Raw genomic sequence first — 57,671 nt, 5'->3', positions numbered from 1 at the left:
GAAATTCATTGGATTTTTTCGCCGCTTGTTATTATCCTAAAGGCTATTTTTGTACCTTTATTGCTTGGCGGTGTTTTGTATTATGTTACAGAACCGATTCAGAGATTTTTAGAGAAGCGTAAATGGCCGAGATGGGCGAGCATATTAACGATAGTCGTTGGATTAATAGCGCTTGTTGGTAGCTTTGGGTGGATCGTTGGTAATCCGATTGCAGTACAGGTAAATAATTTAGTGAAAAATGTACCGCAGATTAGTGCTAGTATTCAAGATGCAGCTGATTATGTATTGAAAAACAGGGATAACTTCCCGCCACAGTTAAAAGATTTTATCGACAATATGGCGAATTCTGTGCAGGATATTGCTTTTGCGGCAAGTAAGGGACTAGTCTCGTTTTTACAATCAGTTGTTTCAGTTTCTTTATTAGCTATTTTAATTCCGTTTTTCTTTATATTTATGTTGAAGGATCATGAAAAATTTGCTCCATCAATTTATAAATATTTTAGTGGTGAACGCCGTGAATGGGTGAAGAAAACGTTAAGTGAAATTGATGGTGTTTTACGTAGCTACATACAAGGACAGCTACAAATTAGTTTTTTACTTGCACTCATTATGTATGTCGGGTATTTAATTATAGGTTTAGAATATTCATTGCTTCTTGTTATATTTGCTTTCTTTATGAATATGATTCCGTTTATAGGACCATGGATTGCCTTTACACCAGCGCTAATCGTGGCTGTTGTTCAGGATCCAGTGTTAGTCATATGGGTGTCTGTTGTCACGCTCGTGGCGCAGCAAATTGATAGTAACTTTATAACACCTAATGTAATGGGGAAAACACTCGATATTCATCCGTTAACCGTTATTACAGTTATTTTAGCAGCAGGTAATATTGCAGGCTTTATCGGTATTATCATTGCTGTACCGTTTTATGCAGTATTAAAAGTAATCGCATCCAATATTTATGATGAACGGAACGTGATTAAGAAAAAGGCTACGAAGTCGGTATAGGAGTCGGAAAAAATGGAACAAGAAATTGTGAAAGTTTTTAATGAACAGCATGAACAGATAGGGACAGCAACGAGAGCAGAGGTACATGAAAAAGGACTATGGCATGAAACATTCCACTGTTGGCTTGTCAATGAGGACTATATCTATTTCCAAATCCGTAGTGCACAAAAAAAGGACTATCCTGGTTTGCTTGATATTACAGCAGCGGGGCATTTATTAGCCGTAGAGACAGTCGAGTCAGGAATTCGCGAAGTAAAGGAAGAGCTAGGACTCGATGTTGACGTACACGAAGTAGTTAAAATGGGCATGACATCATGTAGTATCGTTTCAGAGAACATGATTGACAATGAATTTTGTCATGTTTTTATATATCCATTCAAACATGATTGGGAATCATTTAACCTGCAGTATGAGGAAGTGTCAGGGGTCGTTCGAGCAAAGCTTGACGAGGCAGAGGCATTCTTTTTAGGAGAAACAGCTACTTTAAATATTGAAGGCTATGAATATTTCCCTGATGGTCAACGAGTGAAAATTGTGCGCCCCGTAAGTGCTGCACAATTTGTCCCTTACCGGGAACTATACGTTGCACATGTTATTCAGTTTGTAAAAGATAAAATGTTATGAATTTGTGGGGTGTCTGAAAAAACCTTCATAGGAATTCTAGCATAATTGTAAAAGGTAAATCCGCTTCGCTTTCCATGGGATAAGCTATGTGCCACATCGGTACATTCTTATTTTTTCCAAAGAGAGTTTAAGCGGATTTTTTCTTTAATAGTAAAAATGATTAGGATCTGACTTCTTGTCTAATCATTAATTTTGTTAAAGAGTATGCCGTGTATATAAGTTGATCTTGGGTGACTCCTTTGGGATTAGTAATAGAGGAACGGAGGCTAAAAGCATCACGTCCTGTTATAACGCCTTCTACGTTATAGTGATGTGATTTTCTAATTTGGGTCTCTCATCTTAATTTAGGGATGACGTTTTGTTAAAACGTATGCTGTGCGAATAAGTTGATTGGAGTGGAGATTGGGCGACTCCTCGGGGATTAGCGTCACAGATGAGACCCTGCAGCGAAGCGAAGCGGCTCATCGGACGCCCCCAGGAAAGCGCCCAATCGGTACGGAAATCAACCTACACGTTATGGACATGAAACTTTACTTTTAGTAATGCCTATTTTACTTCAATATAACAGGAATAATAAGTTATACTAAAAGAGATATTGAATAGAAAAGGAGCATTTTTATATGCTAACATTTGAACAAAAGCAAGCCATCATCGACTCATTTCCTGAACTGACAAAGAAGGAAATTTCATTGAAACGCGTAAATTATCACTTTAAGGATAGCCTTTATGAAAAGACCATTGTTGTGGAAAAACTACACCCAAATGGCAACGGCTTTGTATTTGTCGGTGATTTATTGCGCTACGAGGAAGAAGCAAGCGATAAAGGCCTAGTAAATATTCGTGACTACGATGAACAACAACTTCGTGAAATTATTGAAGATGCCATTCAATATTTATCGGAAGAAGCAGAGGAGCAAGAGCCGATCGAAGAGCTATGGCAAAATCGTGAAGGTGCTCAATTAATGCTAGCCTTTGAGCAGCGTTCGTGGAATGTTTATCATGGAGAAAACTTAGAAGAAGCCTTTGGTACACACGATGCTGCGAAAGAATATTTACTAGAAGAAGGTTTTCGTAAAAAGAAATAGTAATTCGGGGGATACGAACGAATGAATGGGAAAAAAATAGTAGGAATAGTTATTGTTGTTGTTCTAGCGGCTTGTTTATTTTCAGTATTTACAATCACAAAATTTTATGAAGATCATAAGGAACAGCCAAATAGTGAAAATCGTGAAATAAATAAGTCAAAGAGCTTGAATTTAATTTTGCCACAGGCTACAATTATCTCGAATTCAAGATAATTGAGAGGTGGACTGTAAATGCAGCACGTTTTTTATAAAGGAACAGATGAAACAAAACCGATTTTTTTACTGTTACACGGTACAGGTGGGAATGAACAAAGCTTAATTGGCCTTGCGAAGGAAATTGATGAAACAGCAAGTATTTTAAGTGTCCGTGGAAATGTCCTTGAAAATGGTATGCCACGCTTTTTCCGTAGATTAGCGGAAGGTGTTTTTGATATAGAGGATTTAATTTTCCGTACGAAGGAATTAAATGACTTTTTATTAGAAGCCGCGCAGCGGTATGGCTTTGACCGTAATCGAGTTGTTGCTATCGGCTATTCTAATGGCGCGAACATTGCTGCTAGCCTATTATTCCATTATGAGGATGCTCTAGCAGGTGCAATACTGCATCATCCAATGGTGCCTAGACGCGATATTAAATTGCCTACACTTTCTTCAACTCCTGTCTTTATCGGTGCTGGAACGAATGATCCAATGTGTACTGCTCAGGAATCTGAAGATTTAGAGGCGCTTTTAACGTCAGCTGGGGCTGATGTGACAACTGTATGGTTTAATTATGGTCATCAGCTAACAATGCCTGAGGTAGAAGCTGCAAAAGAATGGTACGACCGTATTTATTCAAAATAAATAAAAATCCGCTACCTTTGAGTGAGGGAGCGGATTTTTTTAATTTCTTTCAGCAGGTGTCCAAAAACAAAGCTGAGTCTGGATGCTGAGGCATAATTGATGACCGTTTATTTCTGTTTCTTCGCAAATGGTAGCCACCAATTCCAGTCCCCAAAGAGCTTCATAAGACTAGGAACAAGCATGAGGCGAATAATAGTTGCATCGATGGCGACCGCAATAGCTATACCAACCCCAATTTGCTTCACTGGCATCACATCTGTAAAAGCGAATGCCCCTGTTATAACAATCATAATAAGCGCTGCTGACGTAATGATACGACTTGTAGAAGTTAGACCATCAATCGTGGCACGTGTATTATCCGCCCCTTTTTGATATTCCTCTTGAATGCGAGATATTAAAAAGACTTCATAGTCCATACTTAAGCCGAATACAAGACAAAATACAATTACTGGGATAATAAGGACAATCGTACCGGCTTCAATGCCCAAATGTCCATATTGGAAAATATAGACGAGAATACCGAAGGCTGATGAAAGTCCAATGATATTCATAATAATCGCTTTCAGTGGGATTAAAATAGAGCGGAAAGCGACCATTAAAATAAAGAACGTTGAAATGATAATAATAGATACAGCCAAGGAAATTTTACTAGCAATTTCATCGAAAATCTCTTGATTGAATTTCGCGTGACCTCCGAGTGTAAAATCGACACCTAAATCTTTATCTTTCCATGTTCGAGCAAATTCTTGAGCGGTAGTGGATGAACCGGCTGCATCCAATGTAATTGGGATAAAGAGTTGATTATCTTTAGCAAACGTATTTAGAATTGGTTTTAATTGTTCGGCCACTTGTGGAGTTTTCAAAGAAGCAGTCAGTTCCTCAGGTGACTTAATGTTAGCCGTCGTATAAATGGTTGAAACATGATTTACTAATGGGTCATCAAGCAACTTTTCTTGAATAGTGTAAATAAGCTTTCTTGCTTCATTATCTTCCCAGCCTTCTTTACGTTCGGCCAATAAATATAATGTTGAGGTATCACCAAGTCCAAACGTCTCATCTAGCTGATCATAAGCAGCACGTGCCTCATATTTCACCGGTAATGAATCCACCTGAGGAATTGTAAGTTTAATATCCTTCAATGGAATCATGCCAATGCCTAGTAATAATAAAGCCGCAATAACGATGGCAACAGGATGTTTCATGACAAAACCGGCAAAACCACGCCAACGATTTGTACCACCAGATTTTACACGTAAAAGGCGCCATTTATTAAGGCGATCTCCTAATAACATCATCGTAGCAGGTAGCAAGGTTAAGCCGGAAAGGACTGCAAGAAATACAACAATTGCGCCTCCTAAAGCGATATTATGAAAAATCTCGACGTCAATGACAATCATGGCACCTAAGCCGATCATGACACAAGCAGCAGAAAAGATGATTGAACGGCCAGCTGTCTGTATCGACGTTTGAATAGCTTGTACAATGGATGTTTGAGCACGTTCTTCTCTATATCGGTTAATAAATAACAAGGCAAAATCAATGCTTAATGCAAGTCCAAGCATGGGCACTATATTTAATACAAAAATCGATAAATTGACATTACCGCTAAACAAAGTCAAAATTCCAAACGCAGTGACAACAGTAACTAAGCCAATAACGATAGGTAAGATGGAGGCTACGACAGTACCGAAAGCTAGTAATAGCACTATGATAGCGATTGGTAAGCCTATTGCCTCTGCAGACGCTAAATCCTTTTGACTGGCTGTATTGATGTCCGCTGAAATAACAGGTCCGCCAGTAATGCTCACACCACCATCCTCTATTAATGAACGAATGTCTTTCACAACATCCGGTAGCTGATCAACATTATTTTTAAGATGAATCATGGCATAAGCAATATCATTCTTTTGTAAAGAAACATCATCGAGTGGTGACTGGATTGACTGAATCTCCTTAATTTTTTTTAACTTTTTTAAAGTATCTTGAATCTTCTTATCATCAGCTGGATTGAAGACGACCAAAATTGTCTCGGAAGATAAATCAAATGTTTTAGCAAGCTCATTGGTTACGTAGGTATGATCATCTTTCACGAAGAAACCGTCGCCATGAAGTTTACTTGGAAGTTGTATAGCAAACATAGCCATGAAAATAAAAATGACGAACCATAAGGCTACGATAGCTTTAGCGTGGGCTGTTATAAAAGCTGAAAAAGTTTTCATAGTAGGTACTGTCCCCCTTTTTAAAATAGTGTAAAGGATGTGTCACATTTTGTCGTGTAATAATATAAAGACTCCTGTCCCTAATAAGGAACAGGAGTCTTAGTATGCAATCAAAATCACTATGCCCTGGCATAATTACGTGAAATCCGCATTTATCTCATCATCTATAGAGGTGAGAAGAAGTTAAAAGAATAACGATAATAAAAAGTAAATTATCGCTGCCATAACTGCAGAAATTGGCATTGTAATAATCCAAGTAGTGACGATTTTACGCGCCATCCCCCAGTTTACGCCACGCACACGTTGTGCAGAGCCGACGCCCATGATAGAAGAAGAAATAACGTGTGTTGTAGAAACTGGTAGATGAATTAATGTAGCACCGAAGATAACAGAGGCAGATGCTAAATCTGCTGCAACTCCGTTTACTGGACGGATTTTCATAATTTTACCGCCGACTGTTTTAATAATTTTATAGCCACCGATAGAAGTACCAAGCCCCATTGCAGTTGCTGCTGCAGCTCGTACCCAGAAAGGAATTTCATCTCCTGTATACAAACCACCAGCGATTAACGCCATCGTCATAATCCCCATTGCCTTTTGCGCATCGTTTGTACCATGTGTAAAAGATTGAATGGCGGCAGTGAAAATTTGCATCGTACGGAAACCTTTATTCGTACGATATAAATTTAAGTTTTTAAACAATAATTTAAACAGTGTCATCATAATAAAGCCGGCGCAAATCGCAAGGATTGGTGATAGCACTAAGGCCATAATGATTTTAGTGAAACCGCCATAGTTTAGAACGTCGAAGCCAGCAGAAGCAACTGCTGCACCAGCAATGGAGCCAATCAGAGTGTGTGAAGAACTCGATGGAATACCGAAATACCACGTTAGTAAGTTCCAAATAATAGCGGAGATTAATGCTGCTAAAATAACGACTGAACCAGTTGTATCTCCAGTAAAGGCATTTAAAGCGAATGGATCTACAATATCTTTTGTTAAAGCCTTTGCAACACCGACGAAAGTAATAGCTCCGATAAAGTTCATCACGGCAGCCATCATGATAGCTACGCGAGGTTTCAATGCTCTAGTGGAAACCGAAGTTGCAATAGCATTTGCTGTATCATGGAAGCCATTGATAAAGTCAAATGTTAGGGCGAAGATAACGACCAGTACGGTTAGAATAATGATTGTGTTCATTGTAAGTGCCCATCTCCTAATTACGCGTTACGCATGATAATTGTTTCCATAGTATTTGCAACGTTTTGGCAATGATCAGCGATATCTTCAAGTTGTTCATATATATCTTTATATTTAATAAGTCGAATCGGATCTTTTTCATTTAAAAATAGTTGTTTAATAGACGAACGTTGCACTTCATCACATTCACGTTCATAGTCCTTAATAAGAATTGCGTGTGGGCGCATGCCAATAAGATTCTTTTTCTTTAACTCTTCTGTTGCTTTTACAATTTCATCAGCACTTTTTGAAATATAGCCTAAGAAAGTACGCATTGATTCGTCAACTTCTGTTAGAGAGAACATTTCAAAATGAGCGATACAATGCTCCGTACCATCTAATACGTCGTCCATACGAATTGCAAATTCTAGAATGTCTTCGCGCTCGATAGGTGTCATAAATGATTTGTTTAGCATCACGATCAGTTCGTGAATGAGCTTATCACCAGCTGTTTCATAATTTTTCATAGTAATGCTAATCTCTTTTAAGTCAGCTACACTGTTAATACGAAAATCATTTGCGTAATGTACGGCCTCTCTCATATTCTCAGCAATTTTATGCAAAGCTATAAAGAAAGGGTCTTGTTTTTTTGAGTTAAGCATGTAAATCGAATCCTCCTGGATATAAATAAATTGGCCTCTAAACTTTACTATCATAACAAAATCTTTAATTTATCTACATAAATTTTTTCTATTCTCCATAAAACTTTACAATCCTGTAATATACAATTTGCTCACATAATAATAATGGAACCTCTGTATTTGTTTTTATTAATACAGGAAAACGCTTTAAATATAGATTTTATAAGGATTTACACTTTCTGTTTCATACAAAAGAATACTATGGAGACATATAATTTTGAATAACTTATATGTCAGAATTGTAAAGGGAATGTAAAGGGATTGTTTTGCTCATAGTTTTCCCATTTCTTAAGAATATCTTCATTTTTATCCTTCAACTTTATTAAGAATTCTTGTCTACAATGGAGAAGGAATTACTCATCACCATATATTTAGGATGATATTTGTTAAAAACATATCCATGTATATAAGTTGATCTTCGTTACGGCTGGGCGACTCCTCGGGAATCAGCAATAGAGGAACGAAGGCTAAAACCATCACATCTTGTGATAACGCCTTCGTGACCAACAACAAATGTTTTCTGTAGCGAAAGCAAAACGTCAGCAACAAATGGGTTATCTGTGCGAAAGCGAAGCGTCAGCAACAAATGTGTTATCTATGCGAAAGCGAAGCGTCAGCAACAAAACTCCCAGTCCGAACGGAAATCAACCACATGTTATGGTGATGTATTTAAAAAATGTGAAAGGGTGTTTATTTGAAAATGATTCAAGTCGAAAACTTACAACATACATTTTTAATTGGAAAGAAAGGCAAGGAAAAACAGGTTCCGGTATTAAAAGGTGTCAACTTTGAGGTGAAAAAAGGAGAGATTGTCGCAATTGTTGGTAAAAGTGGCTCCGGTAAATCTACCTTATTACAAATACTAGCTGGATTTATGAAATCAGAACAAGGATCTATTAAGGTAAACGGTAAAGAAGCAGCTAATTTTACTGAAGTAGAAAGTGCAGCCTTTCGCTTGCAACATTTCGGATTTATCTTTCAAAACTTCCAACTAATGCCGGGTTTAACGGCGTCTGAAAACATAGAGCTACCATTGAAGTTACAAGGTATCAAAAAAGCAATGCGTGCTGAAAAGGTGAAAATATTAATGGACAAGGTTGGTTTAACGGAGGTAGCAGACCATTACCCAAATGAATTATCGGGTGGTCAGCAACAGCGTGTTAGTATTGCGAGAGCCTTAATTACAAATCCACCTATTTTGCTGGCAGATGAGCCGACAGGAAGCCTTGACTCAGAAACAGAGCAAGATATATTGCTGCTCATTCAAAGTCTAAACCGTGAGTTTGGTTTAACATTCGTCATTATTACTCACGACGAGGAAGTAGCAACAATAGCACATCGACGTTTCCGCATGTGCGACGGGGAACTTGTAAAGGAGGAAGCATAACATGTTATTTAAAGATCAATTAGATTTTGTTACACAGCATATAAAGAAAAATAAATTACGTGTGTTTATGACGGTACTAGCGGCGACGATGGGTTGTGCATTTTTGATTGTCCTCGCATCAGTCGGGTTTGGGCTGCAGGATTCCATACGTAATGAAATATTATCGGATGAAAATATTACGAAAATTCAAGTGTTTGGTAATGATCAATTTACAGAGGAACAAATCCATGAAATAAAAAGTATAGAACATGTGAAAACAGTACTTGAAACGATTACTGTCAATGCATCCGGACATTCATTTTTTGAAGATCGCGATACACTATCTGATGTATACGTTGCGAATATGCAAGATTTTGAGCAAGTAAATGGCAAACTTGCGAAAGGGAAGTATCCAACAAAGCCAAATGAAATCGTTGTAGGTTATCATTTTGCTCAAACATTAATAAATGATGCTGAGCGCAAAATTATTGAAGAGAAAAGTAAAAAAGCTGAAGCGGAAGGCACGTTTTATAATGGTAGTGAGGAAGGGTATAAGGACTCATTAATTGGTAAAGAAATCGAATTGTCATTAATGCCGCATACTGATAATGCAGAAGAGGGAGAGAAAATAAAGTATACGGTAGTTGGTGTTATGAAGAAGCCTTCTTATGATTGGATGGTCAATAAATCTATTTATATGGATACTGAGCAAAAGCCTACGCTGACAACTAATTTAGCAACAACAGGTAATGTTAAAGAGGATGACATGTTTCATTCAGAATTCAATATTTTCGCTGATAGCGTGGAAAATGTAAAACCTATATTAGACAAACTAAAAGACGATGGCTATAACGTTTATTCTGTGACTGAGCAGTTGGATCAAATGAATGTATTTTTCCTAGTTTTAAAAATCGGCTTAATTTTTGTAGGAACAATTGCTGTTCTGATCGCCTCGATTGGCATTTTCAATACAATGACAATGGCAGTTACGGAGCGTACTCGTGAAATCGGTGTTTTAAAGGCGATTGGAGCAAGTCCAAAGATTATTCAACGATTGTTCTTAATGGAAAGTACGTTCATTGGTATTATTGGGACGTTAATAGCTGTAGTTATTTCATATATTATTAGCTTCGTAGCAAATGCTGCACTGCCTGTAATTCTAGAGGCAGCAACAGGGGAAGAGGCATTTAGTAAAAATAACATTACATTTTCACTTATTCCTTGGCAGCTCGTTATTATTGCAGCAGCGATTAGTATTAGTGTAGCGATGATTTCAGGCTATCGTCCGGCACGAAAGGCCACAAAAATTGACGTTATTCAAGCATTACGACAAGAACTATAATAGAAAGGGCGGTCCAAAATTTATTGGACCGCCCTTTTAATTTGATTAAGCAAATTGAGAAATACTCGCGGAGAGTGAATACCCGCGCTTCGCGATGAAATACCCGCGGAAGGAGAGTGAATACCCGCGCTTCGCGATGAAATACCCGCGGAAGGAGAGTGAATACCCGCGCTTCACGATGAAATACCCGCGGAAGGAGAGTGAATACCCGCGCTTCGCAATGAAATACCCGCGGAAGGAGAGTGAATACCCGCGCTTTACGATGAAATACCGCGGAAGGAGAGTGAATACCCGCGCTTCGCGATGAAATACTCGCGGAAGGAGAGTGAATACCCGCGCTTCACAATGAAATACCCGCGAAAGGAAGACGAATATCCGCGTTCCGCGATGAAATACCCGCAGAGGCAGCGTGAATTCTTGCGCTTCACTCACTAATACCCCGGTATATTATAGGTAAGCCTGTAACTCATTCGCTAAAAACGGCTTGGCATTTAGTAACTTTAAAAACGCATCGTAGCTAGCGCGCTGTTCAGAGCTTGGCTTTTTACCAGTACGATATGCTCTTATTAAAATGTTTTTTGGTGTGTTTTCCATATCGATAAACTCCAGCAGCTGTGCCTCGTAGCCCACAAGTGATAGAATTTCTGCTCGGATTGCGTCCGTTGCAAGTGCTGAAAAACGCTCGCGTACGAGGCCGTGCTGAAGCATGATATCAAGATCTGGTGTATTAAGCTGGCGGTTTAGCTCATGCTGGCAACAAGGGACGCTTAAAATAACGCTTGCTCCCCATTTCACAGCGCGTGCCAATGCCATATCAGTGGCAACATCACAAGCATGTAGAGTTACTACCATGTCCACGGCAGACTCATCATTATAATCATTAATATCTCCTACTAGAAATTCGAGTTGTTCATAGCCTAAATCTTGTGCAATTTGTGAGCATTCTTCGATGACTTCCTTCTTTAAATCCAAACCAGTGACACGAATGTCTAAGCCTTTTTCGATTTTTAAATAATGGTATAAGGCGAATGTTAAATAGGATTTGCCTGAACCGAAATCTAAAATACGAACCTGACGATCTTTTGGTAAATATGTTAATGCATCATCAATAAATTCGATGAAGCGGTTGATTTGTTTAAACTTATCGTATTTTTGTTTTTTTATTTTTCCTTCTTCCGTTTGTACGCCAAGACGAATTAAAAATGGATATGGCTTATCCTCTGCCAGCAAATAGTTTTTCTTGCGATTATGCGCTAAATTAACTTGCTTTGGCGTAGAGGACTTATCAGATTTCCATAGTACTTTGTTCTTTTTTGATAGCTGCACTTGTATTTTTTCATCAATAAAATCAATATGTGCTTGGCGGTAATCGTTAAAAAATGCTTCTAGTTTCTCAGGGAAATCTTCTAATAAAACATTTTCATGCTTTAAAATACGTTCAAATTGATATTCAACTTGTATATGGTAAGCATCCTTCAATAATAAAGGTTTTAGCTTTATACGTTTTACTTCGTTTGATTTCATACGTGATTGACTGATTGTTGCAGTAACAAGTTGCTGTTGTAAAATTCGCTCTATAAGCTGAGCTTTCATTTCTTCAAATGTCATACATTTCGCCTTCTTTATCGTGTTATAGATGGCACTAGTTTAACATACTTTATGATTTGCATTGCTATTATAAATTTTAGAATTCTCTCTTTGAATAATTATAGGTTATCTTGTATATGTGTGGTATTTTAAATATAGAGAATTTTTAATAAAAAGATTTATGGGGAAATAAGGGGGAAAAATATGTCTGCAAACATGTATCAATTACTTTCGATTATCATTTATATGATAGCTATGCTAGGAATCGGTTGGTATGCATTTGTTAAAACATCTAATTTAACCGATTACATGCTCGGTGGGCGTTCGCTAGGCCCTGCTGTCACAGCGCTAAGTGCAGGTGCAGCAGATATGTCTGGCTGGCTGTTAATGGGTTTACCGGGTGCGATCTATTTATCTGGAATTGTTGAGGCCTGGATTGCTATTGGTTTAACGATTGGTGCCTATTTGAATTGGTTACTAGTAGCACCGAGACTACGTGTATATACACAAGTTGCAAATGACTCAATTACTATTCCGAGTTATTTAGATAATCGTTTACGTGACAACACAAAGCTAATAAGAATTGCGTCAGGTATTATTATTTTAATTTTCTTTACATTTTATGTTTCTTCGGGAATGGTTGCAGGAGGCAAGTTTTTTGATAGTTCATTTGGCTATGAATACCATACTGGTTTATTGATTGTATCTGCTGTTGTTGTGGCATACACATTGTTTGGAGGATTTTTAGCTGTTAGTTATACAGACTTTTTACAGGGTCTAATTATGTTTGTTGCACTTATTTCTGTACCGTTATTTGGATTGTTTTTAACAGGTGGAATTGGAGACACGATAGCATCTATTAAAGCTGTAAATCCTGAACATCTAAGTTTATTACCAGCAACTGCAACTGCTGCGGCAATTATTTCATCACTTGCATGGGGACTAGGTTATTTCGGACAACCACATATTATCGTACGCTTTATGGCAATAAGTTCAGTAAAAGAAACAAAGCAGGCACGTCGTATCGGTATTGGCTGGATGATGCTAAGTTTGTTCGGGGCGATTGCAACAGCTTTGGTAGGTGTGGCATATTATGAACAAAATGCAGGTGAGTTAAAGGACGCTGAGACAGTATTTATTGTACTTGGCCAAATCCTATTCCACCCATTCATTGCAGGGATAATGCTAGCTGCTATTTTAGCCGCGGTTATGAGTACAATTTCATCACAATTAATTGTTACTTCGTCAGCACTTGTCGAAGATATTTATAAAGCTATATTTAATAAAACGGCAGATGATAAGCATTATGTCTTTATTGGCCGTGTCGCTGTTTTAGTTGTAGCTATTATCGCAGCGATTTTAGCGTGGAATCCCGATAATTCTATTTTAGGCCTAGTAGGCTTTGCTTGGGCTGGTTTCGGTGCAGCATTTGGTCCAGTAATATTGCTGTCTCTATATTGGAGAAAATTAACGAATTACGGAGCTCTTAGTGGGATGATAGCAGGTGCTACAACCGCCTTCGTTTGGGGGAAAATAAAGGTCTTATCTGAATCGTTATATGAGATTGTTCCAGGCTTCTTCGTCTGCTTAATTGTTGCGGTTATTGTCAGCATCCTGACATATAAACCGAATAAAGATATTGAAGACGAGTTTGATCGTACTGAAGTATTGTTAAAAGAAGAACGTAAGTAAATAAATGTAGTGCGCCTTTTGTATAGAGGGCGCATTTTTTTAGATATACATGTTCTTAAAGATAAGATAACTACTAAACAACACGAATTTGGACATTATATGGTAAGATGAAGAAAATTTGTCGTAGTAGCATAAAGGCATTGGTGGGAGGTTTGTGGATGGATAGAATTAAAGAAGTTGATGTATTGGTAGAAAAAGCTATTTTAGTTGGTGTGAATTTACGGAATGATGAGCATTTTGATTATTCAATGGAGGAGCTAAAAAATTTAGCTGAAGCTTTAAATGTTGAAGTAGCCGGCATTGTCACACAAAATTTAGAGCGAGTTACGCCATCTCATTATGTTGGAACAGGGAAAATTGAAGAAATAAAAAACTTTTATGATGAAGTACAAGCAAATTTAGTGATTTTTAATGATGAATTATCACCTTCGCAAATCCGTAATTTAGAGCGCGATTTAGAGACAAAGGTTATTGATCGAACGATGTTGATTTTAGATATTTTTGGACGACGTGCTAAAACAAGTGAAGCACAGCTGCAAGTTGAGTTAGCGCAATTGCAATATATGCTACCTCGTCTGGTTGGCTTGCATGCTTCTCTCAGTCGCCAAGGTGGCGGCACTGGTGGTGGCTTTAAAAATCGTGGTGCTGGTGAAACAAAGCTCGAGCTAGACCGTCGTAAAATTGAGGATCAAATTGCAAAAATAAAGAAGGACCTAGAGCATGTGAAGGAGCAACGAGAGACGCAGCGTAAACAAAGACGTAAAAATGCCGTCCCTGTCGTTTCCATTGTTGGCTATACGAACGCTGGTAAGTCAACCATTATGAATCAGCTTCTTACGAAAATAGGGCAGGAAGATCATAAGCAAGTGTTTGAGAAGGATATGCTTTTTGCCACACTTGAAACATCTGTCCGTCAAATAGAATTACCGGATAAGAAGACATTTTTATTAACAGATACAGTTGGTTTCGTTAGCAAATTACCGCATCATCTAGTGAAGGCATTCCGCTCAACTCTAGAAGAGGCTCGTGATGCCGACTTATTACTACATGTTGTGGATGTTTCCAATTCTGAGCACGGCTTTATGATGGAAGTAACAAATGAAACCCTTAAAGCAGTTGGTGTTGAAGGGATTCCAACAATTTATGTATATAATAAAGCTGATATAGCAAACGTTCCATACCCTGTGATCAGCGGTGATAATATTTGGATTTCAGCGAAGGAAGGAACTGGATTAGAGGAATTATTGCAAATGATACGTCAGCATATATTCTCTGATTATGTAACATGTAAAATGCTCATTCCTTATGAGCAGGGAAATATCGTCTCTTATTTAAATGAACATGCCTCTGTCTATGAAACAGCGTATGAAGAAAATGGCACGCTGTTAACAATAGAGGCAAAAGAAGCGGATTATGCAAAATTCCAACAATATGTAATTAATTGATCACAGGCATGTTCTAAAAACATGTTAGAAGCACTTCGTGTTTCTAACATGTTTTTTGTTGCAAAAGAAAAAGCGAATTTATATCATTGTAGATTAAATTTTAGATAATACTAGCTTATTTGTTAATAAAGTAAATAATCAGATTATAAAATATTTTAGAATAATTTTATGGAGGTTTATAAATTAGTAGATATTAAAGAGTAAGAAAACTCAGGAATATCAATAGGTTTGCTATAATTATAGCGAAATGAATCTGAATTTAAAGAAAAGGTGTAAAATTCCAACATTTTTTAAAACTCTTGAAAAAGTTTTTAAAACACTTTAGTATGATGAAATAAAGTTTTTATCCTTACAATTGGGTAATAATATTATTATTGAATAATGAAATCGGGAGAGGATATTTTTATGTCTACTAAAGATGAAATTGTAAAATCCGTCCCTCAAAACGGCTTTGTCGGACACCCTAAAGGGCTCTTTACATTATTTTTCACAGAATTTTGGGAACGCTTCTCATACTACGGTATGCGAGCAATTCTGATTTTCTTTATGTATTATGAATTACATGAAGGCGGCTTAGGCCTAGATCGTGGAACAGCGAACTCAATTATGGCTATCTACGGATCATTGGTTTACATGTCAGGGATTATCGGTGGTTGGATTGCTGACCGAATACTGGGTACACGTAGAACCATTTTTTATGGCGGCGTGTTCATTATGTTTGGTCATTTCCTGTTAGCGTTACCTGGTGGCGTAGGCATGTTGTTTGCTTCAATGTTCTTTATTGTTATTGGGACAGGCTTATTAAAACCGAACGTTTCAAGCATTGTCGGAGATATGTATGCGGATACAGATAGCCGTCGTGATGCAGGTTTTTCAATTTTCTATATGAGTATTAATATGGGATCATTCCTTGCGCCATTAATTGTCGGAACAATTGGACAAAAGTATAATTTCCACCTAGGCTTTGGTATAGCAGGGTTAGGGATGTTTATTGGTTTAATTATTTTTAAATTAACAGGGAAAAAATATTTAGGGTTAGCAGGGTTACAGGTAAACAATCCGTTACTACCTGAAGAACGAAAAAAAGTCTTTACACGATTTGGGATTATAGCGCTACTTATTATTATTGCTGGGGCAATTGGTATTAAAACTGGCGTACTAACAATGAATGTTTTTGGTATCATTATTACGACGCTAGGTATTGTAATTCCAACGGTGTTCTTTATTTATATGTATCGCAGTGAGAAAACAACAAAGGATGAGAAGTCTCGCGTGCTCGCTTATATCCCTTTGTTTTTATCGGCAGTAATGTTTTGGGCAATCCAAGAACAAGGGGCAACTATTTTAGCAACGTATGCAGATAGTCGTACACGATTGGATATTGGCAGTTTTCATATTCAATCTTCTTGGTTCCAATCGTTAAACCCTTTGTTCGTCGTTACGATGGCTCCGTTATTTGCTATGTTATGGATGAAATGGGGAGATAAGCAACCATCTACACCGCGTAAATTCGCTTATGCATTATTCTTTGCAGGATTGTCATTCATAGTGATGATGCTACCAGCGTATTTATCTGGTGGTACAGATTTAGTAAGTCCATGGTGGTTAGTATTATCATTCTTTTTAGTTGTAGTTGGGGAGTTATTATTATCGCCAGTAGGGTTGTCAGTTACTACAAAATTGGCTCCAAAGGCTTTTGCTGCACAAACGATGTCACTTTGGTTTTTAACAAGTGCAGCCGCGCAAGCAATCAATGCACAACTTGTAAAAGTCTATGAAGTGGTAAGTGAATTCACATACTTCGGTTTCTTAGGCTCATTATCAATTGTTTTCGGGATTATAATATTAGTACTTTCGCCAATTATTTCAAAAGCTATGCGAGGTATTAATTAATCAAAAGATGCAAGTACAGTTATTCACATAACCGTACTTGTATTTTTTTTTGCATAAAGAAATATTTTGTTGATAATCTGCTCATCACATAACGTGATGCTTTTAGCCTTCGTTCCTCTATCACGCTGATCCCCAAGGAGTCGCCCAGTCGGAACGAAAATCAACTAATATGCTTTAACAAAAGGATAAGTCTGATCTTTTACTTATTATATGCATCGTATTAGCTCGCTGTAGCATTTAGTGGAAATCAGCATCATTCTAATCAATGGACGTTTCTGTGTAGAAAAGTTTTTATTTTCATTTATAATAATCTTAATAGTATGAAAATTTAAGGGGTTGGATGCTATGAAGGAAGCTTTGAGTCGGTTGAGGCCAAGAATAATGGAGATTTTCACGTATTTACACGCGAATCCAGAAATAAGCTGGCATGAGGTAGAAACAACAAATTATATTTTCGATTTACTAACTCGTGAAGGTTTTTCACCAATACGCTTTAAAAATAGTACAGGGCTGTATGTTGATGTAGGGAATGGTCAACCCAAAGTCGGTTTGCGTACGGACATGGATGCGTTATGGCAAGAAGTAGATGGTGAATTTCGTGCGAATCACTCCTGTGGCCATGACGGACATATGACGATGGCAATCGGTGCTCTCTTACTTTTGAAAGAGCTTGCTCCATCATTCAACGGTACAATTCGTGTAATTTTTCAACCAGCGGAAGAGAAAGGAACAGGCGCTTTCTCTGTTTTAAAAGAAGGAGTCATTGATGATTTAGACTTTTTATTTGGTGTCCATGTAAGACCTGTCCAAGAGCTTGAAGACGGTACATATTGTGCCGCGTTGCACCATGGAGCTTCTCGATTATTAGAAGGAGAAATCATTGGAGAGGATGCCCATGCTGCTAGACCGCATCTTGGCGTGAATGCCATTGAAGTAGGAGCAACTATTATTGAAGATTTACGAACCATTCATACAGATCCGATGGTTCCTGTATCAATTAAGATGACTAAATTTCATGCAGGAGGAGAATCCGGCAATATTATTCCTGGGAGTGCAGCGTTCACCATTGATATACGAGCTCAACAAAATGATGTGATGGATGCACTTGCACAGGGAGTAAAAAGGGTTATTGATTCTTCCAAGCTGTTGCATAAAGTGCAGATTGAATTACGTACAGTGGCAAACATAGTAGCTGCTGAGGTAGACTCAACTGCTCAATCTCTTATGGAGAAAGCAATCGTGCAAGCAACGGGGGTGTCGAATTTAAGAAGGCCAATTCATACACCTGGAGGAGAAGATTTTCATCATTATGCTGTCCAACGCCCACATTTAAAATCTACGATGTTAGGTTTAGGCTGTGGACTAGCACCAGGACTACATCATCCGAAGATGAAATTTAAGCAGGCAAGGCTAGTAACTGGAGTTGAAATTCTTACAAGAGCGGTATTGTTAGCATTGGAGTCAGGGAATACAAAGGAGGGGTCAGCATAATGTTAGAGAGTGTGCGTATTCAAAAAGTAATGACACCTACAGAGGTTGCAGAAGTGCAAATTTTAAATGAAAGTATTTGGGGGAGTCAGGCTATTCCCTCTCATCAATTGTTAGCGGCTGTTCAAAATGGTGGATTAGTACTTGGGGCGTATTTAGATGAAAAGCTGATCGGCTTTAACTACTGCTTTGTTGGCTATGGACATGGAAAAATGTATTTACACTCACACATGATTGGTGTGGAGAAAACATATCGTGAACAAGGTGTAGGTGAATTATTAAAGCATGCTCAGCAGGAATATGCAAAAGAACATGGGTTTCAGCTTGTGATTTGGCTATTTGATCCACTAGAAGCATGTATGGCTAATTTATCGTTTTTGAAGCTCAATTCCTTTAGTCTTCAGTATGAAAATGATTATTATGGTCCGCTCAAGGATGATTTTAACGATGGGCTACCTTCAGATCGAATTGTCGTAGAATGGTGGATTGAACGTGATCGAGTGGATGATTCCTTAGATGAACTAGAAGAGGGAGCCGAAGAAATTGTACCGTGGTCTTTAACTGTAAATGGCTTACCAGTGCTCGATATTGAAGGGGAATTTCAGCGAGGGCAATTATTTTATAAGGACGCTTATTTATTGCCCATACCTCAATATTTACAAAAGATGAAAGTGGAAAGTCCTAAGCTTGCGGAAGACTGGCGTTATAAAGTTCGTACTATTTTATCGACATTATTTGAACAAGATTATGCAATCGTTCGAATGAAAAAGCACAAGGAATATGTCCATAGCTATCTATTAGTAAGACGTTCCTTATTAGCTTTATAATAAGGATAAGGAGTGAAATCTTGTGAAACTAGAACAGATTACAGTTAGACATATAAAAATGCCAATGAAATCACCGTTTACAACGAGTTTTGGCACAATTCATGAAAAGGAATTTTTACTTATTGAAGCGATAGATCAATCAGGAACTGTAGGATGGGGAGAAGCTGTTGCCTTTGTAGCACCTTGGTATACAGAGGAGACATTAAAAACAACATGGCATATGCTTGAAGACTTCTTGATACCTATCTTGTTACATAAAGAGGTTGGGCATCCAGATGAAGTTAGTGCTTTGTTTTCCTCTATTCGTCGTAACTGCATGGCGAAGTCCTCTATTGAAGGGGCTATATGGGACATTTATGCTCAACAAACGAAACAATCACTTGCAAAAGCATTAGGTGGACATAAGGAACAAATAGAGGTAGGCGTTAGCGTAGGTATTCAATCTTCCAACGAAGCATTAATAGATTTATTAAAAAGCCATGTAAATAAAGGCTATAAACGAGTAAAAGTGAAAATTAAGCCTGGTCACGATGTAGAAGTTATTCGTGCTATAAGAGCTGAAATGCCCGATCTGCCATTAATGGTAGATGCTAATTCAGCCTATACATTGAACGATATGGATGTATTGCAGCAACTTGATGCATTTAATCTATTAATGATTGAGCAACCTTTAGCTGTAGATGATATTGTCGATCATGCTAAGCTACAGCGAAAAATAAAAACGCCTATTTGTTTAGATGAAAGCATCACTTCCTATGAAGATACTCGAAAAGCGATAGAGCTAGGTAGTTGTGGTGTTATCAATATTAAAATAGGACGTGTAGGCGGTTTAACAGAAGCAAGAAGAATTCATGATTTATGTAAGGAAAATAAAATTCCTGTTTGGTGTGGTGGCATGCTAGAGGCAGGAATCGGACGAGCGCATAATATTGCATTAACATCGCTCACTAATTTTGTGCTACCAGGGGATACTGCAGGCTCTAGTCATTATTGGTTTGAGGATATCATTACACCTGAAGTAATTGTAGAAGATGGTTATATTCGTGTGCCACAAACAATTGGTATTGGATATACACCTAATATGAAGGTAATCGATAAGCTAACAATCAGCAGAAAGGTCTATCAATAATAGGTTCATCACCACACGTTGTGGATGACTTTTGGTAAAACGTCTACTATGTAAATAATTTGATCTTCGTTACGGCTGGGGCGACTTCTTGGGGATTAGCGATAGAGATGAACGAAGGCTAAAACCATCACATCCTGTGATAACGCCTTCGCGACCAACATCGTGTTGGCCTAAGCGGCTCATCGGACATCCCCAGGAAGCTCTGCTCTGTGCGAAAGCGTAGCGGCAGCAACAAAGCGCCCAGCCGGAACGGAAATCAAACACACGCTTTGGTGATGATCCCGATAATAGGATAAACAGGGAGAGAACTGATTGAAAAAAAGTTTGCAAATCGGTGGTGCCTATGTAGGAATTATCGTCGGTGCGGGATTTGCGTCAGGACAGGAAATCGTACTTTATTTTACGAGCTATGGCTTCCATGGGATATATGGTGCACTTATTGCGGCATTTGGATTTGCTTTAGTAGGAATGTGCATTGCACAAATTAGTTCAAGGTTACGTACGACATCGCACAAGGATTTAATTTATCAAATTTCAGGTAATACTATAGGCTTTGTGATGGATTATTTACTGTCCCTTTTCTTATTCGGTGTAGCAGTAATCATGTTTGCAGGAGCAGGTGCTACGTTTCATCAAATGTTTGGGCTGCCGGTTTGGCTAGGGAGCATTTGTATGATTGTACTGACTATAGCGACGGTTATGATGAATGTGAAGAGTATTATAAACATTATTGCTATTGCTACACCCTATCTGCTAGCAATTGTCTCGATCATAGCTGTCTATTCATTAGCTACGATGGATTTGACCTTTGTCGAACAAGCTGTTATCGCACAGCAAGCACAAGTGAGTACTAAAAGCTGGTGGACTACAGCTTTATTGTATACGTCTTTTAATATCGGTGTGTGTTTTTCTCTTTTAACTGTTATGTGCGGATCTATTCGCAATGAGAAGGTGGCGGGGATGGGAGGCATTATTGGTGGGGTTTTGCTCGGAGCTTTAATTCTTCTTATTAACCTTTCACTTCTTGCCAAAATGAATGTAATCGTTGGCCTAGATATACCGATGCTAGCTTTAGCAAATGAAATTCACCCTCTAGTCGGTCTGTTGATGTCTTTTTCCTTATTAGGGATGATTTATAATACAGCGGTAGGGATGTTCTATTCATTTATGGTAAGGTTTTTCAAACCTAATAAGGCTAGTTTTAAGGTTACTGCCTTTTTTATCGGAGCATTGGGCTTTTTAGCAAGTCTTGCTGGCTTCACGACGCTTGTAGCCAAGCTTTATGCAGTGATGGGGTATGTTGGTTTTATATTAATCATTTTAATTGTTTTTGCGTGGCTCAAAGGCGTTCGACGAATAGCATAACTTCTTTTAATCTGTAGCTAAAGCGACAACAACACATGACTGAGTAACCAACATCATGTTGTTGTTGCGCTTTCGCACAAAAGACATTATTTGGCCCAAAGCCTCCGGACGCAATTATTAATTGATTTAAAAGGTGATTGAGAAAAAATTAGTATTTCATTCTCAATTGCCTTTTTATTGTGACGAAAAAGTAGAGATATTTAACTTTGAGGAACTAAATAAGTAGGAATTCCGTTAAGAATGCTCGTGTTATTAAAGATTCTCAAATAAAACGAGAATAATTCTCAATGAAGGTTGACTGAGAATGGAAACGAGCTTATAATGAGAATCGTGAGTAATGATAATCATTTTCAATGATTATTACGAGCAAAAATGAATCTACCGGGGATTACAATGAAAAAAAGATATCTTTTAACAGCAACTGTTGTGTTGTCTATAGTTTCACTATTTATCGGAGTAGTTGATATTAAACCGAGTGATTTATTAGACTTCGAATCAGAAGAAACTAGACTATTTATTATTAGTCGTATACCGAGACTTGTAGCAATTTTGTTAGCAGGTGCAGGTATGAGTATTGCTGGTTTAATTATGCAAAGCTTAAGTAGGAATAAGTTCGTGTCACCAACGACAGCAGGTACATTAGATGCTACAAAGTTGGGGGTTCTAATTTCGATGATGTTTTTCACAAACGTCACGTATTTTCAAAAAATTTCCTTCGCTTTCCTATTTGCTTTAGCCGGCACATTATTGTTTATGCAAATATTAAATCGAATCAAGTTTAAAGATGCGATCTTTATACCGCTTATTGGCTTAATGTTTGGTAATATCCTTTCGTCAATTACAACGTTCTTTGCGTATAAAGCGGATATTATCCAAAACATTTCTGCGTGGTTACAAGGAGATTTCTCATTAATGATGAAAGGTCGTTATGAGCTTTTATACATAAGTGTACCCGTGCTTATATTAGCTTACATTTATGCGAACCGCTTTACAGTGGCAGGAATGGGTGAGGATTTTGCAAAAAATCTAGGTCTTTCCTATAAATTCATTGTGAATCTAGGTTTAGTGTTAGTAGCACTTATTTCGACAACGGTAGTACTGACAGTTGGTGTGATACCGTTTCTTGGTTTAATCATTCCAAATATAATTTCGCTGTTCAAAGGGGATAATCTCGCTAAGACATTGCCTCATACCGCACTACTAGGAATGTCGTTCTTGTTATTCTGCGACATTATAGGGCGTGTACTGATTTTCCCTTATGAAATTCCGATTAGTATGACTGTCGGTGTCATCGGAAGTGCAATCTTCCTAATTATGTTATTTAGGGGGAAAGCATATGCGTAACCGTACAAAAATGTTGATTTTACTAGGTTTGGCTGTAGCATCTATTTTGCTGTATGTATTTTATGGACTTAATGGTAACTTTCATTATGCGTTCCCACGCCGTCTCATTAAAGTGTTTGCTATGTCGTTAACCGGAATTGCGATTGCTTATTCGACGGTGGTTTTCCAAACGATTACACATAACCGTATTTTAACGCCAAGTGTGATGGGACTTGATGCATTATATATGATGGTTCAAACGTTCATCTTTTACTTCTTTGGCTCTATGTCGATATTCGTTATTAATGCCAAATACAATTTCTTACTAGCTGTTTCAGCTATGGTTATCTTTGCGTTAATTTTTTATCGTGTATTATTCAAGGAAGGTAAGCGTCCGATTTATTTCTTACTGCTTGTCGGTATGATTGTCGGAACGTTTTTAGGAAGCGTAACTACGTTCTTCCAAGTTTTAATAGATCCGAATGAATTTTTAAGCTTACAAAGTAAAATGTTTGCAAGTTTCAACAATGTCAATTCGGATTTAGTATGGCTTGCAGCTGTTGTCATCATCATTACCTTTATTTATGGCTGGCGTCATATGAACCAACTAGATGTAATGTCTCTTGGTCGGGATACAGCCATTAACCTAGGGGTACCATATGATAAGCTTGTACAACGTATGCTCATATTATCTTCGGTGTTAATAGCCGTTTCTACAGCTCTAGTTGGGCCTATTACGTTTTTTGGCTTAATCGTAGCAAATTTATCGTATCAATATTTCAAGACGTACAAGCACTCTGTAATTATCATAGGTTCTTGTGTAATGAGTATTGTAGCTTTAGTCGGTGGACAGTGGATGGTCGAACGTATATTTAACTTCGATACAACCCTGAGCGTTATTATAAACTTCGTAGGTGGCGTATACTTCATCTACTTATTATTGAAGGAAAGTAGGTCAGCAGGATGATCCAAGTAAAAGAACTCTCCAAGTACTTTGGGAAAAAACCGGTCATTCAAGATGTCAGTGTCGACGTTGTGCCAGGGAAAATAACATCTTTTATTGGACCAAATGGTGCAGGTAAATCAACATTGCTTTCAATGGTAAGCCGTTTACTTAATGCAGATACTGGAGAAGTATTACTCGACAAGTCAGATGTACGTCGTTGGAAATCAGATGATTTTGCAAAGCGAGTATCTATTTTAAAGCAGTCTAACTATATGAATGTACGTTTAACAATTCGTGAGCTTGTTTCATTCGGGCGATTCCCGTATTCAAAAGGTAATTTAAAGCCTGAGGATGAACTAAAAGTAGATGAAGCAATTCAATATATGAATTTAGAGGAAATTCAACACAATTATTTGGATGAATTATCCGGCGGCCAACGTCAACGTGCATTTATCGCAATGGTTATTGCACAGGATACAGACTATATTTTGCTTGATGAGCCGCTCAACAATTTAGACATGAAGCACTCTGTGCAAATCATGAAAATTTTGCGTAAGCTCGTGGATGAGTTAGGGAAAACGGTTGTCATCGTATTACACGATATTAACTTTGCTTCCGTCTACTCTGATCATATTGTTGCATTAAAAAATGGTCGTGTTGTCAAAGATGGCCCAACAAATGACATTATCAACCCTGATGCACTTAAAGAAATCTACGATATGGATATTCCTGTTCAAGAACAAAATGGATGTCGCATTTGTGTGTATTTCAACTCTTAGAAATAGTAAAGATGGGACAACCATCTATTAACTATAAATTAAATTTAAAGGAGCAATTTTACAATGAAAAATTGGAAATTACTAACTGTATTAATGGCTATGATGCTATTAGTATTAGCTGCTTGCGGTTCTAAGGACGAAGCAAAAAAAGAAGAGAAAGATTCTTCAACTGATAACAAACCTTCTGAGACGCAAAAGGAAGAAGCTACAGCTTATCCAATTACAATTCCAGGTAGCACACAAGATGAAAATACATTTAAAGAAGTAACTCTTGATAAAATGCCAGAAAAAGTTGTTGTATTTGACTATGGTTTCCTTGATACTTTAGATGCTTTAGATGTTAAAGTTGCAGGTGTTCCACAAAAATCAGTTCCAAAGTATTTAAGCAAATATGCTGATAAATCTTACGTAAATATTGGTGCTTTAAAAGAACCTGATTTTGAAGCAATCTCTAAAATGAACCCAGATATTATTTTCATCTCTGGTCGTCAAGCAGCAGCTTATGATGAGTTATCTAAAATTGCACCGACAGTATTCGTAGGTGTAGATGCAAAAGATTTCATGCCATCGTTCAAAGCTAACGTTGAATTAGCTGGTAAGATCTTTGGTAAAGAGAAAGAAGCTGCTGATGCATTTGCTGCTTACGAAGCAAAAGTAGAGGAAGTTAAAGCGGCAACAGCTTCAGCTAAAGAAAAAGCTTTAATCGTACTAGGTTCTGAAGGTGCATTATCTGCATATGGTCCTGGTTCACGTTTCGGTGTAATTCATGATGTTTATGGTGTAAAAGCTGCTGATGAAAAAATTGAAGCTTCTACACACGGTTCAAACGCATCATTTGAATATGTACGTGATACAAACCCAGATGTTTTATTCGTAGTTGACCGTGATGCTGCTGTAACTCCAGAAGGTGAGTCTGGTACAAAAGCTGCAATTGAAAACGAAATCGTTAGCGCTACTAACGCTGCGAAAAACGGTAAAATCTTCTATCTAGATCCACAAGTTTGGTATTTATCTGGTGGCGGTTTAACTTCTGAAACTCAAAAAGCTGATGACATTTTAAAGGCGTTTAAATAATATGTTTGTACAAATTAAACGTATTGTCGTTACGGAAGGGAATTCCGATAAAGTAGTTGAACGTTTTGGTGCTAAAAAAGATGGTCCAACATTACTTGAACAACAGCCAGGCTTTATTGATAAGCAAGTACTTTTGAAAAAAGTACGACGTGGTGATGAAGAAGTGTTAATTGTGGTTCGTTGGGAATCAGAAGAAGCATGGAAAAATTGGGAGAAGAGCCCGGAACATATTGCTGGTCATAAAGCAAATGCTGGTAAACCGAAGCCTGATCACATCATCGAAAGTGGACAAGAAGTTTATTATGTAAAAGGTTAATAATTTAAAGGTGTCTCAAAGTTCATTTGAGGCACCTTTTTTTATACGAATACGTACTGTCTCGTAGAAATAAAACAATATCTAGACAAAGTGATAGAGTGCAAAGGAAAGAATGGCTAGAGAGACTGAAAGAAGTTATGGTTATAGAAATATATGATAATTGGTAGATGAGAAAAATTAAGCGATGAATAGAACCATTGAAATGACACATAGAGTTATTAGGAAGAAGGGAGGCACAAATTTTAAAACCGTGCCATACCCAAAAAACGGTTTTACTTCTTAATGCTTAATGGATGCTTTATTCCATGCGTGAAATGCTGTCGTAAAATTAAAAGAAATACCATTGTCACTAATGGAGATCTCGGTAAAATGTTTGGGTCCCCAATTAGCTTCCTTTACAGGAGAATTATATTTCTCTAAAGAGGACATTTCTATTTCTGAATTATATGGATAAACAGGTAAGCCGACAGCATTTCTAAAAGTGCTAGAGCAATTGCCTCTAGCATTTATAATACAAAAGCTTGGTACCGTATAGATTATAGGTGTATGTATGTTTAATCCAGAGGTAAATGTACTTACTAAAGGTGTTATAGACTGACTTTCTTCAGATACTCTTATAATTCCATATTGCTTAATAAAAGCGTCTAGCTTTTGCTGAAAAGTATCCTCAAATCCAGGAATATTGCAAATAAAATTTGAAAATGTAGTTTTGTTTTTATACTCTGCTAATGTTTCTTTATAAGCCTGTTGCTCTGCATCAACAATTATTTGCTCTATACATTGCTGTTCTTTCGATGGTTTTTTAATGATGATTTCCTCTTCAGACACAGAAATTGTACAGGAGAATTTAGCTGTAAGTATTAAAACGTTTTCATTTACGTCATTTTTCATTTAAATCACTCCCTGTGTTTCGAGTATTTCTTTGTTAATACATTTAGACGATTCCTATCTGTCCATCACGATAACGTAAGAGATTTTTATTCCGAATGCACTTCAATGTAACTTTAATTCTAAGAAGTCTCCTAGCCTACTCTTCAGTACATGGTATATGGTCTCAGTTCTCTTTCTAATATTTTGCGGTGAGCCCTTTAACTTGATTAAATCAAAATTGTACAGGGACAGAATGCAAATGATCTCATCCTATTTAAGCGTATCATCGATAAGGGCGCCATTTCAATGGTGGGTTTACGCCAAAAAATGGCGGTCAATGATATAACACCGCCACATATTATCCTATTTCTTAATAAAAAAAATGGCGTGCTTATTACAAATACCGCCACTTTTTGGCGGTATTTTCTCAATGTTATAATGTAAAATATTACCTTATAATTCTGGAGTCTAGTATTATTTCCCATTAATCTGTATACTATTTAATAACATACTTAAGGGAGGAGAGGACTATTGCAGGAGCTTGACGTACAAATTAATGAAGCATTGGATATTCTAATTGAAAACGAGTTATTGATTGGTCATGAACTACGGTCGATGCTAACAGTTTTTAAGGAAGAAAAAAAGGAAGTTGGCTATTCATTTGGTAAGCTATGTTATCTGCATTATGATGCATTTACAGATTGTTTTAACGAGGACATCTATAAAGTTGCTGCAGCTATTGAACTTTTAATTTTATCTTTTGATATCATCGATGACTTGCAGGACAAGGATTCTGATTACAGTTGGACTAAAACACCTGAACTATCATTAAATGTTGCTTTAGCTATGCTAGTGATGGTTTCTAGAACTATACGTGAGACTTCCTTTGAACACAAAAGCGCAGCTATTCAAATACTTGATGATTATGCATTACGAAGTATAAATGGTCAGCAACTAGATTTACTTAATACTTGTAGCGATGAGCAATCATATTTAAAAATGATTGAACAAAAGTCAGGTTCTTTAACAGCAATGGGTTGCTTAATTGGTGAAGTACTTGCAAAAGGTGAGACATCTTCTGATGTTGAGGAGTATGGGAAATACATAGGTATTATCCAACAAATTAAAAATGATGTTCAAAGTTTAAAAGTTTGGGGACCTAAAAATGATTTGCTAAATAAAAGATACTCACTGCCTATTATTTATCTTATATCACAGGAAAACGATGTTTCGAAATCTGTTATAGACTATTATAATGAAGATATAGACGCATTTTTGGATAATAACGCTACAGAAAACGAGTTGACAAATGGTGGCGCAATACGTTATGCAATTACTATGAAAAATGTTTACAAGTTTAAAGCATTAGATAATCTTGAAAATGTGGCTATAAACGAATTAGGTAAAGACTACTTAAAAAAGCTAATGAAATGAGGAGTTATATGCATGATGAATGTAATTCAATATCTAGAAAATAACCCAGAACTAGTTTCTCTATTAAAAGCACAAAAAGCTTCATTAATTGGAGTTTCATCTATGGAACAAAAAGCAATTCTAGATGCGTTTAATAGTGAAGTAGAGTTGGAAAGTGGATCGTGGTTATAAAATCGTTGAGTAGCAAGTTAGTTTGGCCTGCTATAATGCTCTATTTAATGATTGGTTCTTATCTGATATATGTGGGTTATAGCAGGCCATTATTAGAGATTGAGATAGAAAAAGAGAATGGCGAGTGGGGAGTAACGCAACCTTACTACAAAGAATGGACGGGATGGAGAAATATTTCACCATCTGATGTTATTTTAAGCGTAGATGATGTGCCGCTAGATCATCTACATCAGTTGAAATATAAATCTATGATAGTAACTGCTGATAAAATAACCATAATGAAGCCAAATGGAGAAATAAAAGATATACATATTAACCATTCAGATATCCCTCATCAGTTTTACTATTTATTACTATTTCCGGTTTGTTATTATTTATTAACTCTATTCATTACTATATATCTGCATTTTAATCAAAAAAGTATAAAGCTTACTAACTTACTTATTTTTTTTATGTTAACTGTTTCCTTGGCTTATGTAAGCAGCGGAGTATCTAGTAGAGTGAATGGAATTGGGATAATTGTAAATCGTAGTAGTATGGTATTGTGTTTAGCTATATTATTACATTTTTTAAGAGATTATTATTCATTTGTAAAAATAAATTGGCTGTTTACGAACAATATCAAATACTTCTATATATTCCCTGTAATTGCTTTTTCACTGGGCTGCATTTGCACTTTCTATCCTGCATATTACATTTTACTTTCTGAAGTAGTGTTAGTCCTTTTCTTCATTCTCCTGATTATTATTCTTAGTATTTTATTACTAAGCTATTTCAAATATAAATCACCTCAGTTGAAAATATTGTTAAGTAGTATAATGATACCGTTTTTGCCATTTCTTTTTTTATATGCACTCCCTAAAATTTTTTTTGATACGTATTTTTTTTCAGGTGAAATCTGCTCTTTATTTTTATTACTTATTCCATTTAGCTTTATCTTTACACAGGTAGCAGAACGGTTATTTGATATTGAATACCATATTACAAGACTTCGCTATTATGGAATTTTTTCATTAATATTTACTTTATGGTTTATAGTTGGTTTGTATTGCATTGCAAGGAAATATTTAACTATACCTGTAATAACAGGTGTTTCTCTCTTTACTTTTACATCGTTAGTTGTCCTTTTTTACATAAAAGAGAAGGTAGATTATCGAAAGCGAAAAATTTTATTTTCGACAAAAGGGGATTATATACACCAGCTATACACTGCTGTCGATAGGATTGGTAAAACGATCAAAATAAATGAGCTTCTAGAGAAGTTTGCACAAGAGGTTTCATTACATCTTGAGCTAGAGAATGTATTTGTATTAACTTATAACTATGACACAAATCAATTTACTTCAACAGTTGAGGGAATTTCAATTAATCCAGCGCTAATAGAGGATTTAAAATTAGGAGAAATACGGAGAATCGACAAAGTCTACTTAGCTTTCCTCCATCAAGATGCTCATTATAAAAGAGCCTTAGTATTGGAACATAAAAATTCGGTTCATTTAAAAGATGAAGAGCTTCTATGGCTTGAATTGCTTTTATTATATGTAAACAATTTTATTGAAAATACAAAGATGGTAGAAGAGCTGTTAGAGGAACTAAGGCATATGAGGCAAGCAGATGATAGTCAATTACCTTGGTTAAGCAAATTATTATGGTTAAGATTTGAAGAAGAAAAATATCAATTAGCTCAAGAATTACATGATACCAATTTGCAAGAGCAACTCCATATTGCACGAGAGGTTGATGTCCTAGTCAATGCGAAAGATACAACTGATATCCAGCAAAAACTTGAAAAAATTCATCAGCAGATGATTACGTCTTTACATGATTTAAGATCTTATTGTGAAAATTTAAAACCTCCATTATTGGATACATTAGGGCTAAATGCTGCGTTAGAAAAGTTAATTCGTAAAGTAATAGAAAGAGCTAGTTTTGAATTAATTTATACGATAGATCGCCTTTATTTAGAGGATGAGCGTATGAATTTAATGATTTATCGGCTATTTCAAGAATTACTCAACAATGCTTTAAAACATTCCTATGCTACAACAGTTGAAATACGTTTACAGGAAATGGACGATGGTTTTGAAATCATCTATAAGGATGATGGGGTAGGCTGTAATGTGGATGATATTATTGTCGGAGAGTCAATGGGAATTCAAGGTATGCAAGAGCGTGTAAAGGCCTTTAACGGGCATTTTTACATCGATTCACAGGTTAATGAAGGGATGTTTATTAGAATTACAGTAAAAGAAGGAAGTGATACACTTGATTACGATGCTTATAGTGGATGATCACCCTATTGTGTTAGAGGGAACGAAAAATTTATTTCAAGAAAATGAAGATATTATAGTTGATACAGAAAGTGATGCGACTCATGTCATACAGAGAATTAAAAACAAACCGTATGATATCTACTTAATTGATATAAATATGCCATTAGAGAATGGCATACATTTAGCACGTAACATTAAAGCTATCCAGTCAAATGCTTCAATTATTCTTTATACTGGTGATGATATTACTGATTATTATCCACTTATTTTAGAGCGGAAAATAGAAGGGATTTTAGCTAAAACGGCGTCTAAGGAGCAAATTTTACGAACTGTTCGAGCCATTGCAAATGGTGAAATTGTGTTACCTCAAAATTTCTTGGATTTTCTCGATAATAAATTTAAATTGCAGGATGCAAAACTTGATATACACTTAAATGAAAAAGAAAAGAAAATTTTAAGATTGATTGCAGAAGGACATACGAATAAAGCGATTGCTATAGAATTAAATATCCCTCAGCGAACAACTGAAAGATATTTAACGCAGCTATTTTCTTTATTAAATGTAGATTCACGGACAGACGCTGTGAATCTTGCAGAAAGAATGAATTTACTATAGATTGTCTATATGTTATAATCATTCCCTCTGGTAGATTTTTCAATAAAAAGGGAGAGTTTAGGTGGTTTTAAAATACTATAATTTTATTTAGTTAATTATACCTAAACTATAAGTCTAAATATCTGTTATTTTAGTGCAACACCGCCAAATTTTGGCGGTGTTTTTTGTGTCTCCGCCAAATCACGCCAAAAATCGGGACAAAGACCGCCAAAAAATTGGCGTAAATCCAACATTGAAATATCGGTGTAAGTACTGGTACGCTTAAGTTAATCGTGGTTAAGTAGATTTGTTATAGTAAGTAATACGATAATATAAGATTTCGGTAAAAGCCTAGTTATCTAAGAATAAAGTAGAGATTGTAGATTTTTTTAAAGTTACTAGCTAGTCAACATACTTCACTATAAAACTTTATATAAAGGTAGGCGTGTATTTTGAAAGTAGAACTTGAAAATTTATTTTCTATAGATGAATCTAGTCAAGATCAAGTCATTAAAGTTTATAATCGCTATGGTATTTTCGTCGGTGCGCCTGAAATAAGAAAGAGAAATTTAAAGGCATCATTTAATCCTATTTTTACATTAAATGATGATGTAACATACGAACATGTCGCGGCACTATATAAATCATTGGAACATGAATTAGGAATTGTTTCTATTGGGGAACGCTTTTACTTTGACTTTTCAGATAGCGAATATGAGCAAGCTTCATTGTTTACCTTAAATTCGACAGGTAACTCCCCTGATATGTTTATAGATGATAAAGGAACTTTATTTTCTATAAGCACCTATTGCCAGCATTGTGGACTTATGGAAAAAGAACAGCTTTCACCTTTAGTGATAGATACAACGGAAATGAAAGACCGTCATCTAGTTCATGTGAGCGGATATTGGGTAGCTTCACAGGAATTAGCGACATTAATGAAGCAAGAGGAGATTAAAGGTTTTGAACTTTTAGAGGTTATTCATCAAGGGCCGGAAGAAGGGAAGCGAAAAGCTTTTCAGATTATACCGACGCAAGTATTGCCTGAATCCAGCACTGAAAGAGTTAAATTGTATTTTGCGACAGAGCAGCCTCCTTGTCGTTGCGGATTAAGCGGGGTAATCAATGGTCCTGATATTTATCATCGCGAAGATTTAGCCAATATAAAAGATGATATATTCCTCTCGGCAGAATGGAGTCATGACGGAAGATATTTATACCGAAAAACTTTGTTCAGTAGAAAGTTTAGAGAACTAATTATTAAAAATAATATATCCCGTGAGGTAAGAGGAGAGAAGGATAAAAACTTTGGACCGAAGGATTGGTTATTCGATCCTGTGTTATTAAAATAATTCAAATCGAAAATGAGGAAGTGTATATTTTGTTTAGAAAAATAATACCTGTCGTTGCAATCTTATTTATCGTTGCATTAGCTATTTCAAATTATTTTAATAAAGCAGAGGGAAAATCCTTTGTCATACCACAAGAAAGAGGGAATATGGTAGGTTAGAAACCGAGCATTTAGGGGGAAGTTAATTATTTATATTGTACTGCCCTTTAATGCGGGATAAAGTGAAACTAAATCAGTGGGGAGGTTTATCCCACAGATTATTAGTCTTCACCAATCGGGCATTTAGGGGCAGTTAATTATTTATATTGTACTGCCCTTTAATGCGGGATAAAGTGAAACTAAATCAGTGAGGAGGTTTATCTCACAGATTATTAGTCTTCACCAATCGGGCATTTAGGGGCAGTTAATTATTTATATTGTACTGCCCTTTAATGCGGGATAAAGTGAAACTAAATCAGTGAGGAGGTTTATCTCACAGATTATTAGTCTTCACCAATCGGGCATTTAGGGGCAGTTAATTATTTATATTGTACTGCCCCTTAATGCGGGATAAAAAGCAAATTACCTTAAGCAAGCTTAAATATGATATGATGTGGAAAATATAATAGTAGCATATAGTCTTGAGGTGGAGTAATAAATGAAAAAATGGGCTTATCCTTTAGCGGTATTAACGCTCATTATCTTTTTTGTGTTACGAGGTACTTTTCAAAGTAAATTAATCAGTACTTTTGATACGAAAATGGCTGATTTATTTTTTGGTAACCGTTTTGTAGAATTTTTTCACTATATAGGAGAACCAGTATTTGTAGTATCTGTCGCTATCGTCTTAATAGTGTATTTAGCGTGGAAGGTGAAAAATAACCGAGGCATACTATTTGTTTTGTTAACAATCGCAGGTGGGAATGTACTTAATCAATTATTGAAAAAATGGATCCAACGACCAAGACCGGAGATTGAAGAACAATTAACATCCTTTAGCTTTCCATCTGGGCATTCTATGACCGGTATCTTGTATTTGTTTACAATCGCTTATGTTTTTTCGGAGAACAATAGCAGGGGACGTAAGACATTACTTTGGCTTGGGGCGGTTGTTTTAACTGTGCTTATTGGTTTTTCTCGAGTTGCCGGAGCCCGTCATTTTGCTTCAGATGTATTGGCCGGCTGGAGTATGGGGTATACGTGGTTTGTCATTTGTGTTTTTTGGTACGAACGTCGAAAGAGACTTTTTAAAGCGAAAAATAAATTATAAACCTGAAATGGGAGCCATCTAATTAAAGTTGGTTTCCTTTTTTTATGTAGAAATAAGGGCGTTACTTATGAATATACAGCCCTTATCTCTGGCTCATCACCAAAAGTTATGGATTACATTCGTTACAAATTATTCCATTTTGATTAGTTGATTTTCGTTACGACTGAGCGACTCCTTGGGGATTAGCAATAGAGGAACGACTAAAAGCATCACATCCTGTGACAACGCCTTCGTGACCAACATCGTATTGGCCAGAGACCCTGCAGCGCAGCGGGTGCGACAGCTACAAAGCGCCCAGTCGGAACAGAAATCAACCACACGTTATGGTGATGAGTTTTATTTTTATAATTTTTCAATTACATGGAAACAACCTTGTCTGCCTCCATAAGCTTTTTTACAACTTCTAAGCAATCATAGAATGTTTCAAAGGACTCATAAGAAAGATGAAGGTCTTTACAACGTTTAATAAGATGATCCCTAGCAAGTACTAAATCTGCCTGTTTTGCAGCCTCAAAATCAGAGAGTGAATCTCCAATCACGATTTTAAAATGATTGCTCTGTGCAACCTGTCGCATAACGCTTGGCTTGCAACAACCGCAGCCCTGTGTCTCAAATTTCGTACATTCTTCATCACAGCCGTTTGGAAAGACGAGTTTAATTTGCTGTCCGGAAAAATCGGCACTGTTACAAAATATACCGGAAAATGGACCATACTTTTTTAACATTGGCTCAATGAAAAAGTCTACACCTCCACTAACAATATAAAACGGAATATGCTTCTCTTGTGCAAAACGAACGAAATCACCAAAGCCCTTACGTATAATGGCTGTATCCAATAAATAGTGGATAACATCATCCTTTTGTTTAGTTGATAATAGCTCGAACATTGCTGAAACGCCATCTTTAAAGGTAATAGTTTGTTCCATCATTGCCGTAGCAATTTTCTCAGATTCCTCTGGAACGAATTGAGTCATTAGTGAGACGATATTATCTGTTTCTGTAATAGTACCATCAAAGTCACAAAAAATAATTGGTTTCAAAGCTACTTCTCCCTTCCAAGAAAAAACGTCTACTTTTGCAGTAGACGTTTAAACCTCACCTGTACACCATGTTCATCGGCTTTTGTTAAGATAATTTGATGCTCTGGAAATTTATTTTTCATAGCATTTACAAAATTTTGCTCAATAGCAGTAGGGATGATAGAAATCATTGTTGGTCCCGCCCCACTTAAAGCTGTTCCAAATGCCCCATTAGCTTTAGCGTATGCACGGATTTCTTTATATTGTGGGATTAATTGGGCACGGAAAGGTTCATGAAATAAATCAGCTTCCATATAACGACCGGCATGCTCATAATCACGAACCATTAATGAAGCTGCTAGCATATTTGCATTTGCTGAGGCTCTCACTGCGTATGCACGGTCAAACTGCTCTGGTAAGACAGAACGGGCTTCACTTGTTTTTAGTTCGACATCTGGTACATATACAACAAAGGAAGCTTCTATATCATTAACATGAAATGTATCAACAACTCCATTTTCATCCATGGAGGAAATTGTTAATCCTCCTAATACCGAGGCTGTTGCATTGTCTGGATGCCCTTCGATTTGTGAGGATAAATCGAGTTTATCCTGTACAGTTAAGCCTAGATCACATACTTGGTTAGCTAGTTCAATACCTGCAACGATGACAGCTGCACTACTTCCCAAACCGCGGGCTAATGGAAGTTCACTTGCGATTTCAACACGGCAGGCAGGTAGCTGCTTACTGTATTGATCTGCAATTTTTTTAGCAATCACGTATAGTAAGTGCTCTTCTAGCTCAAACTCTTTAGGACCATTATCATCGAGGTGGATAATTTCCCATTTATCCTGTAAAGACACGGTTAACTTTAAGTAAAGAGACAAGCCAAGCCCTATTGAATCAAAGCCAGAGCCTAGATTGGCAGTGCTGCCAGGAACTGAGATTTTCCATATGTTACTCATAGTACGCCCTCGATGTATTTTCGAATTTCTTCCTCATCATTTTTAAGTGAGACAACATCTACAGTCGAGATATTCATAGCAGTATCAGGATCTTTTAAGCCATTACCAGTGAAAATCGTAACAACTTTAGAGCCCTTCGCAATTTTGCCATTTTCAACTGATTTAATAACGCCTGCTAATGATGCAGCTGAACCTGGCTCAACGAAAATTCCTTCAGTGCCTGCAATTAATTTGTAAGCAGCTAAAATTTCTTCGTCTGTAACTGAGTCAATAATTCCACCTGACTCATCACGAGCTGCTTCTGCAAATTTCCAGCTTGCGGGATTACCGATACGAATAGCTGTTGCCACTGTCTCAGGGTTAGCAATAGGTTCACCGTTTACAATTGCTGCTGCACCTTCTGCTTCAAAACCGAACATCTTAGGTAAGCCAGAGCTTTTTACTGCATCATATTCTTTAAAGCCCTTCCAGTACGCAGTAATGTTACCTGCGTTACCAACAGGGATGCAAAGATAATCTGGAGCGGCTCCTAAAGCATCTACAATTTCAAATGATGCTGTTTTTTGCCCCTCGATGCGGTATGGATTCACAGAGTTTACGAGTGCCACTGGAGTTGTTTCACTTACTTGACGAACGATATTTAAAGCATCATCAAAATTACCGTCGATTTCGATAATTTTTGCACCATACATTGTCGCTTGGGCTAGCTTACCTAGGGCAACTTTCCCTTTAGGGATCACGACTATGGATTGAATTCCAGCACGTGTTGCATAAGCTGCCGCTGCAGCTGAAGTGTTACCTGTTGAAGCACAAATAACGCATTTGCTACCTTCTTCAATTGCTTTTGCAACGGCAAACACCATGCCACGGTCTTTAAATGAACCTGTTGGATTAGCACCTTCGATTTTTCCGTAAAGTTCAATGCCAAGTTTCTTAGATAGATTTACTAAATGTATAAGAGGCGTATTGCCTTCGTTTAAAGTTAGAGCAGGTGTACTTTCTGTTACGGGTAAAAATTGTTTATATTCCTCGATTAGGCCTTTCCACATAACGTTACGATCTCCTTTTGTTCTTATAGGAAGAACAGTTGTTTTTGTATAAAAGACATTTTAACGCAAATGGCCTTATGTTTTCAATAGAATTTGAGAAATTGTCGAAACAATTCGGTAATTTGAATTTTTGCTTGTCACTTTCTTGAAATAACTGTATAGTAAACTTGAGATGTAAAGTCAAGTGTAAAGACAGGTGGTTGAAATGACGACAAATACTGTAACAACAAATAAGATTCAACAATCTATTTCTCGTAATAAGCTTTTAGGGGTAGCAGGCGTTGGCTGGCTTTTCGATGCTATGGATGTAGGGATATTATCATTCGTTATTGCGGCGTTAGCAGTTGATTGGGGATTAACACCAAGTCAAGCAGGTTGGATAGGTAGCATCAATTCAATCGGGATGGCTGTAGGAGCTCTTATATTCGGCGTGCTTGCCGATAAAGTAGGACGTAAGCAAATTTTTATGTGGACGCTCGTTTTATTTTCGATTGCAAGTGGCTTATCGGCATTTACAACTACATTATTTGCTTTTATGGCACTACGCTTTTTAGTAGGCATGGGACTAGGGGGCGAATTGCCAGTCGCATCGACGCTAGTTTCTGAGAGTGTAGAAGCAAAAGAACGTGGTCGAGTAGTTGTTTTACTGGAAAGCTTCTGGGCAGCGGGGTGGTTGATCGCTGCACTGATTTCGTATTTTGTTATTCCAACATGGGGATGGCGTATAGCTTTATTGTTAACGGCAATTCCAGCAGTATATGCAATTTATCTTCGTTGGCACTTACCAGATTCCCCTCAATTTGTAGTAAAGGCAGAGTCTAAAAAACGCAGTGTTGTGCAAAATATTCAAGCAGTATGGTCGAAAAAATATGTACGCTCGACACTTATGTTATGGGTGTTATGGTTTACGGTTGTTTTCTCGTATTACGGAATGTTTTTATGGCTACCAAGTGTCATGGTTAGTAAAGGGTTCGATATGATTACGAGCTTTAAATATGTTCTCATTATGACGCTTGCACAGCTACCAGGTTATTTTACAGCTGCATGGTTTATAGAAAAATTTGGACGGAAGTTTGTACTTGTTTCCTATTTAATTGGTACAGCTGTAAGTGCTTTCATTTTTGGTAATGCCGAAACGATGGTAGTACTATTAACATCAGGAATGTTTTTATCGTTCTTTAACTTAGGAGCATGGGGTGCACTCTATGCTTATACACCAGAGCAGTATCCAGCAATTATTCGTGGAACAGGTGCAGGAATGGCAGCAGCGGTTGGGCGTATCGGTGGTATTTTTGGCCCTTTGTTAGTAGGATTTTTATTAACGGCAGGCTATGAGATCGGCTTCATCTTTGCGATTTTCTGCGGAGCGATTATTATCGGAGTTGTTGGGGTAATTTTCTTAGGACAAGAAACAAAACAAATGGAATTAGATTAAAAAAATCATGTCTTGGATGGGCGATTGTCTAATCCAAGACATTTTTTATAATTTTATTACATAAAAATTAAGGAATATTAATTTTTATCCAAATATTTTTAAAAATCTGTTAGAATCAATTCATCGAAAAACTTAAGGATAGAACAATTTTATGAAACTATCACATTAGCAAGTTAAAGTATTAAAGTTTTTTCAGAAAAGTCATTGTATTCAGATTGTAATCATGATACTGTATTTTTAACCGAATTTAGAGTCAGTAAGAAACAATCTCCATTCGTGATAATTTCATTGAAAGAAAGGTTGTTAGAAATGAGTATTAATGAAGAAATAGAAAGTAGATTTGTTAGGCTGTCGAAGGGACAGCGTAAAGTTGCACAATTTGTTATGAATAACCCTACAGTTGTGATTAGTAATGGAGCAGCAGAAGTAGGGAGACAGGCTAATGTTAGTGAATCGACAGTGATTCGTTTTTGTTATGCGATGGATTTATCGGGTTATGTAGAGCTTCAAGACAAAATTAGAAGCTACTTAATGAATCAAAATGGTCATGAGAGTCTTCAACTTACATATCCATCAACAAAGATTAATATTTCGAGTTTTGGTAAGGTCATGCAACGTGATATACAAAATATTCAAGATACGATTCATTTGATAAATGATCATATGCTCCAAAAAAGTTCTAAATGGATGCACGAAGCAGAGAACGTTTATATTTTAGGTACTCGTCAAGCTGCGTCCATTGCAAACTGGTTAGCGTATACAATGAAAACGTTACGTCCAAACGTGAAACAGCTTCGCTCAGAATCTGATGATCTTGTACAGCAAATTAACAGTATGAGTGATCAAACGATATTAATTGTTTTTTCATGGGACAAGCATTCAAACGACATTCAAACGATTGTAGAAATTGCTAAGAAGAAAAAGGCGAGAATTATCGCCATTACTGGTTCTGCGTTTTCTTCTATTCGGGAATATGCAAGTGCATTATTTACAATTGGTCTGAAAAAGCAATCTTCATTGGACATTATTCCAGTATTGTTCTCTTTTTTACATGCGCTAATTGAGGAAATGGTCAGTCAGGACAAGGCACAATATGAGAAATATCAGCAATCCTATGAACAAGTAGAAAATAATTTGTTATTTTTAGATGCAGTAAGAGAAAAGCAAGTTTTCTAATCATTTTACAACGCTACACATAAAAAAAGATGTCCAAATAAGTTTTAGACATCCTTGAAAAAGAAGCTTATAAAATTTTGCTTAAACTATATTCGTTAATAAAGGTATCATTTAATTTAATGGCATTTTGTCGGATGCCTTCTTGCTGAAAACCTAATTTTTTGAGCAAATTTAAAGCACATTCATTATGCTCCATAACAGATACTTCTAAGCGTGAAATATCTCGTTGTATAGACCAACGTTCTACTGCTTCCATCAGCGCTGAGCCGATACCTTGTCGCTGATGCTCCTCCTTAACAGCTAGATGAACTGTTGCAACATGTTTAGCTTTAGAATGTTTATATCCATGAATAACGGCATAGCCAGCAAAAATGCCATTTACTATACAACATAAAATCGTACGGTTCTTCAATTGTTTCCAATAGACCAAATCTTTTCGAAGTTGTTGAACTGTAAGGTCTAATTCATTTTCCATATTATACATGAAGTCAGTTTGTTGGAAAATTTCTTCTTGCAAATGAATAAATGATCGGGCGTCAGATGCTTCAATTGCTCGAATTATGTATGCAGGTGGGTTATCGTCATTTGTAGAAACATTACTCGTAGTCTTCATTTGTGTACGCGAGAAAGTTACACTAGTACCGAGCTTAACATCCATGACATAATAGCCTGCATTTGTCCATGACAAATAGTGAGAGAGAGGGGGCTTTGTTTTTTTCCACCAGCTCCTATTTAAGTAAGCTGCATTTGGCAAGGCTTGTCCCATAATATTTTCTAGTTCGCTAAATGATAAAGTAATTTCTTGTTGTAAAGCTACTTCAAAATAATTTGCTAAAGGAATATACTTTTTTTCCATCTTCTTTGTCATCGTGATCCCCATTTCCTGTATATCCTAAAAAATCTAGACTACCTGATGATAGCATAAAATTACGTTTTCATAAATATAAAAACACAACTATATATCTATTTATAGTAAATAATTTTTATAAACTATGTATTTTTATTATTAAATGTTATAAATAGGATGTTATTAACAGATAAATATATTATATTTAATTATAATCTATAAATGTTATAAAAAGGGATTTTTTTATCTCCCTGTGCTTTCCAGATCGTCATACTTTTAGTCTTCTTCCTGACCTAAAAAAGCCGTATAGGAAAAGTAAGTAATACATGATAATATGAATATCCTAAAACGGGGGATTTTGGATGTATATTGGTAGTAGATCCTTTATAGATAAACTTTCACTTTATAACATGTTTGTTCATAAGGTATGATAAAATAAACTATAAATGTTATTGCCATTTAGGAGGAATTAATTTAATGAGTAAAGTTTTAGTTTTTGGTCATAAAAATCCAGATACAGACACAATTACTTCTGCTATTGTATATGCATATTTAAAACAGCAAATTGGTGTTGATGCTGAAGCTGTACGCCTTGGTGAAGTAAATAATGAAACACAATTTGCTTTAGATAAATTTGGCTTTGAGGCACCTCGATTAGTTTCATCAGTAGCTGGAGAAGTAGAGAAAGTAATCCTTGTAGACCACAATGAATTCCAACAATCTGCTGACGGAATTGAAGAAGTACAAATTACAGAAGTGATTGATCATCATCGTATTGCAAACTTCCAAACAGCTGACCCACTATACTACCGAGCTGAACCTGTAGGTTGTACTGCTACGATTTTAAATAAAATCTTCAAAGAACATGGCGTAGCAGTTCCTGCAAACATTGCTGGTTTAATGCTTTCGGCCATCGTTTCTGATACATTATTATTCAAATCTCCAACTTGCACTGAGCAAGATGTACAAGCTGGTGAAGAGCTAGCGAAAATTGCAGGTGTTGATGCCGCTGAATATGGATTAGCAATGCTTAAAGCAGGTGCTGATCTTTCAGATAAATCATTAGAAGATCTTTTATCATTAGATGCGAAAGAATTCCAATTCGGTGAATATAAATCTGTAGTAGCCCAAGTAAATGCTGTCGACATTAACGATGTACTTGGACGCCAAGAGGAATTAGAAAATTTATTAAATAAAAATGTAGCGGAAAATGGTTTAGATTTATTCTTCTTTGTTGTAACGGATATTTTAAACAATGATTCAACTGCTGTTGCAATTGGACAAGTAGCAGAGGCTGCAGCAAAAGGATTTGGCGCAGAGCTTGTGAATAATCGCGTTCTTTTACCGGGTGTTGTATCTCGTAAAAAACAAATCGTTCCAGTTTTAACTGATGCATTGAAATAACGGAAAAGAGGTTGCCTCGAAATAGGCAACCTCTTTTTTATTGTTAAGGAAATTATAGGAATACTTTTGCTGTGGGCTCTCCATAGCTTCCAGATATTAACGAGCGGTTTAGCGCATTTGTTAATCTAGCTTTAAAGGGTGCACAGCAGGACCTTCAAGAACTTCCCCTTTGGCATTGAAGCGAGAGCCGTGACAAGGGCAATCCCAAGTTTCATCGGCTTCATTCCATTTTGTTTTACAACCTAAATGCGTACAAGTTGGTGTATTCGCACGTTTCACATAACCTGTTACGAATTCTTTGGCTACAAAACCTCCTACCTTTAGCATCTGCATAAATTGAGCACCAAATTTCGTACGTGTTGGTGCATAAAGAGGAATGGCACCATCTTCATTCCCAGCACCTGTTATTAAGGAGGACAGTAGATCTCCGGCTACAAAAGAATTGGAAATTCCCCATTTTCGATAGCCAGTTGCAATGAAAACATTAGGCAAGGAAGGTGTAATCCTGCCAACATACGGGACCATATCAGGTGTTTCGATGTCCTGTGCAGACCAGCGATAGATAGGATCTTGATCGAAGTGAGCCTTCATTTCATTTTGAATAGCCTCATAATAGGGCTGGGTATTGGTTGTTTCACCTGCAATATGATTAGCGCCACCTAATACTAAATAATGCTCACCATTAATGGTAGCTGTTCGAATAGAGCGTGTAGGATTATCTACGCACAAGTATTGACCTTGCAGTGTATCAGTAATTTTACCAGCAACCATATAGGAGCGACTGTTAGAAAGTTTGAAAAGATGTAGTCCTCTAAAGGCTTCGATTGGATAGTGTGAGCATAAAATAAGCTTGTTGTATTGAACCGACATGTCATTTGCGGTATGTAAGCTATTTTGTGGTATGTTTAATTGTTGAACACGGGTATTTGTATAGATTTTTGCGCCCATTGATAATGCTTCTTTTACAAGGAAATTACACACTTCTACAGGATGAATTTGTGCTTGCTGGGACATGCTAAGTGCTTTTGTAATTGGAAAGGGAAGCTCTGTGTCAGTAGTGATTTTCGCCTTAATATTTAATACTTTATAGGCATTCCATTCTTTTAATAATTGGGCATAGCCTTCTTTTGTTTGGCAATAAAGCAATGAATCTACTTGTTGAATACTTTCTTTAGGGAGTAACTGTAATGCTTTTTCTACAGCTATTTGATTGAGCTGATAATAAAGCCGCGCCTCATCTACAGAAAGTTTTTCAATAAGGTTGGCATAAACTAAGCTATGCTGTGCAGTTAATTTTCCTGTTGAATGACCAGTCGTACCATGACCGATATGGGAATTTGCCTCAAGTAAGACTACATCTACACCTGATTTTGCTAAGACATATGCTGTATATAGTCCCGTCAAGCCTCCGCCAATAATACATACATCACAAGTTGTTGACGCAGGAAGAGATGGTAGGGAGACGGGATTAATTGTTCCGAGCCAAAGAGATTGTGTCATACATAACCCTCACATTGTTTTTACGTTCAGTATGTAGATTGATTTGAGAAATTATGCAATGAAGCATAAAAATTGCCTTGTAATCATTACTATCGCTACAATGTAGCAAAAGGAGCGTGACTAACTATGAAAATTGAAATCTGGTCAGATTATGTATGTCCGTTTTGTTATATTGGCAAAAAGCAACTAGAGCAAGCAATTGAGGAAACAGGTTTTGCAGGGCAAGTAGAGCTCGTTTATAAAAGCTATCAACTTGACCCAACAACACCTGTGGATACAAATGTGTCTACGTATGAAGCATTGGCGAAAAAGTATGGGATGTCGCTAGAAAAAGCGAAAGAAATGACGCAAGGTGTTGCTGCTCGTGCAAAAGAAGTCGGCCTAGATTATAATTTTGATCATTCAATGGAAGAAAATACTTTAAAAGCACATCGACTAGTGAAATGGGCAGAACAACAAGGGGATGTTTCAGCGCTTGTCGAAGCACTATTATACAATTATTTTATTGAAGCAAAGCGAATTGGTCAGGATGATGTATTAATCGATATTGCCGAGCAAGTAGGTTTAAATCGTGAAGAAGTTGCAAAGGTTCTTGTTAACGATGATTTTAAAACAGAGGTAGAGGCTGATATACAAGAAGGGCTACAACTAGGCGTACGAGGGGTACCGTTCTTTGTATTAAATCGTAAGTACGGTATTTCTGGAGCACAACCTCAAGAAGTATTTGAAGAAACTTTACGTAAAGTTGCCGAGGAAGAAGGCTTACAACCACAATTAAAGATGGCAGGCTCTGAAGACGGTGGAGTCTGTACGGACGATAGTTGTAAATTTTAAGTTTGTTGTTGAAAGGTTAAGAAAATAACAGGACCTGATCACTTTGGGGCAGGAAGCCGATCTGACACGAACCTCAAAAAGTTTGGTTCCCATACAGAATACTCTCGAAACACGGAAAAGCTCTGGTAAGTTCATTTTACATTCCAAATAACAGGAAATATGTCTTTGTTAAACGTATATCATGTGGCAAAGTTGATTGGAATGGAGACTTGGCGACTCCTCGGGGATTAGCGTCACAGATGAGACCCTGGAGCGAGCGCAGCGAGTGAAGCGGCTCATCTGACGCCCCTAGGAAAGCGCCCGGTTGGAATGGAAATCAACCCTGCTTTATGATGCGAATATTTTGAAATGTCCGTATTTCGGTCTAAAGTCTTAGTAAACTAACGTTGACTTTTTACACAAAGTTTTTTAATATATTCATATATCTTGAATTCGAGATATTAAACTTTGAAATTTAAGGGAGAATTTATATAATGAATGTATTAGTAGTAAAAGCAAACAACCGTCCAGACGGTATTTCAACAAAAATGTACGACACATTTATGGAAAATGTACAAGGTGTAAACGTAACGACTTTTGACGTATTCGCAGAAGACATGCCTTATTTCGGTCAAGATCTTTTCAATGCTTTTGGTAAAGTTCAAAACGGTGAAACATTAACTGACATTGAATCACGTCTTTTAGCTGCAAAACAAAAAGCTATGGATGCTTTAACTGCAGCTAATGTTGTTGTATTTGCTTTCCCACTTTGGAACTTAACAATCCCAGCGAAATTACAAACTTTCATTGACTATGTATTCCAAGCTGGTTATACATTTAAATATAATGAAAACGGTCAATTAGAAGGCTTAATGGGTGACAAAAAAGTAGTTATTCTAAATGCGCGTGGTGGTTTCTACTCTACACCTGAAGCACAATCAATAGAAATGTCAGTTAACTATATCAAAAACGTTGTTGGCATGTTCGGTATGGAAATTATCGAAGAGGTGATCATTGAAGGTCATAACGCGTCACAAGATAAAGCACCAGAAATTATTGCAAATGGCCTAGAAGCGGTTAAAAAAGTAGCTCAATCTTTACAAACTGTAACTGCATAATAAATACTATTCTCTGACGTATTGATTAGGGAAATATAGTAATTCTTTTAATAAAAGTTCTCTCTAATTTGAGAGAACTTTTTTTATTCAAAGAGGTACGGTAGTGGTAAGGAGGTCTAACCTATTGGTACTATTCATATACTCCCTATTTACATTTACTAACATCTGGTTGTGTAAATGGTATTAATCTATTATTTTCAGAGGAAGAGTTTTTCTATTCGTTTAAAAATACATACAATTAGGACTATTTATTCAATTAAATTATTAATTGGTATAATATAATTAAAAACGTAGGAAAATATTATATTTATAAGGAGGTTGTTACCATGGGTAAGAAGTTTATTACTAAATTCTTAGCGATGTTACTTGTTCTATTCGCGGTGTTACCATTTGGACTATCTGCGAATGCTGCATCAAACGATGTGACACGCGGGGATTACGTGAAAGAATTAGTAGAAAGTTTAAATGTAGGGCTAGGGGATGGTTCCAAAACTACCTTCACTGACATCTCTAAGGAGTTAGCTCCGTATGTAGAAAAGGCAGTAGAACTGAATCTTATTAAAGGTAAAACGGCGACGTTGTTTGGTCCAAATGATAAATTGACACGACAACAAGCATTCGTTATTTCTGCTCGTGGGTTAGCCAAAGATAACGCACCACTTTCTGTATTAGATAAGTTTAAAGATGCGGATCAAATTGCTAAAACACATAAGCAAGATTTAGCAAATGCTGTTGCAGCAAACTTATTACAAGGCTTTGAGGATAACACAATTCGTCCGCGTGCCTATGTAACAACTGAGCAAATGCAAAGTATTATTAAACGCTTTGTAGCTGAATACAAATTATCAACATCTACAGTAAATCTTCAAATTTTAGGAACAACAGATATTCATACAAATCTTGCTAATTACAATTATTTCTTAGATGCTGAATCAGCTGATGTAGGTTTAGCAAACACGGCTACATTAATTGAACAGGCTCGTAAGGAGAACCCAAATACATTATTATTTGATAATGGTGATTTAATTCAAGGAACGCCACTAGGCTCTTATAAAGCGTTAGAGAATCCTTTGAAACCAGGTGAGGTCCATCCAGCAATAGCAGCACTAAATGCACTTAAATATGATGGAGGAACTTTAGGAAATCACGAGTTCAACTATGGTTTAGAGTTTTTAGATGAAGTATTAAATGATGCAAAATATTCAGTCGTAAATGCAAACACATACGATGCTAAAACAAAAAAACGTATGTACACACCGTATGTAATTCTTAATAAAGAGGTAGTAGACAATACAGGTGAAAAGCACACGCTTAAAGTGGGTGTTACAGGGATTGTACCTACGAAAATTGTTGAATGGGATGCTATTCATTTAGCAGGCAAAGTAGAAATGCAAGAACCAGTTGAAGCGGTGAAAGAAGTTGTACCAGAAATGCAAAAAGCAGGTGCAGACGTAATTGTAGTACTTTCACATTCAGGTATTGGTGAAGATACTTACGAAAAAGGTAACGAGAACGTTGGGTACCAAATCTCTGAGATTAAAGGTGTCGATGCTTTAATTACAGGGCACTCTCATTTAACTTTCCCAGGTGACTATAAAAATCTGAAAAATGTCGATCAAGAAAAAGGGACAATTAACGGTGTTCCAACTGTAATGGCAGGAAGCTATGGTAGCTATCTTGGAGTTATTGATTTACAACTAGAACAAAAAGGCGCTAAATGGGTTGTAAAGGATGGACAAGGTTCTATCCGTTCTATCAAACAAGAAGGCCTAAAACCATCTAAAACAGTTTTAAATGTAATTAAAGAAGCGCATGAAGGTACCTTAAAGTATATTCGTCAGCCTGTTGGTGAGACAACTGCACCAATCCATAGCTACTTCTCAATGGTTCAAGACGATCCTTCTATTCAAATTGTGACACAAGCTCAAAAATGGTTTATTGAAAAAGAATTAAAAGGTACTGCTGATGAAAACATACCACTTCTTTCAGCTGGTGCGCCTTTCAAAGCGGGATCTCGAAATAACCCTGCAGATTTCACAAACATTCCTGTAGGTCCGCTAGCAATTAAAAATATGGCAGACATCTATTATTACGATAATACGCTTGCAACGATTAAAGTAACAGGTGCGCAAGCTATTGAATGGTTAGAAATGGCTGCTGGTGTTTTTGCAACAATTGATCCAAAACAAACTAAAGAACAAAATATTATTGACCCAGAGGCACGCTCTTACAATTTTGATGTATTAGATGGCTTAACTTATCAAATTGATGTAACATCACCTGCAAAGTATGATAGTCGAGGTGTTTTACTAGACGAAAAAGCAAATCGTATTAAAAACGTGCAATACAACGGTAAACCAATCGATCTAAAACAAGAATTTATTATCATTTCGAACAATTACCGTGTTGGTGGTTCTTATGGTGCTACGTTTAAAAAGGCAGATGGCTCTAACTTAACAAACTATGCTTATGAAAATCGCCAAGCTGTCATTGACTACATTATGACAAACAAAACAATTAATCCTGCTGCGGATAACAATTGGTCATTTGTACCGTTCCCAGCAAATACAAAAATTATTTACAATTCTGCAAAGGATGCACAAAAAATTATTCCTGCAGGTAGCAGTATCGAATATTTAGGCGATACTGAAGGCGGCTTTGGTAAATATTTAATTAAGTAAGAATGAAATGTTAAAAAGGAGAGGGCGTTGTTAAACGCTGCTCTCCTTTTTTTGTCGTTCAAAAGCATGATAACGTGTTCCTTGAAATGATAGTAAGCCAAAGTCACCATCTGCGAGCTGTCCATAATTACGGCCATTTATCTTTAATTCTAGACGATCGCCACTTTGTACTTCAAAAGTGACATAGTACGATGTATGAGCACTAGAGTTACCAGAACCTCCACTAGTATTAGACCGTTTTGTTACGACTTTAGCGGGTACTGTTAGTAATGGTTCATTGTTGTTTTTTGACCATTGTAAAATACCTTTAATAATAGAAAATGCAATAACACCGAACACGATAAAAAACATTATTAAAATAAAATTATACCCTAAAGAGAGTTCATCAAACCCTACCATAAAAGTCCTCCGTTCTACGAAATATTGTGCTTGAAGTTGTTATAAACTAAATTCAATCTGTGCCTTCATCAGGAAGCCATTCTTCTTGCGCCCATGGATATACACTGTTCCCTGTATATACTGTTGTAAAAACGATCAATAGGCTTTGTTAGATTTTTAATAGTTAAATTTCCATGTAAAGTAAACTTCATATCATCTAATTGTTCAATATATGTAGACGTAAATGAAATTTTTGGATAAATGTCCGCGTCAAAAAATCAGGAGATACAAGATGCACATCACTATCAAAGATTTTCATGGAAAAGCCCTCTAAAAACAGTATCTTACACGAATAATAAATTAAACAATATAGGTTTTCAATAAGCATTTAGAAAATGTGGTAAAATATTACTTTTATAAAAGTTTATTTTATGAAAGTAAATATAAAAAAGGCTCCTTGAAAGTCATTAGTACGGTAACTTTTCTTCTAACAGAGGAGGAGTAGTCATAATAATAAAATCATGTGCATCTATATGAAATAAGTGGCCATTTTTAAAAATATTAGCTACCATGACTACGCTCTAATCAAGCGGCCATGGCTAATTTTTTATGCCATCAGTAGCTTTGATACGATGTTAAAGCAAAAGCTAATGCCAAAAATGAAAATACACATAAAGTTACATTTAGTAATCAAATAAGAAAAGGTAAATAGATTACTTGTAGTAAATAAGTTACTTCAAATTTACTTTTTTAAAAATTATCGTTACAATAGAGTACATAAGAGGTGAAAAAAATGAGTGAGTCAAATTTATGTCCTCGTTTAGCTAAAGCAATGGATTTAATCGGAAAACGCTGGACAGGGCTGATTTTATATCAATTACTTGATGGACCACAGCGTTTTAATGAGATTGAAACTGCATTACCTGTAAGTGGCCGTTTATTATCCGAACGTTTAAAAGAGCTAGAAAAAGAAGGGCTTGTTGCAAGAAAAGTATATTCAGAGGTACCAGTGCGTGTTGAATATTCTTTGACGGATAAAGGTTGGGCACTAGAAGGAGCAATCCGCAATATCGAATCGTGGGCAACGAGTTGGCTGTAAAAGTGTGAAGTCTATCTCGGAATTTCTGATGGATAGATAAACATTGGACATATGTACTATAATGACCATGAATTTTCTTTATCCTATTCATCGGCTCTGCACGGAGAGTCTCGCTACCTATTAAGGCGAGATAAAAATTACCCTTCATTTTTACTTGTCAAATTAGGGTTCTAAATCCATACTAGTGTAGAGTAAGAAAGGACGTTAGAAAGGAATTAGCTCTCATGACAAAAGAACAATGGGCAGCGGATTTAGCACAGAGCGTTAATCCGGCCAATATTAAGTTAAATGAATCATTACAGCAATATACTATGACAAAATTAGGTGGTAAAGCGGATGTTTTCGTTCTCGCTGAAACAGAGGAAGAGGCAGCAACGGTTATTCGCTATGCTCACAAAAATAATATACCTTTATTAATGTTAGGTAATGGATCTAATATGGTCGTTCGTGATGGCGGTCATCGAGGGATCGTTGTTACATTTTCGTTTTTAGATGAAATTCGCATTAATGGTGACCATGTTTATGCGCAAAGTGGTGCACTTATAAAAGATGTATCGAAACTGGCAGCAGCAGCATCTTTAACAGGCTTTGAATTTGCTTGTGGTATCCCTGGCTCAGTTGGTGGGGCTATGGCAATGAATGCCGGTGCATATGGCGGTGAAATTAAGGATATTATTATTTCATCGAAAGTGCTAACAAAAGAAGGCGAAATTTTAATACTATCGAAAGATGATCTTGAACTTGGTTATCGTCAAAGTATCATTGCCAAGAAAGGATACTATGTATTATCATCAGAATTTCAATTAGCAAAAGGTGTGCAGGAAGAAATTGATGCAAAAATTGCTGATTTAACGTTTCAGCGAGAATCTAAGCAGCCGTTAGAATACCCATCTGCAGGGAGCGTTTTTAAGCGCCCGCCTGGTCACTTTGCTGGTAAGCTTATTCAAGATAGTGGCTTGCAAGGAAAAGGCGTTGGTGATGCAGAGGTATCAACGAAGCATGCAGGCTTTATTGTTAATAAAGGTAATGCAACGGCTACTGAATATATTGCAACAATTCAAATGGTACAACGAGAAGTTAAAGAAAAGTTTGGCATCGATTTAGAAACAGAAGTAAAAATCGTTGGTGACGACTTATAGAATACTACGCCCTTCGCTAATGGTGGAGGGCGTTTTTTGAGGAGTGAAAACAGAAAATGAAGTTTATATCTTGGAATGTTAATGGAATTAGAGCCTGCTTAGGTAAAGGGTTTTTAGATTTTTTCAATCATGTAGATGCAGATTTTTTCTGTATTCAAGAAACAAAGTGTCAGGCTGAACAAGTGGAAATCCCACTTGAGGGATATGAGCAGTATTGGAATTATGCACAGAAGAAAGGTTATTCAGGTACAGCTATTTTTACAAAGCATACACCACTTTCAGTACGTTATGGCGTTGGTGAGGATGAATCACAGGAAGAGGGGAGAATTATTACACTTGAGTATGAAGATTTTTACTTAGTGAATGTTTATACCCCAAATTCACAACGTGATTTAGCTAGATTACCTCTTCGTTTAGAATGGGAGGATCGATTAGCGCTTTATTTAAAAGAGCTAGATTCCAAGAAACCTATAGTTTACTGTGGTGATTTAAATGTCGCACATATGGAAATTGACTTAAAAAATGCAAAATCGAATAATGGTAATTCAGGTTTTACATTTGAAGAACGTGCAAAAATGACGGAGCTATTGGCAAGTGGTTTTGTAGATTCATTCCGCTACATGTATCCAGATACAACAGACCACTATACATGGTGGTCTTATATGAATAAAGTACGCGAGCGCAATATCGGATGGCGTATTGATTACTTTATTGTGTCTGAGAGACTAAAAAACAACATTAATGTGGCGAGTATTCATTCACATATTATGGGCAGTGACCATTGTCCGATCGAATTACAGCTTAATAACTAGTATCTATGAAAAATAAAATGGTCAATGAAATCTTTGCGAATGTCGTGGCACTTTAAATGAGGTGAATTCCGTTCCAGGCTACTCGCTTTCCTGTAAGCGCACTACCTCCACTTATGTTGTTGCTGACGCTACGCTTCCGCTTAGAAAAATTTGTTACTGAAATTTCGCCCTATCATTATAAATTAGAGTGACTTGCTAGAAGATACAAGCTATGTGAAATGGTTGATTGGAGTGGAGGCTGGACGTCCCCAGAAAAGCGCCCAGCCTGAAAGGAAATTAATCCCTTATTTCGCAGAAGATTCATACTTTATTTAAAATGACAACTTAATTTCACTGATACAATAGTTTTTCAATAACATAAAAAATCGTATTTTCTAAAAGGAAATACGATTTTTTTTATACTGCAAAGCAATAAACATTAAACTTCGAATCTTTAAAAGGTAAAAGAATATATTGCAAAAAGGGGGTTGAGATGTGAGAAAGTTTACATGGAAAAAATGGCTTCTGGCTATAGCAGGGTGTTTAGCTCTAGTGGCTATTGTCGCATTTATCGGATTTACCTGGTTTATGAATAAATCAAAACCAGTAATTGATGGAGAACTTTCATTGAGCGTGCTAGCTGAAGATGTAACTGTCACAAGGGATGACAAGGGGATCCCACATGTTTTTGCTAAGACAGATGCAGACTTGTATCGTGCGCAAGGCTATGTGCAAGCGCAAGATCGACTATTTCAAATGGATTTAGCGCGAAGACAAGCTAGCGGTCGCTTGTCGGAAATAATCGGTGAGTCAACTGTTGATACTGATAAATTTTTCCGAACATTTAGCTTGCGGGATGCAGCTGAAAAATCATTAGGTACTTATGATGCAGAAAGTAGGCAGGTACTTGAGTGGTTTGCAGATGGCGTCAATGCTTTTATTGCACAGGCAAAAAAAAATAAAACATTAAGCTATGAATTCGCATTACTAGGTTACGAACCTGAGGAGTGGTCTGTTATAGACTCTCTTACTATTGGTAAATATATGGCCTATGACTTAGGTGGTAATTGGAATACGCTTGCGTTCCGGCATTGGGCTTTACAAAATTTTGATGAAGAAAAAGCTAAAGAATTATTTATAAAGTATCCTAAAAACGCTTCATCCATTATCAAGGAAAATAAAGAAAATCCAGTTGCCGTGGCAGGGCGTTTTAATGCAGCTCTGTTGCCAAATGAATTTAACGGTAGTAATAACTGGGTTGTATCTGGGCAGAAAACAAAAAACGGTACGCCGATTTTAGCGGATGATCCACATTTAGGATTAAGTACACCATCTATTTGGTATCAAATGCATTTACAATCTCCTGAGCAAAATGTTAGTGGCGTAATCTTTGCGGGTATTCCAGGTATTATTTTAGGACATAACGATAACATTGCGTGGGGTGTAACGAATGTTGGACCTGATGTACAGGATTTATATATAGAAATGCCTAATCCGAATAATCCAACACAGTTCCGCTATGATGGCAAGTGGGAGCAAGCGGAGGTGCGTGATGAACCGATTAAGGTAAAGGGCGGGGAAACGGTAGATTTTGAAGTTGTTGTTACACGTCACGGCCCAATCATTACAGATTTAGCCTTTAAAGATACTGAGCCTACAGCACAATTTTCGATGCAGTGGACGGCACTGCAACCAACGACAGAGCTACGTGCAATACTAGGGTTTAATAAAGCGAAGTCCTGGACTGGATTTGAAAAAGCTTTAGAGGGTTTTAAAGCACCGGCTCAAAACTTTGTCTTTGCATCAAAAGATGGCACGATTGCTTATAAAGCGAATGGTCAAATTCCAATTCGGAAACAAGGAGACGGGCAATTACCAGTACCAGGTGATTCTAGTGACTATGGATGGGAAGGCTTTATCTCGTGGGATGAGCTCCCGACTGTAGTAAACCCTGATGAAGGATTTATTGCGACAGCAAATAATGAAGTTATTGGGGAAGAATATCCTTATCATATAACAGATTTCTGGGCTCAGCCTTATCGTTATGAACGGATTAAGGAAGTTTTAGAGGCGAATGATTCATTAACAGTGGAAGATATGATGAATTTACAAATGGATCAGCATAACCTATATGCTCGTGAGTTTTTACCATATTTATTACCATCGATAAAAGCACAAGATCAAGATGGGAAATATAAAGATGTTATAAAATTATTAGAGAATTGGGATATGGTAGATGCAAAGGATTCTGGGGCACCATTAGTGTTCCATACGTTAATGGAGAAGTTACAAGAAGTGTTATTTAAAGATCAAATGCCAGAAGATATGTATGATTTAATGTATGGGAAATTTAATATTACAGACCAGCTTTTACGTACAGCTTATGCAGGTAAGAAGAGTATATGGATTGAGGAACAGGGCGGAGTAAATGCAATTGTTTACAAGGCATTAGAGCTCACTGTCACACAAATAGAAGATCAATTCGGAAAAAATGCTTCGAAATGGAAGTGGGGCGAGTTTCATCAACTTACCTTTGACCATACATTAGGTAAAGCTTCGCCAATTCTTGCGGCATATTTTAATGCTAAAAAGGTTCCTATTGGAGGTTCAAAGGTTACTGTTCAGGCTGCTGATAATGATTTAGCTGGAAATGTTACTCACGGAGCATCATGGCGCTTTGTAGTTGATGCCGGTGATTTAAGCGCAGCCTATCATATCGTAGGTCCAGGACAGAGTGGACATGTAAAATCTACTTGGTATCAAGATCAAGTAATGGATTGGGCTAATGGAGATTATCATCAAACGTTTGTGAGGAAAGATGATATTAAAGGTAAAACGTTACGATTAAAAGCAAAATAGGATGAGAGGCTATAAGTATCTACAAGGTTTTATATTAAGACAACAAAAATTCCTTTCTATTTCGAGTAGAAAGGAGTTTTTTTAAATAGATTTAGGAGATGTCAGATGATGAATTGCTTAAGGAGATTCAATGACATAATAGCCAAGTAGCCACTTGTTTAGGACATGCTAAGTAAGGTGGTTGATCTTCGTTACGACTGGGCGACTCCTTGGGAATCAGTGATATAGAGGAACGAAGGCTAAAAGCATCATGTCCTGTGATAACGCCTTCGTGACCAGCATCCTGTTGCCAAAGCAGATCATCGGACGCCCCCAGGAAGCCTCTGCTCTGCGCGAAAGCGAAGCGTCAGCTACAAGTGTTTTAACTGTGCGAAAGCGAAGCGTCAGCTACAAATGTTTTAACTGTGCGAAAGCGAAGCGTCAGCTACAAAGCGCCCAGTCGGAACGGAAATCAACCTCTCGCTTTGCCAAAGGCACATACTATAACACAACAACGTACGTAGCTATCACTTTGAAGTGATAGCTTTTTTTACTTTTATATTTATTAGTTAGCAATTTATATAAAGACATTTTTTTAATTTGTGATATAAATCATTTACATTCAAATATTCGTTTGAATATTATGGAATATTATGTTATGGTGAAAACAATCAAACAAACATTTGAATGAGGTGAGAAAATGTCAAAAGAAGTATGCGAGATAACACAAGTTCATGAAGAAGCGGTCATTAAGGTTCAACAACAAATGCCAGATTTATCGAGAGTAGCAAAGTTTTTAAAGGCATTATCTGATGAAACAAGACTTAAAATTGCATATGCTTTAACGGTCGAAGATGAATTATGTGTTTGCGATGTTGCCTCTATTATAGGATCGTCAGTAGCAACGGCATCGCATCATTTACGATATTTAAAAGATAATAACTTAGCGAAGTCATATCGAAAAGGAAAGCAAATGTACTACTCTTTAGCTGATGAGCATGTGTATCAAATTGTAACGATTGCCTACGAACATGTGAAAGAGGGGATTGTAGATGACAGCAACACCAACTAAACAAGAATATAGGTTACAAAACTTATCTTGTGCCAGCTGTGCAGCAAAGTTCGAAAAAAACGTGAAGGCTATTCCAGAGGTTCAGGATGCACAAGTGAATTTCGGTGCTTCTAAAATAACAGTTATTGGTGATATTAACGTTGATCAACTTGAAGAAGCAGGTGCTTTCGACGGCATAAAAGTATCCCAATCAAAGACAAGAACAATTGAAAAATCAACACCTTTTTATCGAAAAACTGAAAACATATTAGCTGGAATCTCTTTGTTATTCGTAGTGCTTGGATATATGTTTGGATCAATGCGTGGTGAAACAGATTCACTAACTATTGGAATGTTTATAATCGCAATTCTAGTTGGAGGAATTGGAATTTTTAAAACAGGATTCCGCAATCTAGCACGCTTTGAATTTGATATGAAGACGCTGATGACTATTGCAGTAATAGGTGCGGCTATTATTGGGGAGTGGGAAGAAGCTGCTGTTGTTGTCTTTTTATTCGCGGTAAGTGAAGCGCTTGAGGCGTATTCAATGGATAAAGCGCGCCAATCGATTCGTCAGCTCATGGATATAGCCCCTCCTACAGCGACCATAAAACGTGCACATGGCGAGCATTTTCATGAAATGGAGCTACCGACTGAGGAGATTGAAATTGGTGACATTTTAATCGTTAAACCTGGTCAGAAGATTGCTATGGACGGAATTGTAGTGAGTGGGTTGTCAGCAGTGAATCAGGCAGCGATTACTGGTGAATCTATTCCAGTCAGTAAAACAGTCGATGACGAAGTATTTGCAGGAACTCTAAATGAAGAAGGTGCCTTAGAGGTTCGTGTGACAAAGCGAGTAGAGGACACAACAATTGCCAAAATCATTCATCTTGTTGAAGAAGCACAGGCAGAAAAAGCACCTTCACAGCAGTTCGTTGATCGCTTTGCGAAATACTACACACCTGCCATTATGATTGTTGCTTTACTTGTAGCGGTTCTACCACCTTTATTTATAGGTGATTGGCAACATTGGATTTACCAAGGATTGGCGGTCCTTGTTGTAGGTTGTCCATGTGCATTAGTCGTTTCTACACCAGTTGCTATTGTTACAGCAATTGGGAACGCTGCTAGACAAGGCGTTCTTATTAAAGGCGGTATTCATTTAGAGCAGCTTGGTCATATTGAGGCAATAGCATTTGATAAAACAGGCACACTTACAAAAGGTCAACCTGCTGTAACGGATATTATTACATCACAAGAGATGTCTGGGGATTATGTTTTACAACTAGTAGCGGCTGTTGAAAAACAATCCCAGCATCCATTAGCTAAAGCTATTTTGCAGGCTTTGCATGAAAAAAATCTGACAGAGTTTACACCAACAAACTTTCAATCCGTAACAGGCAAAGGTGCCTATGCGACGGTCGACGATCAAATAATTTATGTAGGAAGCTTAAAATGGATTGCTACATTAACGACTGTTGATGAAGTGATAAAAGAACAGGTTCATAAACTTCAACAACAAGGGAAAACAGTTGTAGCAGCGGTTAGTAATGATCAGTTTATTGGGATGATTGGTATTGCTGACCAATTACGTCAAGAAAGTAAAGATGTCTTAAATAAATTAAATGGTTTAAAAGTGAAACATAAAGTTATGCTAACGGGTGATGCAGAACCAACAGCACGAGCAATTGCAACTTCTTTAAATATGACAGATGTAAGAGCAAGTTTATTACCAGCTGAAAAATTAATGGCCATTAAAGATTTACGAGCACAGTTTGGTGCAGTGGCAATGGTAGGAGATGGTGTCAATGATGCACCTGCACTTGCCGCAGCGGATGTTGGTATTGCAATGGGAGGCGCTGGCACGGATGCAGCACTGGAAACTGCGGATATCGCATTAATGAGCGACGATTTAACGAAGCTGCCGTATACAATAGGCTTAAGTAGAAAAACATTACGTATCATTAAAGAGAACATTATATTTGCCCTAGCCCTAAAATTAATTGCCCTGTTACTTGTTATCCCAGGCTGGCTAACATTATGGATTGCCATCTTTGCAGATATGGGTGCCACATTACTAGTTGTGTTGAATTCATTACGATTAATCAAGTCTAAGAAATGGTAAAGAAGATATAATCCGGTGGAAGCGTGTAGAAAAAAAGTCATTCTGGGGAGCTAGTGATATTTATGG

50 protein-coding genes (1 of these 50 only partly in view) are annotated in these 57,671 nt (G+C 36.9%); 38 read left to right on the top strand and 12 right to left on the bottom strand.

All coding sequences use genetic code 11. The annotated features are described in order from the left end of the window. The 5 genes from AC3WSO_RS22445 to AC3WSO_RS22425 form a co-directional block, all read left to right on the top strand. Nucleotides 1–1,008: the 3' portion of an AI-2E family transporter gene (locus AC3WSO_RS22445; protein ID WP_492533768.1), read on the top strand. 72 nt of this gene lie to the left of the window's left edge; only the last 1,008 of its 1,080 coding nucleotides appear in the window; its start codon lies beyond the left edge, outside the window; the stop codon is at nt 1,006–1,008. A 12-nt stretch (nt 1,009–1,020) separates the two neighbouring features. Next, nucleotides 1,021–1,632: an NUDIX hydrolase gene (locus AC3WSO_RS22440; RefSeq protein WP_492533767.1), complete on the top strand. Its 612-nt coding sequence runs from the start codon at nt 1,021–1,023 to the stop codon at nt 1,630–1,632. 620 nt (nt 1,633–2,252) lie between these two features. After that, nucleotides 2,253–2,717, top strand: a complete 465-nt coding sequence (locus AC3WSO_RS22435) for a hypothetical protein (protein WP_492533765.1) — start codon at nt 2,253–2,255, stop codon at nt 2,715–2,717. Nucleotides 2,718–2,738: 21 nt separating this feature from the next. Then, the gene (locus AC3WSO_RS22430; RefSeq protein WP_492533763.1) at nt 2,739–2,930 is read left to right on the top strand and encodes a hypothetical protein; all 192 of its coding nucleotides are present in this window, start codon (nt 2,739–2,741) and stop codon (nt 2,928–2,930) included. 18 nt (nt 2,931–2,948) lie between these two features. Next, nucleotides 2,949–3,560, top strand: coding sequence for an alpha/beta hydrolase (locus tag AC3WSO_RS22425; protein WP_492533761.1), 612 nt, complete (start codon nt 2,949–2,951; stop codon nt 3,558–3,560). A gap of 107 nt (nt 3,561–3,667) precedes the next feature. On the opposite strand, the gene AC3WSO_RS22420 is transcribed toward AC3WSO_RS22425, so the two are convergent. The 3 genes from AC3WSO_RS22420 to AC3WSO_RS22410 all read right to left on the bottom strand — a co-directional run bounded on the left by AC3WSO_RS22420 (nt 3,668) and on the right by AC3WSO_RS22410 (nt 7,620). Continuing rightward, nucleotides 3,668–5,779 (bottom strand): MMPL family transporter, encoded by a 2,112-nt coding sequence (locus tag AC3WSO_RS22420; RefSeq protein WP_492533759.1) that lies wholly within the window; start codon nt 5,777–5,779, stop codon nt 3,668–3,670. Between the two features lie 183 nt (nt 5,780–5,962). Beyond that, complete coding sequence (locus AC3WSO_RS22415) at nt 5,963–6,979, bottom strand: inorganic phosphate transporter (protein ID WP_492533758.1); 1,017 nt, start codon at nt 6,977–6,979, stop codon at nt 5,963–5,965. Nucleotides 6,980–6,999: 20 nt separating this feature from the next. Continuing rightward, on the bottom strand, nt 7,000–7,620 hold the full coding sequence (locus tag AC3WSO_RS22410; RefSeq protein WP_079562474.1) for a DUF47 domain-containing protein: 621 nt from the start codon (nt 7,618–7,620) through the stop codon (nt 7,000–7,002). 739 nt (nt 7,621–8,359) lie between these two features. Between AC3WSO_RS22410 and AC3WSO_RS22405 the strand changes: the two genes are divergently transcribed. Together AC3WSO_RS22405 and AC3WSO_RS22400 are read left to right on the top strand one after the other, a co-directional pair. After that, nucleotides 8,360–9,046, top strand: a complete 687-nt coding sequence (locus tag AC3WSO_RS22405) for an ABC transporter ATP-binding protein (RefSeq protein ID WP_492533756.1) — start codon at nt 8,360–8,362, stop codon at nt 9,044–9,046. A 1-nt stretch (nt 9,047) separates the two neighbouring features. Further along, a complete protein-coding gene (locus AC3WSO_RS22400) occupies nt 9,048–10,367 on the top strand; it encodes an ABC transporter permease (protein WP_492533754.1) in 1,320 nt (439 codons plus the stop codon). A 447-nt stretch (nt 10,368–10,814) separates the two neighbouring features. On the opposite strand, the gene AC3WSO_RS22395 is transcribed toward AC3WSO_RS22400, so the two are convergent. After that, entirely contained in the window at nt 10,815–11,975 is a 1,161-nt protein-coding gene (locus tag AC3WSO_RS22395) for a class I SAM-dependent methyltransferase (RefSeq protein ID WP_492533752.1), read from the bottom strand. A 183-nt stretch (nt 11,976–12,158) separates the two neighbouring features. Here AC3WSO_RS22395 and putP point away from each other — a divergent pair, with 183 nt between their 5' ends. From putP to AC3WSO_RS22335, 12 genes are all read left to right on the top strand, one after another. Next, a complete protein-coding gene (gene putP / locus AC3WSO_RS22390; RefSeq protein WP_492533750.1) occupies nt 12,159–13,646 on the top strand; it encodes a sodium/proline symporter PutP in 1,488 nt (495 codons plus the stop codon). A 158-nt stretch (nt 13,647–13,804) separates the two neighbouring features. Beyond that, on the top strand, nt 13,805–15,091 hold the full coding sequence (hflX, locus tag AC3WSO_RS22385) for a GTPase HflX (protein ID WP_492533748.1): 1,287 nt from the start codon (nt 13,805–13,807) through the stop codon (nt 15,089–15,091). A 405-nt stretch (nt 15,092–15,496) separates the two neighbouring features. Beyond that, entirely contained in the window at nt 15,497–16,984 is a 1,488-nt protein-coding gene (locus AC3WSO_RS22380) for a peptide MFS transporter (protein ID WP_492533747.1), read from the top strand. 345 nt (nt 16,985–17,329) lie between these two features. Next, entirely contained in the window at nt 17,330–18,475 is a 1,146-nt protein-coding gene (locus AC3WSO_RS22375) for a M20 peptidase aminoacylase family protein (protein WP_492533745.1), read from the top strand. After that, nucleotides 18,475–19,299: a GNAT family N-acetyltransferase gene (locus tag AC3WSO_RS22370; RefSeq protein ID WP_492533743.1), complete on the top strand. Its 825-nt coding sequence runs from the start codon at nt 18,475–18,477 to the stop codon at nt 19,297–19,299. The genes AC3WSO_RS22375 and AC3WSO_RS22370 overlap by 1 nt, the downstream gene beginning before the upstream one ends. A gap of 22 nt (nt 19,300–19,321) precedes the next feature. Continuing rightward, entirely contained in the window at nt 19,322–20,428 is a 1,107-nt protein-coding gene (menC, locus tag AC3WSO_RS22365; protein WP_492533741.1) for an o-succinylbenzoate synthase, read from the top strand. A 312-nt stretch (nt 20,429–20,740) separates the two neighbouring features. Beyond that, nucleotides 20,741–21,793 carry a YkvI family membrane protein gene (locus AC3WSO_RS22360; RefSeq protein WP_492533739.1) on the top strand — a complete coding sequence of 351 codons (1,053 nt, stop codon included), beginning with the start codon at nt 20,741–20,743 and terminating at the stop codon, nt 21,791–21,793. Nucleotides 21,794–22,186: 393 nt separating this feature from the next. Next, nucleotides 22,187–23,137: an ABC transporter permease gene (locus AC3WSO_RS22355; RefSeq protein WP_197143796.1), complete on the top strand. Its 951-nt coding sequence runs from the start codon at nt 22,187–22,189 to the stop codon at nt 23,135–23,137. Continuing rightward, the gene (locus AC3WSO_RS22350) at nt 23,130–24,083 is read left to right on the top strand and encodes an iron chelate uptake ABC transporter family permease subunit (protein ID WP_492533738.1); all 954 of its coding nucleotides are present in this window, start codon (nt 23,130–23,132) and stop codon (nt 24,081–24,083) included. The genes AC3WSO_RS22355 and AC3WSO_RS22350 overlap by 8 nt, the downstream gene beginning before the upstream one ends. Further along, a complete protein-coding gene (locus AC3WSO_RS22345; protein ID WP_492533736.1) occupies nt 24,080–24,841 on the top strand; it encodes an iron ABC transporter ATP-binding protein in 762 nt (253 codons plus the stop codon). The genes AC3WSO_RS22350 and AC3WSO_RS22345 overlap by 4 nt, the downstream gene beginning before the upstream one ends. A 63-nt stretch (nt 24,842–24,904) precedes the next feature. Then, nucleotides 24,905–25,915, top strand: coding sequence for a siderophore ABC transporter substrate-binding protein (locus AC3WSO_RS22340; protein WP_492533734.1), 1,011 nt, complete (start codon nt 24,905–24,907; stop codon nt 25,913–25,915). Nucleotide 25,916: 1 nt separating this feature from the next. Then, nucleotides 25,917–26,231: an antibiotic biosynthesis monooxygenase family protein gene (locus AC3WSO_RS22335; RefSeq protein WP_079562489.1), complete on the top strand. Its 315-nt coding sequence runs from the start codon at nt 25,917–25,919 to the stop codon at nt 26,229–26,231. A 279-nt stretch (nt 26,232–26,510) separates the two neighbouring features. Here the strand turns inward: AC3WSO_RS22335 and AC3WSO_RS22330 are convergent, their stop codons facing one another. Next, a complete protein-coding gene (locus tag AC3WSO_RS22330; protein WP_492533733.1) occupies nt 26,511–27,122 on the bottom strand; it encodes a hypothetical protein in 612 nt (203 codons plus the stop codon). Nucleotides 27,123–27,632: 510 nt separating this feature from the next. On the opposite strand from AC3WSO_RS22330, the gene AC3WSO_RS22325 reads away from it, so the two are divergent. The 7 genes from AC3WSO_RS22325 to AC3WSO_RS22295 all read left to right on the top strand — a co-directional run bounded on the left by AC3WSO_RS22325 (nt 27,633) and on the right by AC3WSO_RS22295 (nt 34,174). Beyond that, on the top strand, nt 27,633–28,535 hold the full coding sequence (locus tag AC3WSO_RS22325) for a polyprenyl synthetase family protein (RefSeq protein WP_492533731.1): 903 nt from the start codon (nt 27,633–27,635) through the stop codon (nt 28,533–28,535). Nucleotides 28,536–28,547: 12 nt separating this feature from the next. Next, on the top strand, nt 28,548–28,706 hold the full coding sequence (gene comX / locus AC3WSO_RS22320; RefSeq protein ID WP_492533729.1) for a competence pheromone ComX: 159 nt from the start codon (nt 28,548–28,550) through the stop codon (nt 28,704–28,706). A 47-nt stretch (nt 28,707–28,753) separates the two neighbouring features. Next, nucleotides 28,754–30,997, top strand: coding sequence for a sensor histidine kinase (locus AC3WSO_RS22315; RefSeq protein WP_492534461.1), 2,244 nt, complete (start codon nt 28,754–28,756; stop codon nt 30,995–30,997). After that, entirely contained in the window at nt 30,981–31,595 is a 615-nt protein-coding gene (locus tag AC3WSO_RS22310) for a response regulator transcription factor (protein ID WP_240518319.1), read from the top strand. Before AC3WSO_RS22315 ends, AC3WSO_RS22310 begins: the two co-directional genes overlap by 17 nt. Nucleotides 31,596–32,026: 431 nt before the next feature. Further along, the gene (locus AC3WSO_RS22305) at nt 32,027–32,926 is read left to right on the top strand and encodes a hypothetical protein (RefSeq protein ID WP_492533727.1); all 900 of its coding nucleotides are present in this window, start codon (nt 32,027–32,029) and stop codon (nt 32,924–32,926) included. A gap of 29 nt (nt 32,927–32,955) precedes the next feature. Beyond that, a complete protein-coding gene (locus AC3WSO_RS22300; protein ID WP_492534482.1) occupies nt 32,956–33,084 on the top strand; it encodes a hypothetical protein in 129 nt (42 codons plus the stop codon). A 478-nt stretch (nt 33,085–33,562) separates the two neighbouring features. Beyond that, nucleotides 33,563–34,174, top strand: coding sequence for a phosphatase PAP2 family protein (locus AC3WSO_RS22295; RefSeq protein WP_492533726.1), 612 nt, complete (start codon nt 33,563–33,565; stop codon nt 34,172–34,174). A 356-nt stretch (nt 34,175–34,530) separates the two neighbouring features. On the opposite strand, the gene AC3WSO_RS22290 is transcribed toward AC3WSO_RS22295, so the two are convergent. The 3 genes from AC3WSO_RS22290 to thrC are packed head-to-tail and all read right to left on the bottom strand — an operon-like array spanning nt 34,531 to nt 37,207. Continuing rightward, a complete protein-coding gene (locus AC3WSO_RS22290) occupies nt 34,531–35,214 on the bottom strand; it encodes an MtnX-like HAD-IB family phosphatase (protein ID WP_492533725.1) in 684 nt (227 codons plus the stop codon). 29 nt (nt 35,215–35,243) lie between these two features. Next, complete coding sequence (thrB, locus tag AC3WSO_RS22285; RefSeq protein WP_492533723.1) at nt 35,244–36,158, bottom strand: homoserine kinase; 915 nt, start codon at nt 36,156–36,158, stop codon at nt 35,244–35,246. Next, entirely contained in the window at nt 36,155–37,207 is a 1,053-nt protein-coding gene (gene thrC / locus AC3WSO_RS22280) for a threonine synthase (RefSeq protein WP_492533721.1), read from the bottom strand. Before thrC ends, thrB begins: the two co-directional genes overlap by 4 nt. Nucleotides 37,208–37,412: 205 nt before the next feature. On the opposite strand from thrC, the gene AC3WSO_RS22275 reads away from it, so the two are divergent. Beyond that, on the top strand, nt 37,413–38,642 hold the full coding sequence (locus tag AC3WSO_RS22275; protein WP_492533719.1) for an MFS transporter: 1,230 nt from the start codon (nt 37,413–37,415) through the stop codon (nt 38,640–38,642). 309 nt (nt 38,643–38,951) lie between these two features. Beyond that, the gene (locus tag AC3WSO_RS22270) at nt 38,952–39,818 is read left to right on the top strand and encodes a MurR/RpiR family transcriptional regulator (protein ID WP_492533718.1); all 867 of its coding nucleotides are present in this window, start codon (nt 38,952–38,954) and stop codon (nt 39,816–39,818) included. Nucleotides 39,819–39,885: 67 nt separating this feature from the next. Here AC3WSO_RS22270 and AC3WSO_RS22265 read toward each other — a convergent pair whose 3' ends face one another. After that, entirely contained in the window at nt 39,886–40,686 is an 801-nt protein-coding gene (locus tag AC3WSO_RS22265) for a GNAT family N-acetyltransferase (protein ID WP_492533716.1), read from the bottom strand. Between the two features lie 456 nt (nt 40,687–41,142). Between AC3WSO_RS22265 and AC3WSO_RS22260 the strand changes: the two genes are divergently transcribed. Next, a complete protein-coding gene (locus AC3WSO_RS22260) occupies nt 41,143–42,069 on the top strand; it encodes a manganese-dependent inorganic pyrophosphatase (protein WP_492533715.1) in 927 nt (308 codons plus the stop codon). Nucleotides 42,070–42,189: 120 nt separating this feature from the next. Here the strand turns inward: AC3WSO_RS22260 and AC3WSO_RS22255 are convergent, their stop codons facing one another. Then, nucleotides 42,190–43,569, bottom strand: a complete 1,380-nt coding sequence (locus tag AC3WSO_RS22255) for an FAD-dependent oxidoreductase (RefSeq protein WP_492533713.1) — start codon at nt 43,567–43,569, stop codon at nt 42,190–42,192. A 126-nt stretch (nt 43,570–43,695) separates the two neighbouring features. On the opposite strand from AC3WSO_RS22255, the gene AC3WSO_RS22250 reads away from it, so the two are divergent. The 3 genes from AC3WSO_RS22250 to AC3WSO_RS22240 all read left to right on the top strand — a co-directional run bounded on the left by AC3WSO_RS22250 (nt 43,696) and on the right by AC3WSO_RS22240 (nt 48,181). Then, a complete protein-coding gene (locus AC3WSO_RS22250) occupies nt 43,696–44,403 on the top strand; it encodes a DsbA family oxidoreductase (RefSeq protein WP_492533712.1) in 708 nt (235 codons plus the stop codon). A 473-nt stretch (nt 44,404–44,876) separates the two neighbouring features. Further along, the gene (locus tag AC3WSO_RS22245; protein ID WP_492533710.1) at nt 44,877–45,500 is read left to right on the top strand and encodes an FMN-dependent NADH-azoreductase; all 624 of its coding nucleotides are present in this window, start codon (nt 44,877–44,879) and stop codon (nt 45,498–45,500) included. Between the two features lie 326 nt (nt 45,501–45,826). After that, entirely contained in the window at nt 45,827–48,181 is a 2,355-nt protein-coding gene (locus AC3WSO_RS22240) for a bifunctional 2',3'-cyclic-nucleotide 2'-phosphodiesterase/3'-nucleotidase (RefSeq protein WP_492533708.1), read from the top strand. A gap of 30 nt (nt 48,182–48,211) precedes the next feature. On the opposite strand, the gene AC3WSO_RS22235 is transcribed toward AC3WSO_RS22240, so the two are convergent. Continuing rightward, entirely contained in the window at nt 48,212–48,580 is a 369-nt protein-coding gene (locus AC3WSO_RS22235) for a DUF2500 domain-containing protein (RefSeq protein WP_492533707.1), read from the bottom strand. Nucleotides 48,581–48,648: 68 nt separating this feature from the next. After that, complete coding sequence (locus AC3WSO_RS22230; RefSeq protein WP_492534459.1) at nt 48,649–48,789, bottom strand: hypothetical protein; 141 nt, start codon at nt 48,787–48,789, stop codon at nt 48,649–48,651. A 563-nt stretch (nt 48,790–49,352) separates the two neighbouring features. On the opposite strand from AC3WSO_RS22230, the gene AC3WSO_RS22225 reads away from it, so the two are divergent. From AC3WSO_RS22225 to AC3WSO_RS22200, 6 genes are all read left to right on the top strand, one after another. After that, on the top strand, nt 49,353–49,658 hold the full coding sequence (locus AC3WSO_RS22225; RefSeq protein ID WP_197142135.1) for a winged helix-turn-helix transcriptional regulator: 306 nt from the start codon (nt 49,353–49,355) through the stop codon (nt 49,656–49,658). Between the two features lie 224 nt (nt 49,659–49,882). After that, nucleotides 49,883–50,797, top strand: coding sequence for a UDP-N-acetylmuramate dehydrogenase (gene murB, locus AC3WSO_RS22220; protein ID WP_492533706.1), 915 nt, complete (start codon nt 49,883–49,885; stop codon nt 50,795–50,797). A 56-nt stretch (nt 50,798–50,853) separates the two neighbouring features. Continuing rightward, the gene (locus tag AC3WSO_RS22215) at nt 50,854–51,609 is read left to right on the top strand and encodes an exodeoxyribonuclease III (protein WP_492533704.1); all 756 of its coding nucleotides are present in this window, start codon (nt 50,854–50,856) and stop codon (nt 51,607–51,609) included. Nucleotides 51,610–52,083: 474 nt separating this feature from the next. Next, nucleotides 52,084–54,447, top strand: coding sequence for a penicillin acylase family protein (locus AC3WSO_RS22210; RefSeq protein WP_492533703.1), 2,364 nt, complete (start codon nt 52,084–52,086; stop codon nt 54,445–54,447). Between the two features lie 679 nt (nt 54,448–55,126). Continuing rightward, on the top strand, nt 55,127–55,498 hold the full coding sequence (locus tag AC3WSO_RS22205; RefSeq protein ID WP_492533701.1) for an ArsR/SmtB family transcription factor: 372 nt from the start codon (nt 55,127–55,129) through the stop codon (nt 55,496–55,498). After that, nucleotides 55,479–57,605: a heavy metal translocating P-type ATPase gene (locus AC3WSO_RS22200; protein ID WP_492533699.1), complete on the top strand. Its 2,127-nt coding sequence runs from the start codon at nt 55,479–55,481 to the stop codon at nt 57,603–57,605. Before AC3WSO_RS22205 ends, AC3WSO_RS22200 begins: the two co-directional genes overlap by 20 nt. The last annotated feature ends 66 nt before the right edge of the window (nt 57,606–57,671 follow it).

This window comes from Lysinibacillus sp. EB106-09-02-XG168 (genome assembly GCF_058791475.1).
Note: the sequence above shows the minus strand (reverse complement) of the source record. Positions and strands in the feature narration are given on the sequence as shown.

Bases quoted from the DNA above. Each gene is read 5' to 3' on its own strand.
- AC3WSO_RS22270 (WP_492533718.1), top strand. From the start codon at position 38,952: ATGAGTATTAATGAAGAAATAGAAAGTAGATTTGTTAGGCTGTCGAAG.
- AC3WSO_RS22315 (WP_492534461.1), top strand. From the start codon at position 28,754: ATGATTGGTTCTTATCTGATATATGTGGGTTATAGCAGGCCATTATTA.
- AC3WSO_RS22375 (WP_492533745.1), top strand. From the start codon at position 17,330: ATGAAGGAAGCTTTGAGTCGGTTGAGGCCAAGAATAATGGAGATTTTC.
- AC3WSO_RS22355 (WP_197143796.1), top strand. From the start codon at position 22,187: ATGAAAAAAAGATATCTTTTAACAGCAACTGTTGTGTTGTCTATAGTT.
- AC3WSO_RS22340 (WP_492533734.1), top strand. From the start codon at position 24,905: ATGAAAAATTGGAAATTACTAACTGTATTAATGGCTATGATGCTATTA.
- AC3WSO_RS22405 (WP_492533756.1), top strand. From the start codon at position 8,360: ATGATTCAAGTCGAAAACTTACAACATACATTTTTAATTGGAAAGAAA.
- AC3WSO_RS22400 (WP_492533754.1), top strand. From the start codon at position 9,048: ATGTTATTTAAAGATCAATTAGATTTTGTTACACAGCATATAAAGAAA.
- hflX (WP_492533748.1), top strand. From the start codon at position 13,805: ATGGATAGAATTAAAGAAGTTGATGTATTGGTAGAAAAAGCTATTTTA.
- AC3WSO_RS22245 (WP_492533710.1), top strand. From the start codon at position 44,877: ATGAATGTATTAGTAGTAAAAGCAAACAACCGTCCAGACGGTATTTCA.
- AC3WSO_RS22215 (WP_492533704.1), top strand. From the start codon at position 50,854: ATGAAGTTTATATCTTGGAATGTTAATGGAATTAGAGCCTGCTTAGGT.
- AC3WSO_RS22240 (WP_492533708.1), top strand. From the start codon at position 45,827: ATGGGTAAGAAGTTTATTACTAAATTCTTAGCGATGTTACTTGTTCTA.
- AC3WSO_RS22265 (WP_492533716.1), bottom strand. From the start codon at position 40,686: ATGACAAAGAAGATGGAAAAAAAGTATATTCCTTTAGCAAATTATTTT.
- AC3WSO_RS22295 (WP_492533726.1), top strand. From the start codon at position 33,563: ATGAAAAAATGGGCTTATCCTTTAGCGGTATTAACGCTCATTATCTTT.
- AC3WSO_RS22430 (WP_492533763.1), top strand. From the start codon at position 2,739: ATGAATGGGAAAAAAATAGTAGGAATAGTTATTGTTGTTGTTCTAGCG.
- AC3WSO_RS22205 (WP_492533701.1), top strand. From the start codon at position 55,127: ATGTCAAAAGAAGTATGCGAGATAACACAAGTTCATGAAGAAGCGGTC.
- AC3WSO_RS22310 (WP_240518319.1), top strand. From the start codon at position 30,981: ATGCTTATAGTGGATGATCACCCTATTGTGTTAGAGGGAACGAAAAAT.
- AC3WSO_RS22345 (WP_492533736.1), top strand. From the start codon at position 24,080: ATGATCCAAGTAAAAGAACTCTCCAAGTACTTTGGGAAAAAACCGGTC.
- AC3WSO_RS22225 (WP_197142135.1), top strand. From the start codon at position 49,353: ATGAGTGAGTCAAATTTATGTCCTCGTTTAGCTAAAGCAATGGATTTA.
- AC3WSO_RS22395 (WP_492533752.1), bottom strand. From the start codon at position 11,975: ATGACATTTGAAGAAATGAAAGCTCAGCTTATAGAGCGAATTTTACAA.
- AC3WSO_RS22275 (WP_492533719.1), top strand. From the start codon at position 37,413: ATGACGACAAATACTGTAACAACAAATAAGATTCAACAATCTATTTCT.
- AC3WSO_RS22435 (WP_492533765.1), top strand. From the start codon at position 2,253: ATGCTAACATTTGAACAAAAGCAAGCCATCATCGACTCATTTCCTGAA.
- murB (WP_492533706.1), top strand. From the start codon at position 49,883: ATGACAAAAGAACAATGGGCAGCGGATTTAGCACAGAGCGTTAATCCG.
- AC3WSO_RS22425 (WP_492533761.1), top strand. From the start codon at position 2,949: ATGCAGCACGTTTTTTATAAAGGAACAGATGAAACAAAACCGATTTTT.
- AC3WSO_RS22370 (WP_492533743.1), top strand. From the start codon at position 18,475: ATGTTAGAGAGTGTGCGTATTCAAAAAGTAATGACACCTACAGAGGTT.
- AC3WSO_RS22440 (WP_492533767.1), top strand. From the start codon at position 1,021: ATGGAACAAGAAATTGTGAAAGTTTTTAATGAACAGCATGAACAGATA.
- AC3WSO_RS22330 (WP_492533733.1), bottom strand. From the start codon at position 27,122: ATGAAAAATGACGTAAATGAAAACGTTTTAATACTTACAGCTAAATTC.
- AC3WSO_RS22380 (WP_492533747.1), top strand. From the start codon at position 15,497: ATGTCTACTAAAGATGAAATTGTAAAATCCGTCCCTCAAAACGGCTTT.
- AC3WSO_RS22235 (WP_492533707.1), bottom strand. From the start codon at position 48,580: ATGGTAGGGTTTGATGAACTCTCTTTAGGGTATAATTTTATTTTAATA.
- AC3WSO_RS22255 (WP_492533713.1), bottom strand. From the start codon at position 43,569: ATGACACAATCTCTTTGGCTCGGAACAATTAATCCCGTCTCCCTACCA.
- thrB (WP_492533723.1), bottom strand. From the start codon at position 36,158: ATGAGTAACATATGGAAAATCTCAGTTCCTGGCAGCACTGCCAATCTA.
- AC3WSO_RS22200 (WP_492533699.1), top strand. From the start codon at position 55,479: ATGACAGCAACACCAACTAAACAAGAATATAGGTTACAAAACTTATCT.
- putP (WP_492533750.1), top strand. From the start codon at position 12,159: ATGTCTGCAAACATGTATCAATTACTTTCGATTATCATTTATATGATA.
- AC3WSO_RS22250 (WP_492533712.1), top strand. From the start codon at position 43,696: ATGAAAATTGAAATCTGGTCAGATTATGTATGTCCGTTTTGTTATATT.
- comX (WP_492533729.1), top strand. From the start codon at position 28,548: ATGATGAATGTAATTCAATATCTAGAAAATAACCCAGAACTAGTTTCT.
- AC3WSO_RS22335 (WP_079562489.1), top strand. From the start codon at position 25,917: ATGTTTGTACAAATTAAACGTATTGTCGTTACGGAAGGGAATTCCGAT.
- AC3WSO_RS22410 (WP_079562474.1), bottom strand. From the start codon at position 7,620: ATGCTTAACTCAAAAAAACAAGACCCTTTCTTTATAGCTTTGCATAAA.
- AC3WSO_RS22350 (WP_492533738.1), top strand. From the start codon at position 23,130: ATGCGTAACCGTACAAAAATGTTGATTTTACTAGGTTTGGCTGTAGCA.
- thrC (WP_492533721.1), bottom strand. From the start codon at position 37,207: ATGTGGAAAGGCCTAATCGAGGAATATAAACAATTTTTACCCGTAACA.
- AC3WSO_RS22420 (WP_492533759.1), bottom strand. From the start codon at position 5,779: ATGAAAACTTTTTCAGCTTTTATAACAGCCCACGCTAAAGCTATCGTA.
- AC3WSO_RS22260 (WP_492533715.1), top strand. From the start codon at position 41,143: ATGAGTAAAGTTTTAGTTTTTGGTCATAAAAATCCAGATACAGACACA.
- AC3WSO_RS22415 (WP_492533758.1), bottom strand. From the start codon at position 6,979: ATGAACACAATCATTATTCTAACCGTACTGGTCGTTATCTTCGCCCTA.